Below are 57091 nucleotides of genomic sequence, written 5' to 3' on the forward strand. Positions count from 1 at the left end.
GGCGACGTCGTCCGCGCCCGGCCAGGGGGAGAACGAGCTGGCGCCGTGGCCGTCGGCGCGCGGGCCGTCGGCCTGCGTCTCGGCCGCCGACACCAGCGCCGGGGTGTAGTAGTTCAGGCCCAGCGCGTCCAGCGGCTGGTTGATCGCGACGAGGTCGCCGTCGAGGACGTACGACCAGTCCGTGACCGATGCCGTCGCCGCGAGGAGTGTCTCCGGGTACGCGCCGTGCAGCATCGGGCCGTGGAAGACGCCGTTGGCCAGGTCGTCGATCTTCTGGACCGCCGCCAGGTCCGCCGGGTCCTGCGAAAGCGGGCGCACGACCGCGGAGTTGAGGCTCACCGCGATCGAGTTGCGGGCCGGCATGGCGGCCCGCAGGGCCGACGTGCCCAGCCCGTGCGCCAAGTTGAGGTGGTGCGCGGCCTTCAGTGAAGCCGCCGCGTCCGTACGGCCGGGAGCGTGCACCCCGGAGCCGTAGCCCAGGAAGGCGCTGCACCACGGCTCGTTGAGCGTTATCCACTGCTCCACCCGGTCGCCGAGCGCCTCACCGACGATCTGCGCGTACTCCGCGAAGCGGTACGCCGTGTCGCGCTCCGGCCAGCCGCCCGCGTCCTCCAGCTCCTGGGGCAGGTCCCAGTGGTAGAGCGTGACGGCCGGTTTGATCCCGGCGGACAGCAGCTCGTCCACCAGGCGCCGGTAGAAGTCCAGGCCGACCTGGACCGCCGGGCCCCGGCCCGTCGGCTGCACGCGCGACCAGGAGATCGAGAAGCGGTACGCGGTCAGGCCCAGCTCCGCCATCAGCGCCACGTCGTCGCGGTAGCGGTGGTAGTGGTCGACAGCGATGTCACCGGTCTCGCCGCCGGCCGTCTTGCCCGGCGTATGGCTGAAGGTGTCCCAGATCGAGGGTGTGCGGCCGTCCTCCCGCACCGCCCCCTCGATCTGGTACGCGGAGGTCGCGGCGCCCCAGAGGAAGGCGGGAGGAAAGGTCGCCGGGGTCGCCGGCGTTTCGGACTCAGGCATGGAAGCGCTCCCATAGGAGGTCGTGGAGACCGTCGGGTGGATGGGGGGAAGGGAGGGAGAGAAGGGGCCGAGGCGGCGGTGACCCGGCCCCCGAAGAGCGACAGAACGAGCGGACAGAACGAGCGGCAGAGCGAGCCGCAGGGCGTCAGCCCTTCACCGCGCCCTGCATGATGCCGCCCACGATCTGCTTGCCGAAGATCGCGAAGACCAGCAGCAGCGGCAGTGTGCCCAGCAGCGCGCCCGCCATGATCAGCGACTGGTCCGGCGTGAAGCCCCGGCCGAGGCCCGCGACCGCGACCTGGACGGTCGGGCTGCCGGTCTGGGTCAGGACCAGGAACGGCCACAGGAAGTCGTTCCACGTCTGGACGAACATCAGCATGCCCAGGACGGCCATCGCGGGCCGCGCGGCCGGGAAGACCACGTGCCACACCACCCGCCAGCTGCTCGCGCCGTCCACCCGGGCCGCCTCGATGATCTCGTCCGGCAGAGCCTGGATCAGGTACTGCCGCATGAAGAACACCCCGAACGCGCTCACCAGCGACGGGAAGATGACGGCCTTCAGCTGGTCGGTCCAGCCGAGCTCGGCGACCATCATGTACAGCGGGATCACGCTGAGCTGGGGCGGCACCATCATGGTGCCGATCACGATCAGCATCATCGCGCCGCGGCCCTTGAAGCGGAGCTTGGCGAAGGCGAACCCGGCGATCGTCGACAGGAACACGATGGTCAGCGCCGACACCCCCGCCACGAACGTGGTGTTGATGAACGCCTCGCCGAGATTGGCGTCCTTCCAGGCGATCTCGAGGTTGTCGAAGAGGTTCGAGCCGAACCAGAACGGCGGCGGCGACTGCGCCAGACGCTGGGTGTCGCGGGATGCGGCGATCGCCGTCCACACCAGCGGGAACAGCGAGCCGATGGTGAACAGGGCGAGGATGACGTACGCGAGGGGGCCGGCATGCATCTGCCCACCCGCGCGGGCCGACTTGGGGCGCCGTACGCGCTTCGGCTTGTGTTCGGGCGTGTCCACCGGGGTCAGTGTCGTCGTCACGGCCGGGTCTCCTAACTACTGGCGCGCAGCCGGCGCGAGATGACGTAGTTGACGATCCCGATCACGATGAGGATCAGGAACATCGTCCAGGCGATCGCCGAGGCGCGGCCCAGGTGCTGGTTGACCCAGCCCTGCTCGTACAGGTACAGGCCGAGCGTCTGGAACTGGTGCTGGGAGCCTCCGGAGGTGCCCTTGTTCGCGTCGAACAGCAGCGGCTCGCCGAAGAGCTGGGAGGCGCCGATGGTCGACACGACACAGGTGAACAGGATCGTCGGGCGCAGCGACGGCAGGGTGACGTGGAGGAACTGCTGCCAGCGGTTGGCCCCGTCCAGGGCCGCCGACTCGTACAGGTCCTGCGGGATCGCCTGCATCGCGGCCAGGTAGATCAGCGCGTTGTAGCCGGTCCAGCGCCAGATCACGATCGACGACACGGCGATCTGGGAGGCCCACTTGTCGTTCTGCCAGTCGATGTTGTCGATGCCGACGGCACCCAGGGCCCAGTTGATCATGCCGTAGTCGCGGCCGAAGAGCAGCACGAACACCAGGGACGCGGCGGCGATCGACGTCGCGTACGGCGCGAGCATCATGACCCGGTAGAAGGTCGAGGCGCGCAGCTTGTAGTTGAGGATGTGGGCGATGCCCATCGCCATCAGCAGCTGCGGGACCGTCGAGATGATGCCGATGGTCAGGGTGTTCTTCGCCGCGTTCCAGAAGAAGTCGTCGTCGAAGATCCGGGTGTAGTTGCGCAGGCCCGCCCACTCCATGTCGGTGGGCGCGGTCATCTCCACCGTGTGCAGCGAGGCCCAGCCGGTGTAGATCAGCGGGAACAGGCCGAACGCGAGGAACAACAGGAAGAACGGCGAGACGAAGGCGTACGGGCTCCAGCGCATGTCCCGCTGCCAGCGGCGGGAGAGCCGGGCCCGGCGGCGCTTGTCCACCTCGGGCACGGCGTCGGCGGGCGGGCGGCCCGGGGCCGCGCCCCCCTCCTTGTCGGGGGGCGCGGCGGTGTCGTGCCGGGTGGTCATACCGGTCACTTCTCCAGGTTGTTGTCGATGGTCTTGGTGGCCGTCTCCCAGGCCTCCTTGGCCGACTTGCCCTGGGTCACCAGGATGACGCCGTTGTCGGTCAGACCCTGCTGGATGATCTGGTCCTTCGGGCCGATCACCTGGGCGGGGATCTGCTTGGCGGCCTCGGCGAAGATCGTGCCGATCGGGGCGTCACCGGTCATGTCGTTCTTCGCGCCGGTGACCTGCGGCAGAGAATACGCGGCCGGGGCGCTCGGGAAGCTGCCCTGCTTGGCGAACAGCTTGGCCTGCTGCTCGGGCGCGGTCAGCCACGCGGCGAGCTTCGCCGCCTCCTCGGTGTTCTTGCCGGACTTCGGCACGGCGAGGAAGGTGCCGCCCCAGTTGCCGGGCTTGGGGGAGGTGGCCACGTCCCACTTGCCGGCCGCTTCGGGCTTCGACTTGCCCTTGATGTAGCCGAGCATCCACGGCGGGCAGGACATCGCGGCGAACTTGCTGTTGGCGATCGTCGTGTCCCAGGCGGGCTGGAACTGCGTCTGGTTGCCGATCAGCCCGTCCTCGGCGGCCTGCGCGGTCAGGTCGAAGGCCTTCTTGATGGCCGGGTTGGTCTTGTAGATGACCTCGCCGGAGGCGTCGTAGAACTTCTCGCTCTCACCGCTGACGATCGCGTTCAGCAGACCGCCGGGGGAGTCCAGGAAGGTGGTGCCCTTGGGAGCCTTCGCCTGGTAGTCCTTGCCCACCTCGACGAACTGCTCCCAGCTGCCCGCCCACAGCTTGCCGACCTCCTCGCGGGCCGAGGGCAGACCGGCCTGCTCGAACAGGTCCTTGCGGTAGCAGATGGCCATCGGGCCGACGTCGGTGCCGAGACCGACGGTCTGGCCGTCCTTGGTGGTGGCCTGCTTCCATTTCCAGTCCAGCCAGTTGCTCGACTGGACGCCCGACACCTTGGACAGGTCCATCAGCTTCGCGGCCTGGGTGTTCACCACCTCGGCGATGTTGCCGACCTCGACGGCCTGGATGTCCTGCAGACCGCTGTTGGTGGTGAGGTGGTTGACGAGAGCCGGGTAGTAGTTCTCGTTCCGCTCCACGACGTTTTCGGCGATCTTGATGTCCGGGTTGAGCTTCTCGTACTCGGTGTAGAGTCCGGCTTCCTTGAAGCCCTGCGTACCGAAGAGTCCCAGCGTGATCGTGGTCTTGCCGCCGCCACCCGACGGCGAGTCGGAGTCGTCGTCTCCGCCGTCGTCGGCACAGCCGGCCAGCAGCCCGGCGCCCAGCGACGCGACGGCCGCGAGGACCATCGCCTTGCGGGCGGTTCGGTTGCGTGCTCGCATTGCGTCCTCCTGTTGCCCTGACGTGCCGACCCCCCGGCCAACTGCGTTGTTGGACCCGTTAGTTCTTGCTGCGGCTCGGGCGGGGAACGTGCGGGTTGTGTATGTGTCAGGTACCGTGGGAGCGCTCCCACTTGTGATGTGTTGAAGGTTCGTCGGTCCGAGCGGGGGTGTCAAGGGACTAGGAGCCGAGAGATGCGTTCAGTTATCGGGCTGTTAACTGGAACCCCGGGGTAACGATCCAGCCAGCCGCAGGGGCCTCCTGCGGCCCTCCTGCGGAAACAGTCCCCGGCAGGCCGGAGCCCACCAGGGACGGTGTCGCCCGCGACAGGACTGTTAGATTCCAGGCCAACGTAAGGGTCGACGAGAGGGCGGAGCCCATGGCAAGCCACGGAGCGCGGGGCCGGAGCGGTGGCCGGCCCACCCTCGAAGAGGTGGCGGCACGGGCGGGCGTCGGGCGCGGCACCGTCTCCCGGGTGATCAACGGCTCGCCCCGGGTCAGCGACGCGACCCGCGCGGCGGTGGAAGCGGCGGTCGCCGAGCTCGGCTACGTCCCCAACACGGCCGCGCGCGCCCTGGCCGCCAACCGCACCGACGCGATCGCCCTGGTCGTCCCTGAGCCGGAGACCCGCTTCTTCGCCGAGCCGTACTTCTCGGACATGCTCAAGGGCGTCGGCGCGGAGATCTCCGACACCGAGATGCAGCTGCTGCTGATCTTCGCGGGCAGCGACCGCGAGAGGCAGAGGCTGGCCCAGTACCTGGCCGCGCACCGGGTGGACGGCGTCCTGCTGGTGTCCGTCCATGCCGACGACCCCCTTCCCGACCTGCTCGCCCAGCTGGAGATACCGGCCGTGATCAGCGGCCCGAGGTCGGCCGCGGAGACGCTCCCATCGGTCGACTCCGACAACTACGGCGGCGGCCGCTCGGCGGTCGAGCACCTGCTGGCCCGTGGCTGCCGCGCGGTCGCCCACATCACCGGCCGCCTCGACGTCTACGGCGCCCAGCGGCGCGTCGACGGCTACCGCGACGCCCTGCTCGACGCGGGGCACGAGGTGGACGAGCAGCTGATCGAGCCCGGCGACTTCACGGAGGAGGGCGGCCGCCGCGCGATGACGACCCTGCTGGCCCGCCGGCCCGACCTGGACGCGGTCTTCGCGGGGTCGGACGTGATGGCGGCCGGCGCCCGCCAGGTCCTGCGCGAGGCGGGCCGCCGTATCCCCGACGACGTGGCGCTGGTCGGTTACGACGACTCCGCCATCGCCCGCCACATGGATCCGCCGCTCACCAGCGTCCGCCAGCCCATCGAGGAGATGGGCCGCAGAATGATCGACCTGTTGCTGTCGGAGATCGCGGACCGCCGTCCGACGATGTCCCGGGAGCTGGAGCGGCGGCAGGTGGTGCTGGCGACGAAGCTGGTGCCGCGGACGTCGTCCTGATCCCGGCCGGCGTCAGTGCCGGTGCCACCCTCTGCGGTGCCGCGGCTCCGGCCGCTCGGTGCGGTGGGTGACCAGCCAGGCGACGCCCAGCAGCACGACGCCCGCCAGCCAGAAGAAGATCACCAGCCAGGCGCCGACGGTGGAACCCAGATCGTTGGCGTCCCGGCACAGCTCCCCGACACACCTCTCGCCCGCCTCGTCGAGGGCGATCACGAGCCACAGCAGCATCGCCAGATTGAACGCGAGGATCACCCACGTCAGCAGCCGCCACCGAGGAATCCGCCGCGACCGCATGACGAGCCTCCCAACCTCACGAATGGCTCATAAGCAGACGATACGCCCAAGCTTGTGGGGTGAGGGAGACACCGCTCAGGACTGGTACGGCTGCTGCTGCGGCTGCCCGTACTGCTGACCGCCCTGGCCGCTCGCGGCCTGTGCCTGCAACTGCTCCGCCTGTTCCTTGGTCACTTTCTGCTCCGCGCCGCAGAAGGTGCACTGCGTCGCGTACTTCGTCGAGATCGGGAACAGCGGCACGAAGAACAGCGTGAACTTCGTGACGCGCTTCCTGAGCGTGTGTGCGGCGGGGTTGCCGCACTGACCGCACACCAGCGTCAGTATCGCGAGCTGGTACAGGTATCCCTTGGTGCCGAAGATGATCATTGTGTCGGTCCTTCCGGAACGGCTTGGCTGGGGCCAGCCCCAGGAGGGATCGGCCAGGTGGCCCGATGGTACTGAGGCTTCCGAGTTTCTAGCGTCGCCTGTGACCATGCCAGCCCGTCAAGGAGCACCACGCCCTTATCCCTCTACCTGCCGGGCCGCCGCCTTCGCCCACCAGCGGCTCACCTGGGGCCCGTGCCCGGCCGCCGAGAAGGAGCTGAACCAGGCGGGCGCACGGTGCGCGGAGGTGACGGTTCCGCTCGACTACTCCGACCCCGGCGGCCGTACGATCCGCATCGCGATCTCCCGTGTCGAGGCCCGGGACGGCAGGCACCGACGCGGAATCCTCCTCTCCAATCCGGGCGGCCCCGGCGGCACCGGACTCGCGCACACCCTCGCCCCTGATCGGCTTCGACCCGAGGTTCCTCGTCGCGAGCACGCCCCTGCACTGCGCCCCGGCCGGACCGGCACCCGCGCCCGCGGAGTCGACGTCCCCGCGGCAGGACTTCGACGCGTCCGTCCGTTCCGCCCGGGACCTCGCCGCGCGCTGCCGCCCGGCGGCCGGCCTCCTGCCCCACGCCTCCACCCTCCCCCAGCTCTCAACTTCGTTCGTGCCTGCTGCTGCGCCAGCTGATCCAGCATCAGGAGTACGACGCCCCGCTCGCGTCGGTCGTCCGGGACCTGTCGGCCGCGGCGGCCGGCGAACTGACCGAGCCGGGCCCGGACCTGGCCGGCCTGCTCGACCTCCTGTCGTCCTCCGAGCCGGCGGACAGCCTGACCGGCGGGGCGCTGTTCATGTGCGGCGACGGCGGCTGGCCGGCCGGTGGCTGGCCGAAGGACCCGGAGACGTACTGGCGCAACAGCGTCCGCAGCCGCGCCGGACGAGCCGGGCACGGCTGTACGGAACTCCGTGCCCGTCCTGATGCTCCAGGCCCGCCGCGACAACAACGTCCCGTTACGGCCGTGGGGCGAAGGGACTGACGCCGGTGCCGTGCGCCGACCGGGCCGTCAACGACTACCCGCGGGGCGGGGAGCTGCCCGCCCGGGACGTCCTGTGTGCGAGCGGGCCTTGATTCGCCATGTATTCGCCTCTGACACGACTTCGGCCGGTGACCTTGTCGCCAAGGTCACCGGCCGAATACTCAGGGTGAGTGACGGGACTTGAACCCGCGGCATCCTGGACCACAACCAGGTGCTCTACCAGCTGAGCTACACCCACCATGACCGGTGCTGGGTTTTCCCCGACCGGCCGAGAAAAAGTGTACAGGGTCCGAAGGGGTGCTCGCGCCAGGTTTTCGCGGCGCCCCTTCGAGGGCCTCTGACGTGGGCCTTCTGCGCAGGCAGGACGTGCTTACTACGAGGGCAGGACGTACTTCGCGGCGATCGTCTTCGCCGTGTCGGAATCGGGGCCCGGCTGCGGTACGAAGATCGCCTCGCGGTAGTAGCGGAGCTCCGCGATGGATTCGCGGATGTCGGCGAGGGCGCGGTGGTTGCCGTTCTTCTCGGGGCTGTTGAAGTACGTCCGCGGGTACCAGCGTCGGGCGAGCTCCTTGATGCTCGACACGTCGACGATCCGGTAGTGCAGATAGTCCTCCAGCGTCGGCATGTCCCGCAGGAGGAAACCGCGGTCCGTGCCGACGGAGTTGCCGCACAGCGGGGCCTTGCCGGGTTCCTTCACGTGCTCGCGTACGTACGCCAGGACCTGCTCCTCGGCGTCGGCGAGCGTCGTGCCGCCGGGCAGCTCCGTGAGCAGTCCGGACGCGGTGTGCATCTGACGCACCACCTCCGGCATCGTCTCCAGCGCCCGGTCCGGCGGGCGGATGACGATGTCGACTCCGTCGCCGAGGATGTTCAGCTCGGAGTCGGTGACGAGGGCGGCCACCTCGATGAGCGCGTCGTCGGACAGCGAGAGGCCGGTCATCTCGCAGTCGATCCACACCATGCGATCGTTCATGCGACCACCCTACGGCTGACGTCCGCTTTTGGGTCCCCGGCGTTGGTTGGTCACGAGGTGACGGGACGGGAAGGGGCGGTGGGGGCGAGAACCTCCCCGCGCTCGCCCCCACCCGGCCCAGCCGTCACATCCCGCTGCGCTGCCCCGGCAGACTCGCCCTGCTCCCCGCATACGCCTCGCGGCCGTTCTCCGAAGACGACGACAGTGACGCCGACGTCCCCACCGGGCTCGGCGGTGCCGTGCGGCGGGTCTGGAGCGGGACCGGGCCGCCCTCGGGGTGCAGGGGCGCCGGTGCGCTCGCCTGGCCCTGATGTGCTGTCGGCCCGACCGGACTCGCCGTGCCGTCACCGTCCGTCGGCGGCCGCTCGCCCTGCGGCCTGCGGGCGCGGTACGCGGCCCGGTACGCGGCCGGGGACGACCCCAGCTGCCGGCGGAAATGCCCGCGCAGCGCCACCGGCGAACGGAAGCCGCAACGGCCCGCGACCTCGTCCACCGAGAAGTCCGACGTCTCCAGCAGGCGCTGGGCCTGGAGCACCCGCTGCGTGATCAGCCACTGCAGCGGGGCACTGCCCGTCAGCGAGCGGAACCGGCGGTCGAACGTACGGCGGCTCATGTATGCCCGCGCCGCCAGCGTCTCCACGTCGAACTGCTCGTGGAGGTGTTCCAGCGCCCAGGCGACGACCTCGGCGAGCGGGTCGGCGCCGATCTCCTCCGGTAAAGACCGATCGAGGTAGCGCTCCTGGCCGCCCGACCGGCGCGGGGGGACCACCAGGCGCCGGGCCAGCGCGCCCGCCGCCTCGTTGCCGTGGTCCGTCCGCACGATGTGCAGACAGAGGTCGATCCCGGCCGCCGTACCCGCCGACGTCAGCACATCGCCGTCGTCGACGAACAGCTCCCTCGGATCGACGTGCACCGACGGATAGCGCTTGGCCAGCGTCGGCGCGTACATCCAGTGCGTTGTCGCGGGGCGGCTGTCCAGCAGGCCCGCCGCCGCGAGGACGAAGGCGCCGGTGCACAGCCCGACGATGCGGGCGCCTTCCTCGTGCGCCCGGCGCAGTGCGTCGAGCGCCTCCTCCGGTGGCGGAGAAGTGATCGAACGCCAGGCCGGTACGACGACCGTGCCCGCTCGTGAGATCGCTTCCAGGCCATTCGGGGCGGTGAGTTCCAGGCCCCCTGTGGTCCGCAGCGGACCTTCCTCGCCGGCACACACCAGCAAGCGGTAGCGCGGCACGCCGGCGTCCTGGCGGTCGATGCCGAACACCGAAAGCGGTATGGAACTCTCGAAGATGGGACCGCCGCTGAACAGCAGCACCGCGACGATCTCCTTGCGGCGTCGCCCGGAAAGTTTCCGGGCCGCGGCTTCCGGCGCGGCAGTGGAGTCGTGGCTCATACTGCTAAGCCCCCCTCGGTGGTCGCGGCTCCTCGGTTGTGTCGCTCCTGCACGTTTCCCCTCGGTCCTGCACGAGTCCCCCGCCGTAAGAAAGTCAAGATCGAATCTACTGCGTCCCGTGGTGCCGGGAAGACCAGTTCGTCATCCGGCACATTGTCGACTTGGCAACTTGGCGTGAAGCATTCGATCACGAAGCGTTGCACTCGTGGGCCGTGCAGGGAAGTGCGCCTTGTCGCAGTGGCCAATCCACGTAGGGTGCGCAGACCCCCGGCGGCCCTTTCCGTGCAGGTGGAACGGGGGTTGGGGGGTGGTTGGGACCGGGGACACGCGGGGGCCAGAAGTTGGCTGAAAAGAGTCGGGCGCGTGCGTGAAAACCGGTCAGCCGACCGGTGTATTTCCCCCAGTGTGACGTCCGCCTCTGTGTGCCCCCGTTCCGGTCCTGTGATGGCGGCCGCGATGCGGGGCGCGTTCCTCGGCGAGCAGGCGGGCCGCGCCGCGCTCGGACTGGCGCAGGAGGATACGGCAGACGGCGGTGACGGCGGCGAGACCGAGGGCGGTGCCGGCGGCGCCGGCGAGGGAGGTGCCGTACCAGAGGAGTACCACGGGGACGAGCGCGCAGCTGAAGGTCGCCCAGCGGACCACGTCCGTGGCGGAGTTCTGGCCGGGTGAGGTCGCGAGGGGGGTCTCGGAACGGCGTCTGGGACCGGACATGCGTGCTCCCTGGGGCGTGGCTCCTGGGTTCAACGCGTGTTCGATCCATCGGTCACTGTGTGTCCGGTGTGACCCGGCCGTAAGTGAATGCTGTGCAAACCGCCTGTACAGCGCAGCAACCATTGCGTTACAGGCGCCCACTCGTGCATGCTCCCTGGAATCCCCACGCACCGTGGGCGGGATCTGGGCTAAGGAGGCGTGCCGCCGTACCCTTGGGGGTATGGGGTTGGGAAGATGATTCCCGGACACAGCTCAGCCGCACACTGTCGTCCCATCCGATCAAGGATCACAACGCCGAGACAGCCATGGCCGGTCACGAATTCTTCGAACCCGCGGACCGCAAGCGGCCGGTCGCCGACCCGACGGCGGCCGATCCCCTCGCGGCGGAAGAGCCACGCCAGTCCTGCGACCCCGCCTTCAAGCACGGTGTCGTCGTGGGCTTCGACGGCTCCACATCCAGTGAGCGCGCCCTCGCGTACGCCATCGGTATGGCCCATCGCTCCGGGTCGGGCCTGATCATCGTCCATGTCGCCAACCGGCTGCCCACCACCGTGTGGGCGGGCTGCGAGCCGCCGGTCTTCGTCGACGTGCCCGATCACCGCACCGAGGTGCTCGGCCTCGAGCTCGCCTGTGCGGACTACCTCACCGAGGTGCCCTGGGTCCTCGTCGAGCGCGGCGGCGACATCTGCCACGAGCTCGAAGAGGTGGGCCGGGAGTACGAGGCGGACGCGATCGTCGTCGGCTCCACGCACGGCCTCGTGGGCCGGATCTTCGGCTCCGTCGCGGGGCGGCTCGCCAAGCGGGCGAAGCGGCCCGTCGTTGTCATTCCGTAACTCGCCGTTCTCCCTGGTGAGATGCGGCCTGGGTACGGCCAACTCCCTTTGTGCGCCGCATAAATCTACTCGCGCGTAGAGGTGTTTGTGCCTTTGTGAAGGGCATATACCGGTCACCGCACAACTGCACATGCATGAAGGGAGCCCGCCGTGGACAACGACGTCTCCGCGGGAAGCACCACCACGATCGTCGGCCGACTCGCTCTCGGCATCACCCTGTTGGCCTTCGGCCTCGGGTACACCGAAGTGATCGACGGCGTGACGGCAGCGGATGCCGTTTCGATCGCGCAGTACGTGGGCGGAGTCGCCCTCTTCGTCGCCGGCCTCATGGCGTTCCGCGACCGTGACGCCGTCGGTGGTACGGCTTTCTCGGCGCTCGGTGCGCTCTGGTTCACCTGGGCTGTCTCTGCCGACGGCCAGGTCTCCGCCAACGCGGCCGGACTGTTCCTGTTGCTCTTCGCCCTCGTGGCGCTGTCCCTCGCCGTGGCCGGCGGCGACCAGCTCGGCAAGGGCATGTACGGGCTGTTCTTCGTGTCCCTGCTGCTCCTCGCGATCGCCAATTTCGCGGAGAACGACGGCCTTGCCAAGGTCGGCGGGTGGTTCGCCGTGGCGGCGGGGGCGGTGGCGTGGTACGCGGCCACAGCCGCGCTGGCCCATTGGCCGACCGCACTTCCGCGACGCGCTGCCGGCCGGAGGGTGACGGCTACCGGTTAGCTGCGCAGGCCGGGGGTTGGGCGGCCCCCGGTGATGAGAACGGACCCCCCGTGGTTGGTGGCCACACGTGGGGGGTCCGTCCTCTTTGGTCGGCCTCTGCGGGTGCGTGGGGGCTTGTCGCGCAGTTCCCCGCGCCCCTAAAAGGGCGGTTTTACTCGACCGTCACCGACTTGGCGAGGTTCCTCGGCTTGTCGATGTCCCTGCCCAGGGACAAGGCCGTGTGGTACGCGAGGAGTTGGAGGGGGATGCCCATGAGGATCGGGTCCAGTTCGTCCTCGTTCTTCGGGACGACGATCGTCTGGTCGGCCTTCTCCTGGTCCTGGTGGGCCACCGCGAGGATCTTGCCGCTGCGGGCCTTGATCTCCTCCAGGGCGGCGCGGTTCTTCTCCAGCAGGTCGTCGTCGGGGACGATCGCGACCGTCGGCAGAGCGGGCTCGATCAGTGCCAGCGGGCCGTGCTTGAGCTCGGAGGCCGGGTAGGCCTCGGCGTGGATGTACGAGACCTCCTTGAGCTTCAGGGAGGCCTCACGGGCCACCGGGTAGCCCCGGACGCGGCCGATGAAGAGCATCGAGCGGGCCTCGGCGTACTCCTGGGCCAGCTTCTTGATCTCCTCCTCCCGCTCCAGCATCTCGGAGATCTGGCCGGGCAGCTTCCGCAGGCCCTCGATGATCCGCTTGCCGTCGCGGACGGAGAGGTCGCGGGTGCGCCCGAGGTGGAGAGCCAGTAGCGCGAAGGCGACCGTCGTGTTCGTGAAGCACTTCGTCGAGACGACGCAGACCTCCGGGCCCGCGTGGACGTAGATACCGCCGTCGGCCTCGCGGGCGATCGCCGAGCCGACGACGTTCACCACGCCCAGCACCCGCGCACCCTTGCGCTTCAGCTCCTGGACGGCCGCCAGGACGTCGTACGTCTCACCGGACTGCGACACGGCGACGTAGAGGGTGTCGGGGTCCACGACCGCGTTGCGGTAGCGGAACTCCGAGGCCGGCTCGGCGTCCGCGGGGATGCGGGCCAGTTCCTCGATCATCTGCGCGCCGATCATGCCCGCGTGGTACGAGGTGCCGCAGCCGAGGATCTTCACGCGGCGGATCTGGCGCGCCTCGCGGGCGTCCAGGTTGAGGCCGCCGAGGTGCACGGTGGAGAAGCGGTCGTCGATGCGGCCGCGCAGCACACGGTCCACGGCGTCGGCCTGCTCGTGGATCTCCTTGTGCATGTAGGTGTCGTGGCCGCCCATGTCGTAGGAGGCCGCCTCCCACTCCACGGTGGTCGGCTCGGCGGTCGTCCGCGTGCCCTCGGTGGTGTAGGTGCGGAAGTCGTCGGCCTTGAGGGTGGCCATCTCGCCGTCGTCCAGCGTGACTATCTGGCGGGTGTGGGCGACCAGGGCGGCGATGTCCGAGGCGACGAACATCTCCTTCTCGCCGATGCCGAGGACGACCGGGGAGCCGTTGCGGGCGACGACGATCCGGTCGGGGAAGTCGGCGTGCAGGACGGCGATGCCGTACGTGCCCTCGATGACCCGCAGGGTCTCGCGGACCTTGTCCTCCAGCTTGACGGCCTGGGAGCGGGCGATGAGGTGGGTGAGGACCTCGGTGTCGGTCTCGGAGAGGAACTCGACACCGTCCGCCTCCAGCTTGCGGCGCAGGTCGGAGGCGTTGTCGATGATGCCGTTGTGGACGACGGCGACCTTGCCCTCGGCGTCGAGGTGCGGGTGGGCGTTCACGTCGGAGGGGGCGCCATGGGTGGCCCAGCGGGTGTGGGCGATGCCGGTCGTGCCCTTGAAGCGCGCCGGGACCTTCGCCTCCAGATCGCGGACGCGGCCCTGGGCCTTGACCATCTTCAGGCCGGACGTCTTCGGCGACGTGACGGCGATGCCCGCCGAGTCGTAGCCCCGGTACTCCAGCCTCTGGAGACCCTCCAGCAGCAGGGGCGCCACGTCGCGCTTCCCGATGTAACCGACGATTCCGCACATATATAGGTATTCCTCAGCGTTTCGCAGTATTTCGATGGATCAGCCGTAGACCATGCGGCGCAGCTGCCGGAGCGTGAGCTCCGGCGGTGCCACCGCCCGGTATTTCAGGTCCGCCCCGATCCGTTCGAAGATCGTCGCGTTCACCAGGCCCTGGGCCTGCAGCTCGCGGTGGCGGCGACGGACGTAGTCCTCGGTCGTCTCGTCGAAGTAGGCGAGCACGTCCTGGATCACACGCAGCGCCTCGCCCCGGCTGAGGGGCGTGGACCGCGTCAGATGATCGACAAGTTCCTCGTGCACCCGGTAGATCCTGGAGCACCAGCGGCACTTTCGCAAGAATTCTGCCCGACTTCGGGCAGGGGCGTGTTGGAATGCTATCGCCTACTGCCCTCCACCTCGCACGCCTCCCTACATCCTCTTGAGGATCGCCTGCTTGGCCATCGCGAACTCCTCGTCCGTCAGCACGCCGGTGCGGTGCAGCTCGCCGAGCTCCCGTAACCGGCGCAGCAGCGCGTCGTGGTCGTCCTCGCCGGTGGACGGGGCAGTCGGCTCGGGCCGCGGCGGTCGTACGTCCTTCGGGGCCGCCGCTGCCGGATGCGGGAGGCGGGCCTGGACGGCCGCCGCGACCAGGGCCATCAGCGGGTCCTTCTTGAAGCCCCACAGCTCCACGGAATTGGGGTCGTACTTGGGCGGGGCCTTGGTCGGGGCGTTCCGCACGGTGAAGCGGAGGTAGCCGTTCTCCAGGCCGACCGCCGGCTGCCACTCCACGGCGGAGATGTCGGCCAGTACGAAAACGCGACTGCCGGCGGCGGCCTTGGCGTCCTCGGTCTTCCAGTTCCAGTCCAGGCGGACGCGCTCGCCGTCGAAGCGCGCGGTGCCGTCCCCGGCGGAGACCGACAGCGGTACCGCCGGGCCCGGCAGCAGATACGTGTCCACCGGGTCGGCCGGGACCTGGTCCAGAAGCAGGGCGTCGCGGACCTCGTCCACGAAGTACTCGGCGACGCCGTAGCGGTCGGACTCTACGGTCAGCTGGTACGGGTCGTGCGGCTCGGTGAGCCGGCCGCCGGTCGCGTGCAGCAGCGGATCGGAACCGTCGCGCAGCCGCAGCCTCAACCGCCCGGTCTTCTTGCCCTGCTCGAACGAGATCCCCGCCAACGCTCCCAGCGGGACAGTGAGTTCACCGAGCGTTTTGCGGAACAGGCTGACGTTCTTGTCCCGCCCGGGGGTCAGTCGCAGGGCATCGCCGTCGAAGGTCCAAGTGCCGTCCTTCTGGAGGATTTCCGCCATGGAAGGATTGTTTCACCCTGGGGCGACGGGCACCTCGGAGGACCGTACTCCGGGGTGCCCGTCTGTCTGTGGGGGCGGTGTCTACAGCCCTGCGATGGGGTTCTCCAGGTTGCCGACCAGCTGAAGCGCACTCGACGGGTCCGCCAGGTCCACCATCTGCTTGTTGTCGCGCAGCTGGAGGCGGTTGAGGCAGGACAGCGCGAACTCGGGGGCGAACATGTCGTACTGCTTGAACTTGTCGGCGAGTTCGGGCACCGAGTGCTGGTAGTCGCGCGTCGCCTCCGCGACCGTCCGCCAGAAGTCCTCCTCCTCCAGGATCCCCTCGGTGGCGAGGTTCGCCGCGAGGAAGCGGAAGAAGCAGTCGAAGACGTCCGTGAAGATCGACAGGAGCTTCTTGTCCTCGGGGACCTCGACCCGGATGCGCCGCACCTCGGGCGGGAGCACCGCGTCGGGGTCCATGACGGCGATCTCCTCGGCGATGTCCTTGTAGATCGCGCGCTGGACCACGCCGTCCTTCAGGACCAGGATCACGTTCTCGCCGTGCGGCATGAACACCAGGTCGTAGGCGTAGAAGCTGTGCAGCAGCGGGGTGAAGTACGCCCGCAGGTAGCGGCGCAGCCACTCCTTCGGGGTCAGCCCGGACTGCTCGATCAGCGCGCCCGCGAAGGACGCGCCCTCATGGTCCACGTGGACCAGGGAGGCCATGGTGGCGAGGGACTCGCCGTCCTGGAGGGAGGCGACCGGGCTCTCCCGCCAGAGGGCGGCGAGCATCTTCCGGTACGGCGAGTAGCGGTCCGTGGCCGCCTCGTACTCCAGGTGCCGGTATCCGACGGCCGCCCGCTCGCGGATGATCGACAGGCCCGTCGACTTCAGCACCGGGTCGCCCTCGATCAGCTGGTCGAGCCAGTCGTTGATCGCCGGGGTCGCCTCCATGTAGGCGGCCGACAGGCCGCGCATGAAGCCCATGTTGAGGACGGACAGGGCCGTCTTCACGTAGTGCTTCTCGGGGTGCGAGCGGTTGAAGAAGGTGCGGATGGACTGCTGGGCCAGGTACTCGTCGTCGCCCTCGCCCAGGCAGACGAGATGGCCACGAGCGACCTCGGCGGCGAAGGTGACCGTGAGCTTGTTCCACCACTGCCAGGGATGGACGGGGATGAGGAGGTAGTCGGCGGGGTCGAGGCCCTGGTGCGAGAGTGTGTCGCGGAAACGGTTCAGCGTCACATCGCCCAGTTCGTCCCGCAGGAAGGACTCGTACTCGATCCCGACGCCCGCCGTGAACGCCGCCCGTGAGCGGTGCGCGGCCAGCCACACCAGCCGGACCGGACTCGCGGTCTCGGGGGCGTACGACAGGTACTCGTGGATCCCGAAGCCGAGCCGCCCGTTGTTGGCGACGAAACAGGGGTGGCCCTCGGTCATGCCGGTCTCGATGTCCTGGAAGCCGCTCTTCGTGAGCTCGGCGACCGGGACCTGCGGTTTGGTGAGCTTGTAGCAGGTGCCGGAGAGGGTGGAGGAGATCTCCTCCAGGTAGACCGGCAGGATCTCGTCGCTCAGGCCCAGTGTCCGCTTCAGCTCGATGAAGAAGTCCAGGGCGGCGAGCGGGAGTTCGGCGCTGTTCCGGGTGCGGGTGATCGAGTCGGCGTCCACCTGCCAGTGGTCGAGGGCGCGGCGGGTGGCGGTGAAGCGGTAGCGGGTGAGGCCGTCGTCGCTGCGGACGACGTAGTCACCGCCTTCCTTCTCCGGCGCGATCAGCCGCTCGTGCGCGAACTCGGCGAGCGCCTTGCGGATCAGCAGGCGGTTGGCCTGCTCCCAGCGCTCGGGGGAGAGGTGGGTCACGGCGTCGGCGAGGCTCATGCGCTCACCCCCGTCGCGGCGAGGCTGTGCCTGTTGAAGAAGTGGTCCCGTGTGCAGAAACTCAGCAACGCCTTCTTCTCCGGCTTCTGGATCTCGCGCTCGGGCACGAATCCGACGGCTTCGTTCAGGGCGTGGACGGCCTTGTTGGACACGTCCGGCTCGACGACGACGCGTTCCACCGCCGGGTCCTCGAAGAGGTACGCCATGACGGCGGTGATGACGGCCCGGGTGAAGCCGTGCACGGGCCGGTCGGTGGGCGGCACGAGGAAGTGCATGCCGACGTCTCCCGGCTGCGGGTCGTACAGGCCGACCAGCTCGCGGTGGGCGGGGTCGTACTTCTCCATCAGGAAGGCGGGCTCGCCGTCGCGCAGGCCGAGGTACGCCTGCTGGTGCTCGTCGGCCGCGATCTCCATGTAGGCGCGCTCGACGTCCTCGAGTTTGGCCTCCTGCATCATCCAGAAGGCGGCCTTGGGGTGGGTGAGCCAGGAGTGCAGCAGCTCGGCGTCCTTCAGGGGATCGAGCGGGCGGAATGTGAAGGTCATACGGCGAACTCCTGGAACGCGATGGACTTCTCGACCGGGTAGTACTCGGTGCCGAGCAGCTCGCGGATGATGTAGCTGTTGCGGTACGGGCCCATGCCCAGGTCGGGGCTGGTGACGCTGTGCGTGTGCACGCCGGCGTTCTGCAGGAAGACGCCTCTGCCCGTCACGTCGATCGCGTAGTTGCGGGCCACGTCGTAGTTGCCCTGGGAGTCGTAGCGCAGGCGGTCCCGGACGGGCTCGAGGAACTCCGGCTCGGCGTACTTGTAGCCGGTGGCCAGGACCAGGCCCTGGGACTCGATCTCGTAGTCCTTCTCCTGCTCCTCCTGGCGGAAGGACAGGGTGTACGTGCCGTTCTCGTACCGCGCGCCGGTGAGGGAGGAGTTGGTGAGCAGCCGCGTGGGCACGGGACCGCCGAGGTTCTTCTGGTACAGCAGGTCGAAGATCTCGTTGATCAGGTCGCCGTCGATGCCCTTGAACAGGCCCTTCTGCTGGGCGGTGAGGCGGTAGCGGGTGGCCTCGGGCAGCTCACGGAAGTAGTCGATGTACTCCGGGGACGTCATCTCCAGCGTGAGCTTGGTGTACTCCAGCGGGAAGAAACGCGGGGAGCGGGTGACCCAGTTCAGCCGGTAACCGTGGACGTCGATCTCGCTGAGCAGGTCGTAGTAGATCTCGGCGGCGGACTGGCCGGAGCCGACCAGCGTGATCGACTCCTTGCGCTGCAGCTCCTGCTTGTGCCGCAGGTAGCGGGAGTTGTGGATGAAGTCGCCGCCCAGGTTCTGGCAGGCCTCGGGGATGTACGGGGGTGTGCCCGTGCCGAGGACGAGGTGACGGGCGCGGTACACGTCTTGGGCCTCGGTGCGTACGAGGTAGTGCTCGTCCTCGTACGTGACCTCGGCGACCGTCGTGTTGAAGCGGACGCTGCTCAGCCTGTTCGCGGCCCAGCGGCAGTAGTCGTCGTACTCGACCCGCAGCGGGTAGAAGTTCTCGCGTATGTAGAACGAGTACAGACGGCCCTGCTCTTTGAGGTAGTTGAGGAACGAGTACGGCGACGTCGGGTCGGCCAGGGTGACCAGGTCCGACATGAACGGCGTCTGGAGGTGGGCGCCGTCCAGGAACATGCCCGCGTGCCACTCGAAGTCCGGCTTGGACTCCAGGAAGACGCCGTCGAGTTCGTCGATGGGCTCGGTGAGGCAGGCCAGGCCGAGGTTGAACGGGCCGAGCCCGATCCCCACGAAGTCGTAGGTCTTGTTCGTGGTGTCAGGAAGCGCGGTCAAGGGACTCTCCCAGGTACTGCTCGGCATGGCCGGCGATCAGGTCGAGGACGGCGGCGATGTCGGACGCCTGCGTCTCGGGATTGAGCAGGGTGAACTTCAGGTAGTGGCGGCCGCCGACCTTGGTGCCCGCGACGATCGCGTCGCCGGAGGCGAACAGGGCCTTGCGGGCGTAGAGGTTGGCGCGGTCGATCTCGGCCGGGTCGGTGACGGCCGCCGGGATGTAGCGGAAGACGAGGGTGGAGAGCGTCGGCTCGACGACGACGTCGAAGCGCGGGTCGGCGGCGAGCAGCTTCCAGCCCTCCACCGCCAGCTCGCAGACCTCGTCGAAGAGCTGCCCGATGCCGTCGGCGCCCATGACGCGCAGGGTCATCCACAGCTTGAGCGCGTCGAAGCGGCGGGTGGTCTGGAGGGACTTGTCGACCTGGTTGGGGATGCGCTCGTGCACCATGCGGCGGGGGTTGAGGTACTCCGCGTGGTAGGTGGCGTGGCGCAGGGTGGCCGCGTCCCGGACCAGGACGGCGGAGGAACTCACCGGCTGGAAGAAGGACTTGTGGTAGTCGACGGTGACCGAGTCGGCGCGCTCGATGCCGTCGATGCGGTCCCGGTACTTGACGGAGGCGAGCAGTCCGCAGCCGTAGGCGGCGTCCACGTGCATCCACACGCCGTACTGCTCGCACAGCTCGGCGACCTCGGGCAGCGGGTCGATGGAGCCGAAGTCGGTGGTGCCCGCGGTGGCGACGACGGCCATGGGGACGAGGCCGTCCTGCTTGCAGCGCTCCAGCTCGTGGGCGAGCGCGACGGTCTGCATGCGCTTGTCGGCGCCGACGGGGACGGAGACCACGGCGTCCTGGCCGAGCCCGAGGAGCTGCGCGGACTTCTTCACGCTGAAGTGGCTGACCTCGGAGGCGAAGATGCGCAGTTCGGCCAGGCTGTCGGTCTTGGCCTCCTCGCGGGCCAGCAGCAGAGCCTGGAGGTTGGACTGGGTGCCGCCGGAGGTGAACACGCCGTCGGCGTTCTCGCCGAGGCCGATGCGGGCGGTGGTCCAGTCGATGAGCTTGCGCTCGATGAGGGTGCCGCCGGCCGACTGGTCCCAGGTGTCGAGGGAGGAGTTGACGGCGGAGAGGATCGCCTCGCCGAGTACGGCCGGGATGACGACCGGGCAGTTGAGGTGGGCGAGGTAGCGGGGGTGGTGGAAGTAGATCGCGTCCCGGAGGTAGACGTCCTCCAGTTCGTCGAGCACCGCCTCCGTGTCGTGGAGCGGCTTGTCGAGGTCGATCTCGTCGATGCGGGGAGCGAGGGCGTCGACGGTGACGCCGGTGAACGGACTTACGGTGGTGGCGAGTTTGGCCGCCACCCGCTCTATTCCTTCGGTCACGGAGCGGCGGTAGTGCTCCGTGGTCGTGTCGTTGAGCAGGTGCGAGCGCATGTGCGGGTCCTCCGGTGGGGACAGTCCGTGGGGCGGGGAGCGGGGCGGAGCCTCGGCTCAACTTAGGTTAGCCTAACCTAATTAACTTTTCCGAAACCCTGCCCCTGCCGTGACTGCCGTCACTCTGAACGCAGACCTGATGCCGACTGGTCGAGGGGGTGCGTCACCCCGCCTCGCGCAGCTGCTCCTCGGTCAGACCCTGCCGCCAGTAGCCGACGAAGGTGACTCTGCGGCGGTCGATCCCTCGCTCGCGCACGAAGTGCCGGCGCAGCTCCTTCACGCACCCGGACTCGCCCGCGATCCAGACGTACGGGTGCGAGGCGTCCGGGAGTTCGGCGGAGCGGATCGCGTGGAGAGCCATGGGGGAGCTCTCCACGCCCCCCTCGTCCTGGACGAGCCAGGTGATCTCGGCCTCCGCCTCGGTCCGAACGTCCTGGATGTCGCCGGCGTGCGGCACCTCCAGCCAGACCCGGGCACGGGTGCCGGCGGGCAGCGACTCGACGATGGCGCAGGCGGCGGGTACGGCGGTCTCGTCGCCCCAGACGACCACGAGATCGGCGTCCTCCGGCGGCCGGAAACGGATCGCCCGGTTGTCCGCGATCGCCGGACCGAGCAGCACGACCTTGTCACCGGCGGCGGCCCGCGAGGCCCACCGGGAGGCGGGGCCCGCGGCGATGGCCGCCCCCGGCTCCACGCCGTGCAGGACGAAGTCGATGTCGATCTCGTCCGGGGCGCGCCTGAGGGCCCGGAGCGTGTACGAGCGCATCACCGCCCTTACGCCGTCCGGGAGTTCACGCCAGCCCTGCCACCAGCCGTCCCCGAGCTCGATCGGGATGACCGGCTCGGGCTGGCCCGGCTGTGGCAGGAACAACGACAGGGACTGGTCCCGTCCGTCGGAGTGAAAGTCCTTCAGCTCGGGCCCACCGAAGGTGACCCGGACCAGAGACGGACCGAGCCGCCTCGTCCGCACGACCTGGAGGGAGAAGAAACGGAACGGGGCGGCTACAGCCGTAGTCATGGGGGTAACTCCTGAATCGCCGTCAGGTATGCCTACCAGGGGCGCGGGGACTGCGCGACCAGCCACAGACGGCCGGCAGCCACCCGCAAAGCTCAGCCACCCCTAATCAGCTAACTTTCGTCGCCTTCTCGATGGCTTCGGCCAGGTTCTCGACCAGAGGCACGCACTTGTCGTACGACAGGATCGGCTCGGGAGAGCGAGCGATGACCTGCCCGGCCTTGACCGCGGGCAGCTTCTTCCAGGTCGCCTCGGCGATGTCGGCCGGCTGGATGGTCGAGGAGCGGTCGTCCATCATGATGATGTCGGCCGCGTACTTGTCGACGTTCTCCCAGCTCAGGCTCTCGAACCAGCCACCGCCCTGCTTCTTGGCGCTCTCCGGCGGCTCGACGAAGTTCACGCCGAGGGCCTTGAAGTACTCCAGGTCGATGGAGAGGTTGGTGCCGGAGACGTAGAACAGCTCCTGGCTCGCGGAACCGGCCATCACCTTGATCTCGGGCTTCGCCTTGGCGGCCGCGCGCAGCCGGGTGGCGGCCTCCTCGAACCGCTTCTTGGCGTCGGTCACCTTGGCGGACGTCATGTCGCCGCCGAGCGACTCGGCCAGCTCCCACATGCGCTCCAGCGGCTTGGTGAGCTGCCGGTCGTAGACGGAGATGCCGACGCTCGGAGCGAGCTGGGCGATCTTGTCCTTGGACGCCTCGGGCACGTACCAGAGGGTGCCGGCGTCGTCGAACATCGTGCTGATCAGCACGTCGGGCGCGAGAGTCGCGTACTTCTCGACGTTGAACTGGTCCCAGGCGTTGCCCAGGATCGTCAGCTTGCTGATGTCCATGTCACCGGCCTGGACATCGGGCTTGCCGTCCGCGGTCCTGGTCGGGCCGAAGACGCCCTTGACCGAGACGCCGTAGTCGTAGAGGGCGGCGGCGACGCCGGTGAACGCGACGATGTTCGCGGGGACCTTGTCCAGCTTCACGGTGGTGCCGCGGTCGTCCTTGAAGGACCAGGGACCGGAGGCTTTGGCCCCCGCCGTCGAGTCCGAGCCACTGTCCTTCGAGTCGCTGTCGCCGCACGCGGCCAGGAAGGCGCCGAGACCGAGGGCGCCGCCGGTGGCGAGCAGGCCGCGGCGGGAGAAGTTGGCGGTTCTGGCGTTCGGCATGGGATGGATCCGCTTTCGTACGTACGTGGGGCCACTGGGGGGTCCGCGCCTGGGAGTGGCTGGAATCAAGCTTAGGTTAGCCTAACCTCATATTTTGTCCAGGGACTCGGTACCTGTGCCCCTCGCGGCACGGGGCGATGCCCGTCGTAACGGTGATCCGAATCACAGGGCACCGCCGGCTGGTCGCCGGCGGTGCCCTGTGAGCGGCTGCGGTTCAGACGTGTCTCATCCGTCTCGGTTCAGCCCGCCAGCCCCAACTCCCGTGCGATCAGCATCCGTTGCACCTCGCTCGTGCCCTCGCCGATCTCCAGGATCTTGGAGTCGCGCCACATGCGGGCCACCGGGTACTCGTTCATGAAGCCGTAGCCACCGTGGATCTGGGTGGCGTCGCGGGCGTTGTCCACGGCGATGGTGGAGGAGTAGAGCTTGGCGAGGGCCGCCTCCTTCTTGAAGGGCTCGCCGGCCACCAGGCGCGAGGCCGCGTCGCGCCAGGCCAGGCGGGCCGTGTGGGCCTTCATCTCCATGTCGGCGATCTTGAACTGGATGGCCTGGTTCGCGCCGATCGGACGGCCGAACGCGTGGCGTTCCTTCGCGTACTTCACCGACTCGTCCACACAGCCCTGCGCCAGGCCGGTCGCCAGCGCCGCGATCGCGATGCGGCCCTCGTCCAGGATGCGCAGGAACTGGGCGTAGCCCCGGCCCTCCTCGCCCAGCAGGTTCGCCGCCGGGACCCGGACGTCGGAGAAGGACAGCTCGCGGGTGTCCGAGGCGTTCCAGCCGACCTTCGAGTACGGGGGCGCGACCGAGAAGCCCGGGGTTCCGGACGGGACGATGATCGCCGAGATCCGCGGACCGCCGTCCGGCTTGCGGCCCGTCACCGCCGTGACCGTGACCAGGCCCGTGATGTCCGTACCGGAGTTGGTGATGAAGCACTTGGTGCCGTTGATCACCCACTCGTTCGTCTCCGGGTCGATCCGGGCCGTCGTACGCGTCGCACCCGCGTCCGAGCCGCCGTCGGGCTCGGTCAGGCCGAAGGCGCCGAGGACCTCGCCCGTGCACAGCCGGGGGAGCCACTCCCGCTTCTGGGCCTCGGTGCCGAAGAGGTGGATCGGCATGGCGCCGAGCGAGACGCCCGCCTCGAGGGTGATGGCCACGGAGGAGTCGACCCGGGCCAGTTCCTCCAGGGCCACGCCCAGCGCCAGATAGTCGCCGCCCATACCGCCGTACTCCTCCGGGAACGGCAGCCCGAACAGGCCCATGCGGCCCATCTCGCGGACGATCTCGTACGGGAATTCGTGGTGCTCGTAGAACTCGCCGATCTTGGGCGCCACGACGTCGTGGGCGAACTCCTCGACCGTACGGCGCAGTTCTTCGAGTTCGGGGGAGAGTCGGTGGTCCATTGTTCTTCACTGCTCCTGGTGGGAGAGGGCCCGGACGGTGCGGGACGGGCTGGGTCGGCCCAGTCGGTCGGCCATCCACACGCTTGTGGCGACGAGACGGCCGAGGTCGACCCCGGTGTCGATGCCGAGGCCCCGCAGCATCCACACAAGGTCTTCGGTGGCGAGGTTTCCGGTGGCGGACTTCGCGTACGGGCAGCCGCCGAGGCCGCCGGCGGAGGCGTCGACCGTGGTGACGCCGTGCTGGAGGGCGGCGAGGGTGTTGGCCAGTGCCTGGCCGTAGGTGTCGTGGAAGTGCACGCCAAGGGCGCCGACGGGGATGTCCTGTTCGGTGAGCGCGGTGAGCAGCGCTCGGACGTGGCCCGGTGTGGCCACCCCGATCGTGTCGCCGAGGCTCAGCTCGTCGCAGCCCATGTCGAGGAGCGCCTCGCAGACGCGGACGACCTGCGGGACCGGGACCGCGCCCTCCCAGGGGTCGCCGAAGCACATGGAGAGATAGCCGCGGACATGGACGCCTTCCGCCTTCGCCCGCGCCACCACCGGCTCGAACATCGCCAGCGCCTCGTCGAGCGTGCGGTTGAGGTTGGCCTTGGCGAAGGACTCGGTGGCGCTGGCGAATACCGCGACACGGTTCGCCCCCAGCGCCAGGGCGCGGTCCAGGCCGCGTTCGTTCGGCACGAGGACCGGGAGCGCGACGGGCAGACCGGCGACGAGCGGGAACAGCTGCTCGGCGTCGGCCAGTTGGGGCACCCACTTGGGACGCACGAAGCTGGTCGCCTCGACGGTGGTCAGGCCGGCGTCGGCGAGGCGGCGGACGAACTCCGCCTTGACCTCGGTCGGCACGGTCGCCTTCTCGTTCTGCAGGCCGTCCCGGGCGCCGACCTCGTGGATGCGGACGTGGGCGGGGAGGTCCGCCGCCGGTACCGTCATGGGGAGTCCCTGCACGGTCATTCCGCCGCCACCCCTTCTTCCTCCTGCGGTGCGATGACGGCGTCGTGCGGTGCGATGACGGCCAGGACCTGATCCATCGCGACCGTCGTGCCCGGCGCCACGTCCAGCTCGGCGACCGTGCCCGCGTGCGGGGCGGAGATGACGTGCTCCATCTTCATCGCCTCCACGACCAGCAGACTCTGACCGGCGGTGACCTCGTCGCCGACGGCGACCTTCACGACGGTCACCGTTCCGGGCATCGGCGCGGTGAGCGAGTCGGCGCCGGAGTGCGCGGCCCGGGTCAGCGACGCGGCGACCGGGTCGTGGTCGCGCACCTGCCAGGCGTCGCCGTCGCGGCCCAGCCAGGTGCCTCCCGGCAGGGCGGCGAAGGTGTGGGCCACGCCGTCGAGCCGGAACGTGAACCGGAGATCCGGTCCCGTGCCCGGGGGCAGGCCCTTGGCCCTCCGGAGGGACCGCTCCTCGCCGTCGAGCAGCAGCTCGACGCCGTCGTCCGCCGTGCCGCGCACGCGGACGGTCACGGGGTCGTGCCCCGGCACCCGCATGTGGTGGGCCGTCCAGGCGTGTTCGCCGCCGAGGCGCCAGCCGCCCGGCACGGAGAACGGATCGACCCAGCCGGACGTCCGCGGGACAAGACGGGCCTGACGCAGCAGGGCGGCGGCCGCGTACACCGCTTCCGGTACGTCCGCCGAGACCAGCCCCTCCGCCTCCCGCTCGACCAGCCCGGTGTCCAACTCCCCCGCGACCACCGCCGGGTGCGCGAGCAGCCGCCGCAGGAACCCGGCGTTCGTCTGCACGCCCAGCGTGACCGTCCTGGCGAGGGCCGCGCGGAGTTTCCTGATCGCCGTGGCGCGGTCCGGCCCGTACGCGATCACCTTGGACAGCATCGGGTCGTACAAGCTGCCGACCTCGGTGCCCTCGCCGAGCCCGGAGTCGGTGCGGACGCCGTCGCCTTGGGGCTCGTGGAGCTTGAGGATCGTGCCGCCGGAGGGCAGGAATCCGCGCGCGGGGTCCTCGGCGCAGATACGGGCCTCGACCGCGTGGCCCGTCAGCCGGATCTCCTCCTGCGCGAACGGCAGCCGCTCGCCCGCCGCGACCCGCAGCTGCCACTCCACCAGGTCGAGGCCCGTGACGAGCTCGGTGACCGGGTGCTCCACCTGGAGGCGGGTGTTCATCTCCATGAAGTAGTACGACTTCGGGTCCCCGCCGGGGACGATGAACTCCACGGTGCCCGCACCCTCGTACCCGCAGGAACGGGCCGCCTGGACCGCCGCCTCGCCCATGGCCGCGCGGGTCTCCTCGTCCAGGAGGACGGAGGGCGCCTCCTCGATGATCTTCTGGTGGCGACGCTGCAGGGAGCACTCGCGCTCGCCCAGGTGCACCACGTTCCCGTGGCCGTCCGCCAGGACCTGGATCTCGATGTGCCGGGGCCGGTCGATCCACCGCTCGACGAGCAGCGTGTCGTCGCCGAAGGAGGCGCGTGCCTCGCGGCGGGCGGCGGCGATCTCGTCCGCCAGTTTCTCCGCGTCCCGTACCAGCCGCATGCCCTTGCCGCCGCCACCGGCGGAGGGCTTCAGCAGCACGGGCATGCCGATCTCGCGGGCCGCGTCGGCCAGTTGCGCGTCCGTCAGGCCGCTGCCGCTGGACCCGGGAACCACCGGCACCCCGGCCGCCTGCACCGTCTCCTTGGCGCGGATCTTGTCGCCCATGAGGGAGATCGCCTCGGCCGGCGGCCCGATGAAGACGAGGCCCGCGTCGGCGCACGCCCGTGCGAAGCCGGCGTTCTCCGCGAGGAAGCCGTATCCCGGGTGCACGGCCTGGGCGCCCGTGCGGGCGGCGGCCTCCAGGATCCGCTCGACGGACAGATAGCTCTCGGCCGCGGGCGCCGGTCCGATGCGTACGGCCGTGTCGGCCTCGCGGACGTGCCGGGCGTCGGCGTCCGCGTCGGAGAAGACGGCCACCGCGCGCACGCCCATCGACCGCAGCGTGCGGATGACGCGGACGGCGATCTCGCCCCGGTTGGCCACAAGGACTGTGTCGAACATCGTCGTAAGGTCCCTCACATCCGGAAGACGCCGAACTGGGGTTCGCCCAGAGGCGCGTTGGCGCAGGCGGTCAGGGCCAGGCCGAGCACCTGCCGGGTCTCCAGCGGGTCGATGACCCCGTCGTCCCACAGGCGGGCGGTGGCGTAATAGGCGTTCCCCTGGCGCTCGTACTGCGCGCGGATCGGCGCCTTGAACGCCTCTTCGTCCTCCGCGGGCCACGCCTCCCCGCGGGCCTCCAGCTGGTCCCGCTTGACGGTCGCGAGGACGGACGCGGCCTGCTCGCCGCCCATGACGGAGATCTTGGCGTTGGGCCACATCCACAGGAAGCGGGGGGAGTAGGCGCGCCCGCACATGGAGTAGTTCCCGGCGCCGTACGACCCGCCGACCACGACGGTCAGCTTGGGCACGCGCGTGCACGCCACCGCCGTGACCATCTTGGCGCCGTGCTTGGCGATGCCGCCGGCCTCGTAGTCCTTGCCGACCATGAAGCCGGAGATGTTCTGCAGGAACACCAGCGGGATCCCGCGCTGGTCGCACAGCTCGATGAAGTGGGCGCCCTTCTGGGCGGACTCGGAGAACAGGATGCCGTTGTTGGCGACGATCCCGACCGGGTGGCCGTGGATCCGGGCGAAGCCGGTGACGAGGGTCTGCCCGAACTCGGCCTTGAACTCGGCGAAACGGGAGCCGTCGACCACGCGCGCGATGATCTCGCGCACGTCGTAGGGGGTGCGGGAGTCGACGGGGACGGCGCCGTAGAGCCCGTACGGGTCCACCTTGGGCTCTGTGGAAGGCGTGACCTCCCAGGGGAGCGGCCCGCGCGCGGGGAGCGTGGCGGCGATGGTCCGCACGATGCGCAGGGCGTGCGCGTCGTCCTCCGCGAGGTGATCGGTGACGCCGGACACGCGCGCGTGCACGTCTCCACCGCCCAGCTCCTCGGCGGTGACGACCTCGCCGGTGGCGGCCTTCACGAGGGGAGGCCCGCCGAGGAAGATGGTCCCCTGGTCGCGGACGATGACGGCCTCGTCGCTCATGGCGGGCACGTACGCCCCGCCGGCCGTGCAGGACCCGAGCACGGCGGCGATCTGCGGGATCCCGGCGCCGGACATCCGGGCCTGGTTGTAGAAGATCCGCCCGAAGTGCTCGCGGTCGGGGAAGACCTCGTCCTGCATGGGCAGGAAGGCGCCGCCGGAGTCGACGAGGTAGACGCAGGGCAGCCGGTTCTCGAGGGCCACTTCCTGGGCGCGCAGGTGCTTCTTCACCGTCATCGGGTAGTACGTCCCACCCTTGACGGTCGCGTCATTGGCGACGACGACGCACTCCCGCCCGCTCACACGCCCGATCCCGGCGATGACCCCGGCGGCCGGGGCCTGCCCGTCGTACATCCCGTCGGCGGCGAGAGGAGCCAGCTCCAGGAACGGCGAGCCGGGGTCGAGGAGGCTGTCGACCCTGTCCCGCGGCAGCAGCTTTCCGCGCGCGGTGTGCCGGGCCCGCGCCTTCTCGCCACCGCCGAGCCGGGCGGCGGTGAGCTTGCCACGCAGCTCCTCGACGAGTGCGAGGTGGGCTTGTTCGTTGGCCCGCCAGGCCTCCGACGCGGGGTCGGCCGCGCTCGTCAGCTCCGGTGCCTGCTCCATCCTGCGGCCCCTCACCTTGTTAATGAGCGTTAACGCGTTCCCTTCAGGTTAACGACCGCTAACCTCCCTGTCTAGAATTGCTCCCATGGCCACCAGAACCGACGCCCCCACCCGCCGCGAGCAGATCCTCAAGGAGGCCGCGCGGCTCTTCGCCGAACGCGGGTTCCACGGCGTCGGAGTGGACGAGATAGGCGCCGCGGTCGGCATCAGCGGCCCCGGCCTCTACCGGCACTTCCCCGGCAAGGACGCGATGCTCGCGGAACTGCTGGTCGGCATCAGCGGCCAGCTGCTGACGGGCGCGAAACGCCGCCTCCAGGAGGCGGACGGGGTGGGCCCGGAGGAGGTCCTCGACTCGCTCATCGAGGGTCACATCGACTTCGCGATCGACGACCGCCCTCTCATCACCCTGCACGACCGCGAGCTGGACCGCCTGCGGGACAGCGACCGCAAGCTGGTGCGGCAGTTGCAGCGGCAGTACGTCGAGCTGTGGGTGGGGGTGGTCCGTGAGGTGTATCCCGGGCTGGCCGAGCCCGCGGCACGGTCGGCGGTGCACTCGGTGTTCGGGCTGCTCAACTCGACGCCGCATCTGGGGCGGGCGGGGGTGCTGCCGGGGCGGGGGGCTACGGCGGAGCTGCTGCATCGGATGGCTCGGGGGGCGTTCGGGGCGGTGGGGGAGCGGGCGTGACGAGCGTTACCCCCGAATCACTCTGGACGCACTTCTCTACTCGCCGGTACCTTGAGTGAGCAAGCGCTTAGACAGGGCGAGGTACGTGGAGGTGGCGGCGGTGCGCCGTACGGTGTTCAACGAGGATCACGAGGCGTTCCGGGAGACCCTCCGGGCCTTCATCGAGGCCGAGGTGGTCCCGGTCTACGACGAGTGGTTCGCCGCCGGCCAGGCGCCGCGCGACTTCTACTACAAGCTCGCCGAGCTCGGCGTCTTCGGCATCCGCGTCGACGAGGAGTACGGCGGCGCCGGCATCGACTCCTACAAGTTCGAGGCCGTGATGTACGAGGAGACCGCCCGCGCGGGCGTCTCCTTCGGTGGCTCCGGCGTGCACGTGCTGCTCGGCCTGCCGTACATCAAGATGCTCGCCACCGACGAGCAGAAGAAGCGGTTCCTGCCGAAGTTCGTCTCCGGCGAGGAGATGTGGGCCCTCGCGATGACCGAGCCGGGCACCGGCTCCGACCTCGCGGGCATGAAGACCACCGCCAAGCTGAGCGACGACGGCACGCACTACGTCCTCAACGGCGCCAAGACCTTCATCACCGGTGGCGTCCACGCCGACCGCGTGATCGTCTGCGCCCGCACCGCCGCGCCCACCGCCGAGGACCGCCGCCACGGCATCTCCCTGTTCGCCGTGGACACCAAGTCCGAGGGCTACTCCATCGGCCGCAAGCTGGACAAGCTCGGCCTGAAGACCTCCGACACCGCCGAGCTCGCCTTCGTCGACGTCGAGGTCCCCGTCGAGGACCTCCTCGGCGAGGAGAACAAGGGCTTCTACTACCTCGGCCACAACCTCGCCTCCGAGCGCTGGGGCATCGCCTTCGGCGCCTACGCGCAGGCCAAGGCCGCCGTCCGGTTCGCCAAGGAGTACGTGCGGGAGCGCACCGTCTTCGGCAAGCCCGTCGCCTCGTTCCAGAACACCAAGTTCGAGCTGGCCGCCTGCCAGGCCGAGGTGGACGCCGCCGAGGCGGTCGCCGACCGCGCGCTCGAAGCCCTCGACGCCGGTGAGCTGACCCCCGCCGAGGCCGCCAGCGCCAAGCTGTTCTGCACCGAGGTCGCCCACCGCGTGATCGACCGCTGCCTCCAGCTGCACGGCGGCTACGGCTTCATGAACGAGTACCCGATCGCCCGCCTGTACGCGGACAACCGCGTCAACCGCATCTACGGCGGCACCAGCGAGATCATGAAGACGATCATCGCGAAGGACATGGGCCTGTAAGGCCGGCGAAATTACCGGCCGGTACAACCGACCCATGAGTCAAGCACTACAGAGTCTCCTCGATCTGCTCGACCTGGAGCAGATCGAGGAGAACATCTTCCGCGGCCGGTCCCGGGCCGCCGTCGTCCCGCGCGTCTTCGGCGGCCAGGTCGCGGCACAGGCGCTCGTCGCCGCGGGACGGACGGTCCCGGCGGACCGGCCCGCCCACTCCCTCCACGCGTACTTCCTGCGCCCCGGCGACCCCGGCGTGCCCATCGTCTACACCGTGGACCGCATCCGCGACGGCCGCTCCTTCACCACCCGCCGGGTGGTCGCGGTCCAGCACGGGCAGCCGATCTTCCATCTCTCCGCGTCCTTCCAGACGTACGAGGACGGCCTGGACCACCAGACCCCGATGCCGCCCGCACCCGACCCGGCCACGCTGCCCACCACCGAGGAGCAGGTGCGCGGCTACGACCACCTCGACCCCGAGGTCGTCGGAAAGTTCATCGAGACGCGCGAGGCGATCGACCTGCGCTACGTCGACGAGCCGCCGTACGGCAGATTCGGCGAGCCGCGCGAGCCGCACTCCCAGGTGTGGTTCCGCACCAACGGCAAACTCGACGGTGCTGTGGACGAACCCCTCCTGCATGTCGTCCTCGCCACGTACGTCTCCGACATGACGCTCCTCGACTCCGTCCTGCTCGCGCACGGCCGCGGCGGCTGGGCCGTCGGCGACGTGGTCGGCGCCTCCCTCGACCACGCGATGTGGTTCCACCGCCCGTTCCGCGCCGACGAATGGCTCCTGTACGACCAGGAGTCCCCGTCGGCGTACGGCGGCCGCGGCCTCGGCCAGGCCCGCATCTACACGCAGGACGGACGGCTCGCGATCTCGGTGATCCAGGAGGGCGTGGTGCGCGTCCCGCGCTGACGGTCCCCCGCGGGGCTCACGGCATACCGTCACATGTTCGTTAGTCTTTGGCCGGATTTCATTGATCAATCTGGCTCTATCATGGAAAGCGCTTCACCCCAGAAGGGTCGCTTTCGGTCTCCCCACGCCATCTGACCCGCGCTGTCGCCGGCTCACCACGTGAGGAGACACCGCTCCATGTCGATCTTCGGAAGGCGCAGCAAGCGTGCTGCCGGGCGGGCCGCTTCCGACGCCGCGCCACAGCCGCCCCCGGCGTTCGCGATCACCATGGACGAGCTGCCGTCGATCGAGCGCGTCACGTTTCACGCCCGGGCGCAGCTGCGCAAGCTGAGCGGCAGCTCCGCATCGACGGTCATCGATGCCAGTGGATCCGCGCTCGTGCCCGTGCTGTACGAGCGCGCCGGCGCCGCACACGCCCTCGGCCACTCCGGCATACCGATGCTCGTCAGCGAGATCGCGCACGTGGAGGCCGCCGTCGTCAACCTGGAGTCGTACGACGGCCACGAGGTGGTGCTGGTCGAGGGATACACCCTGCTGAACCGGCTCGCGTTCCTCAAGGGGCAAGCCCGTGTCACCCAGGAGATCGGCGGAGTCGTCACGCTGCCGGGCGAGGCGGCCGACACTCCGAAAACGACCCGGAGTTGACCTACTCGCCCCCGGCCGCCTCGCCGGACTACGCCAGCCCCGCCTCTGCCAGCAGATACGCCGTCATCGGGTCGTAGTAGCGCGGGCTGAGCACATGGTCGTCGAGGGGGACCGCCACCTGGAGGGTGCCTTCCGACTCGGCGAGGAAGAGGGCCGGGTCGTTGCAGTCGGCGTAGCCGACTGAGTCGATGCCGTGCCGGCCGGCGTAGCCCGCCCAGCCGTGGTCGGCGACGACCAGGTCGGGCAGCGGGCGGCCCTCGCTCTCCAGGGCGGTGAGGATGGCCTTCATCGGCTCGCCGGAGTGGGTGTGCCACAGCGTGGCGCCGTGCTCCAGGACGGCCACGTCCGCGAACTGCATGACGTATCCCTCGTCCGTCTGCAGCCCGTCCGGGATGACCACGATCTCGCAGCCCGCCGTCCGCAGCGCGTCGGCCGTGGCCCGGTGCACGTCCAGCAGGCCGCCCGGGTGGCCGGTCGCGAAGAGGACCCGCTGCTGCCCGTCGGCCGCCTTGCGCAGGCGCCCCGCCATGCGCTCCAGGGCGGTGACGGTCAGTTCGGGATCGATGGTGTCCTGGCCGTACCGGTACTCCGGGTCGTCGTTCACGCCCACCCGCTCCGCCATCACCGCGAGCACGTCCTGCTCGTCGGTCCAGCGGTCGCCGAGCTCCAGGCCGAGCCAGAAGTTGCGGACGCCGTTGGCCAACTGGCGGTAATGGGAGAGGTTGTTCTCACGCGGGGTGGCGACATCACCCGCGATACGGGTCTTCACAAGGTGCTCGACGAGCTCGGCGCGGCTGGGTGTCCCGGGTATCGGCATGCTCACCATTGTGAGGCAGACAACTGTGGGAACACCCCGCGTCCCGCACGCTGGGACGCGCGTCACGTGGCGCGGATCACCTGCTTCGGATGACGTCGTGTCTAGAGCCGCCGCAGCGCGAACCACAGCTCCATCCGTACGTCGGGATCGTCCAGGTCCGCCGCCAGCAGCTCCGTGCACCGGGCGATCCGCTGCCGCACGGTGTTGCGGTGCACGGACAGCGCCACCGCCGTACGGTCCCAACTGCCGTGCAGGGACAGCCAGGTGCGCAGCGTCTCGATGAGCACGGGGGCCAGGGGCGCCAGCAGCGCACGGGCGTGGGCCTCGGCCTGGTCCTCGGGCACCAGGTCGGCGAGGGCCGGGCGGGCGCCCTGCCGGGCCAGCGGCGTACGGATGGCGCGGGCACGGGCCAGCGCGCGGGCCGCCTGCCGGTCGGCGGACGCCCATTCGGGCGGGGCGACGGCGGCGCTGACGCCCAGGGTCCAGCCGGGCTGCGGACCCGGTTCGCGCTCGGCCGGGACGAGGACGCGTACGACGTCCTGCGCCAGGTCGACCAGCGGCGAGCCCAGCGCGGCCCCGAGCGCGGAGGCGGCGACGGCGTCGAGTACCTGGGCGTCCGGCCGGGCGTGCACGACGACCCAGCGGTCTCCTCCACTCCCGGCTTCGCTCGAGCGGGGGGACCCCCATCCGAGAAGGGTGGCCACCTCTTCGGGCGCGGCACCCAGCAGCAGCCGTACCAGCGCCGAGGACCGGGCCGCGCCGGTACCGCTCTGGTGCTCGCCGGTGAGGAGGGAGAGCAGCACGGCGGCCACGGAGGCGATGGTGTGATCGCCGGGATCGCGGCGGGGGGCGGCCACACCGAGCACGAAGCCCTGACCGGCGCCGAGGGCGTAGGCGGCGAGATGGATGCCGTCGACGGTGTCCGTGGCGGTGGCGGAGGAGCGGTCGGTGACCACCCGCGCCAGCCCCGCCAGCGCCCCCCGCACCTCGTCCCCCTGCTCCCTCCCCGCTCTCTCCGTCCTCCCCGCCGACGCGATCTCCGCCCCCTCCGGCCCGTACAGCACCGCCCGGCCGCCCACCCGCTGGGCGAGCTGTCGCAGGACCGCGGGGACCGGGTCGGGGCGGGAGGCCGCGCCGGCCAGGCTCTGCTGGGCCTCCGTGACGCGGCGCAGTTCGGTGTGCCGGGCCTGCGCCATCAGCTGCCAGACCGCGCGGGCCACACCCGAGAACGTGGTCTGCGGCGGCACCTCCAGCAGCGGCAGCCCGTACGCCTCGCAGGCCGCGACCAGCGCCCTCGGCACCGTGTCGTGCACGGGGGCGAGCCCGAAGCCGAGGGCGGCGCCGCCCGCCGCGACGATCCGGGACACGTAGTCGTCGAAGTACGTCCCCGAGCCCGCCGCCTCCGGAATGTGCACACCAGCCGTCAGCAGCAGCTCACCGCCCAGCAGGTACGGGTACGGGTCCGCCATCTCCGAGGTGTGCGCCCAGTGGATGACGAGGCCGGGGTCGGACGGCCCGGCGATCTGGCGCAGCGCCAGGTCCTCGCGGGCCAGGAGCGCCGACAGGGGCACGGGCGGCGTGGGGGGAACGGCGGGGTCCGGCATGGTGGACGTTCCTTCCATCGGGCTCGGTTCGAATGGATGAAACGTACACTTCGCAGTCGCTTTCCGGCCACCTAGTGTCGGACCTCGTCACGCCACCGAGAGTGCGCGAAGGAGGCCCCCATGGCCGTCGACTACACCGTGATCGTCGTCTACCTGGCCGGCATGCTGGCGATGGGCTGGTGGGGCATGCGCCGCGCCAAGTCCAAGAGCGAGTTCCTGGTGGCCGGGCGGCGCCTCGGGCCCACCCTGTACTCCGGGTCCATGGCCGCCATCGTCCTCGGCGGCGCCTCCACCATCGGCGGCGTCGGCCTCGGCTACCAGTACGGCCTCTCCGGCGCCTGGATGGTCTTCACCATCGGCCTCGGCCTGCTCGCCCTGTCCGTCTTCTTCTCCGCCCGCATCGCCCGCCTCAAGGTCTACACCGTCTCCGAGATGCTCGACCTGCGGTACGGCGGCCGGGCCGGCGTGATCTCGGGCGTGGTCATGTGGGCGTACACGCTGATGCTCGCGGTGACGTCGACCATCGCGTACGCCACGATCTTCGACGTCCTGTTCGACATGAACCGCACCGTCGCGATCGTTCTCGGCGGCTCGATCGTCGTCGCCTACTCGACGCTCGGCGGCATGTGGTCGATCACGCTGACGGACATGGTGCAGTTCGTGGTGAAGACGATCGGGGTGCTGCTGCTCCTGCTGCCGATCGCCGTCGTCAAGGCGGGCGGCTTCGGCGAGATGAGGGACGAACTGCCGACGTCGTACTTCGACCCGCTGGGCATCGGCGGCGAGACGATCCTCACGTACGTGCTGATCTACACGTTCGGCATGCTCATCGGCCAGGACATCTGGCAGCGCGTGTTCACCGCGCGCAGCGACACGACCGCCAGGTGGGGCGGCACGGTTGCCGGGACGTACTGTCTCGTGTACGCCCTCGCCGGCGCCGTCATCGGTACGGCGGCCAAGGTCCTCTACCCCAAGCTGCCCAACGCGGACGACGCCTTCGCGACCATCGTCAAGGACGAACTCCCCGCCGGTGTACGAGGGCTGGTGCTGGCCGCCGCCCTGGCCGCCGTGATGTCGACGTCGTCCGGCGCGCTGATCGCCTGCGCCACCGTCGCCAACAACGACATCTGGTCGCGGCTGCGGGGAGCCGTACGGCCCTCCACCGAGCAGCATGACGAGGTCAAGGGCAACCGCGCCTTCATCCTGCTCATGGGCGTGGCGGTGATCTGCACGGCCATCGCGCTGAACAACGTCGTCGAGGCGCTGACCGTCGCCTACAACCTGCTCGTCGGTGGGCTCCTCGTCCCGATCCTCGGCGGGCTGCTGTGGAAGCGCGGCACGGTGCAGGGCGCCCTCGCCTCCGTCGTGGTCGGCGGCCTCGCGGTCATCGGCCTGATGGCGGGCTACGGCATCCTCGCCAACGAGCCCGTCTACTACGGCCTGTTGTCCTCCCTGGCCGCGTACGTCGCAGTCTCCCTGGCGACCAGGCCCACCGACGCGGCCGTCCTCGCCGCCTGGCGCGAGCGTCTCGCCGGGCGGGTATCCGAACCTGTGTCCACTCCGGTTCCGGCTGCCCAGTAGAGTCGTACAACAAGTAGTACATAGCAGTTCATACGCGATGAAGCGTATGAATCTCATGAAAGAAGGCATTACCCCATGAGCGGCAACGAGACTCCCCGCGGCCCCGTCGACTCCTCCCGCATACCGCGGTACGCCGGTCCCGCGACCTTCGCCCGGCTGCCGCGCCTCGACGAGGTCGGCCGCGCCGATGTCGCCGTGGTCGGCGTGCCGTTCGACTCGGGCGTCTCGTACCGGCCGGGCGCCCGCTTCGGCGGCAACGCGATCCGTGAGGCGTCGCGGCTGCTGCGGCCGTACAACCCGGCGCAGGACGCGGCCCCGTTCGCCCTGGCCCAGGTCGCGGACGGTGGCGACATAGCCGTCAACCCGTTCAACATCCACGAGGCCGTGGAGACGATCGAAGCGGCGGCGGACGAGCTGCTGGGGACGGGGGCCCGCCTGATGACGCTGGGCGGCGACCACACGATCGCGCTGCCTCTTCTCAGGTCGGTCGCCAGGCAGCACGGCCCGGTGGCGCTGCTGCACTTCGACGCGCACCTCGACACCTGGGACACGTACTTCGGGGCGGAGTACACGCACGGGACGCCGTTCCGGCGGGCGGTGGAGGAGGGGATCCTCGACACGTCGGCGCTCTCCCACGTCGGCATCCGCGGCCCCCTGTACGGCAAGCAGGACCTGACCGACGACGAGAAGCTGGGCTTCGGCATCGTGACGTCGGCGGATGTGATGCGGCGCGGTGTCGACGAGGTGGCGGACCAGCTGCGGCAGCGCATCGGCGACCGCCCGCTCTACATCTCCATAGACATCGACTGCCTGGACCCGGCGCACGCACCCGGCACGGGCACGCCGGAGGCGGGCGGCATGACGTCGCGGGAGCTGCTGGAGATCCTGCGCGGCCTGGCGTCCTGCGACCTGGTCTCGGCGGACGTCGTCGAGGTGGCGCCCGCGTACGATCACGCGGAGATCACGTCGGTGGCGGCATCGCACACGGCGTACGAACTGACGACGATCATGTCCCGCCGGATCGCCGAAGTGAAGCAGGAGAAGACAGCGCAGTGACCCACGACCACGACCTGGAGCTCCGCCCGACGCCGGCCCAGACCGAGGCCGCGCTGAACCCTCCCCCCGGCCGCAACGGCGGAGACCTGGTAGTGGAGACACTGGCCGGGCTCGGCGCGACGACGGTCTTCGGTCTGCCCGGCCAGCACGCGCTGGGGATGTTCGACGCGTTGCGCCGCTCGGACCTGCGGTACATCGGCCTGCGCGTGGAGAACAACGCGGGCTTCGCGGCGGACGCGTACGGCAGGATCACGGGCGAGGCGGCGCCGCTGCTGCTGTCGACGGGCCCGGGCGCGCTGACGTCGCTGGCGGCGCTCCAGGAGGCGGCATCGGCATCGGCTCCCGTCCTGGCGATCAGCAGCCAGATCCCGACGGCGGGTCTGGGCGGCGGCCGCCACGGCTACCTGCACGAACTCCCCGACCAGTCGGCCTCGTTCCGGGGCGTGGTGAAGTCGGTCCACACGGTCCGAAGCCAGTCCCAGATCCCGTCGGCGATCGCTCAGGCGTGGAAGTCGGCGCTGTCCGCTCCGCACGGCCCGGTGTGGGTGGAGATTCCGCAGGACGTACTGCTGGCCGAGACGGCGATCCCGGTGGTGACGGGGGGCGACGCGTTTCCGGAGGAACTGCCCCCGCGCCCCGAACTCACGGCGGTGGCAGCCGACTTGCTGTCCCGCGCCGCCCGCCCGGCGATCATCGCGGGCGGCGGAGTCGTACGGGCGGATGCCTCGGGCAAGCTCCGGAAACTCGCCGAACGCCTGAGCGCCCCCGTCGTCACGACGTACGGCGGGAAGGGCGCGTTCCCCTGGACCCATCCCCTCTCCCTCCAGTCCTGGCTGGAGGACCGCCACACGACGGACTTCCTGGAGGACGCGGACGTACTCCTGGTCGTCGGCTCGGGCCTCGGCGAACTGTCCTCCAACTACCACACGTTCAAACCGCGCGGCCGAGTCATCCAGATCGAGGCGGACCTCGGCAAGCTGGAATCCAACCACCCGGCGCTGGGCATCCACGCGGACGCCCGCCTGGCGTTGCAGGCGCTGCTGGAGACGGTGACGGAGCGGACGGACGCGACGGCTCCGGAGCGCGTACGGGAGCTGCTGTCCCGCGTTCGCGAGCGCATCGCGTCCCAGGAACTCACCCTGGAGCAGGAGGTGCTGGCGTCGGTCCGCCGCGCGCTTCCGGCGGATGCCCCCTCCCTCTGGGACATGACGATCCTGTCGTACTGGGCGTGGGCGGCCTTCGACGCGGGGGGCCCCAACCACATGCACTCCGCGCAGGGCGCTGGCGGCCTCGGCTACGCCTTCCCGGCGGCCCTGGGCGCGGCCGCCGCCGACCCCACCCGCCCGGTCCTGGCGGTCTCCGGCGACGGCGGCGCCCTGTACTCCATCGCCGAACTGGCCACGGCCCGCCAGCACGCCCTGAACGTCACCTGGCTGATCGTCGACGACGGCGGCTACGGCATCCTGCGCGAGTACATGACGGACGCGTTCGGGGAGACGATGGCGACGGCCACGGAACTGACCCGGCCGGACTATGTGGCGCTGGCGGAGTCGTTCGGGGTGCCGGGAGTTCGTACGACGCCGGAGACCCTGTCGGACGACTTGGCGAAGGCATTGGCGTCGCCCGGCCCCGCGGTGGTCGTCCTCCCTGCGCTGTTGCGGATGTTCGCGTCGACGCACTTGGGGTGAGGGACCGGGGCGGCAGCCCTTGCACCGGCCCGTCACGCGTTCGATGCGGGACCGGTCCCGAAGCGTTTGTCAGTTGTCGCGAAAAGCTGATCTGGGCCTCACCGGACCGCGATAGGTTGCCCGCCATGACCGAGCTCGGACCCGTCGCCTGGCCCCTGCCCCGATCAGGACAGAGCGGCTCGTGCTCCGTGAGTCCGAGGCCCGGGACCGTGCGGCGTTCATCGAGCTGTTCGCCTCGCCAGAGGTGGGCACCTACATCGGTGGCCCTCGACCGAGTGATGAGCTCGAGCGCGCGGTGCCTGAGGTGCCCGGGCAGCGCCCAGGCCTTTTCGTGGTCGATCTCGACGGAGCGATGATCGGCATGATCACACTCGATCGGCGCGAGGCAGAGCGTCCGGGTCACGTCCGTCCGGATGCCGGGGAGGCCGAGCTCGGCTACATGTTCCTGCCGGAGGCGTGGGGATGCGGGTACGCCGCCGAGGCGTGCGCAGCGGCACTCGCCTGGTTCACCGGCGCGCTTCCCGGCGAGCCGGTGGTGCTCTGCACCCAGACCGCCAACGACCGCGCGATGCGCCTCGCGGCGAAGCTGGGGTTCACCGAGGTGGAGCGGTTCGAGGAATACGGCGCCGAGCAGTGGTTCGGCGTGTGGGGCGCTGACCCCCGCCTGTGATTGGCAGATCTGTTCCACCGGCACGTCCACGTGACCTGGGGTTCTTCTTCGCGGGGGTGGAACAGACCTGCCAATTCAGAGAACGTCCTGCGGAGTGCGTCAGTCGCCGGACTGCTGCTCATGCCGGTGGGTCCCACGGGCAAGCTCTTGCAGGATGTCGTGCTCGGTCTTCCCGGTCATCCGGGCCATCGTCCGCAGCAGCTGGGCGCACAGGGCCGCGGTGCCATCCATGAGGGCCTCGGTCGCCTTGGGGTCCTCGCGTCGCCGTTCGGCGACGTACGCCGACAGCAGGTCGTCTCCGGACACGTAGGCGGTCATGAACTCGATGCCGGCGCGGATCCGGTCGTAGTCGCTACTCATGGGCCGAACGATCGCATAGAGGACCGCCAGGGTTGAAGCGTGCTCGGGCGCGAGCCCGTCCGCTTCCGTGAGGAGATCCGCTGGCATGGATGCTCGCACCGACGCATCTCGGCTGAGGCGGAGGTGGAATCCTTGGTCCGGCCACGCAGGGGTGAGCCGCCGACACCGCAGCCAGAGAGGCACCTACATGCAGAGCGCAGCAGACTTCATCGCAGACACCTACGCGCTCGGTACCGGACCGTGGACGATGACACCGGTCACCCGTGGCGCGCTGGGGCAGATCTGGAAGTTATCGGCGAACGGCTCCTCATGGGCGGTGAAGGAGTTGCTCTTCGGCTGTGACGAGCGGCAGGTCGACCGGGAAGCGGCACTGCGGAACGCCACGGAGAAGCTGGGCATTTCCTCGCCGCGGCTCATCCCGAATCGCACCGGCGCGTACGTTTCGCAGCTCGCCCCCTCGCTCGGCGGGTCCTGTGTGAAGCTCTACGACTGGGTCGACGGAACCGGGGCGGACGCTTCCGATCCGGAGATACTGAGCTGGTGCGGCCGGACGCTGGCCATGCTCCACCAGGCCGGAGAGGGCGCCGACGAGACACCGAATGCCTGGTACGAACAGTGTCCTCAGCATGCCGACTGGGAAAAGCTGTACAAGGAGATCCGCCGGGCCGACATGCCGTGGTCGGACGCGCTGGGCCGGTTCATCGACACCTCAGCGGCGGAACTGGCGCTCCATGTCACTCCGTCCGGTACCGGTGATCTGGTGAGGTCACACCTCGACATGCAGCCCCAGAACGTTCTGGTCGGGCCGGCCGGGCCGGTTCTCCTCGACTGGGACAACGCCGGATCCATCTCGGCGGAACGCGAACTCGCACGGGCCGTGTACGTATGGGCGGGCGGGAACCGCTTCCATGCCGATTCCGCACGGCGGTTGATGCGAGCGTATCGGGATGCCGGAGGCCCGGCAGTCATCAAGGGCCTGGACTCGTTCTCGATGCTTTTCGCGACGGCCCTGAACTTTGTCCACGTACAGGCCGAGTGCGCGGTCGATCCGACCGTGACCGCCGCCCAGCGCGAGTTCGCGAGCAAACAGGTTGTCGCCTCTCTGCGGACCCTGCCGGATCTGACCGCGGTCTCCCGATTGGCGGAAGTCGCAGGGATCCGGCCGGGACCCTTCCGTCCTGCTCCTACCAGATCGCCTCGACCCACTCCGGGTGGTCGATGAACGGGTTGCGGTTCTTCTGGTAGGTGTCGTAAATGAGCTGGTTGCGGCGCTCCTCGAAGGCGTCCGGCGGGTCCTCGTCGTTCCACTGCTTCAGGACCGAGAGGCGGCCGTGGAGGGGGACGCTGCCGTTGGTGACGGCGTCGTTGGGCTCGAGGTCGGGCCAGCTGTCGCCGCCCTCGTAGCGGACCGCCATGTAGAGGATCATGCGGGCCACGTCCCCCTTGACGGCGTCGCGGGGCTCGAAGGAGTTGGAGTCGGTGAGGCTGCCGCCGGAGTTGGTGAAGCTGCTGCCGCCGTTGTCGAAGTCCTTGTTGCCGCGGATGCTGTTGACCTGCACGTCCTCGGGGCGCAGGTGGTGCAGGTCCGTGCCGGGGCCGGCCGAGGTGCCGAAGTCGCCGTGGGACTGGGCCCACACGTGCTCGCGGTTCCAGTTGCCGGTGTTGCCGCCGTTCAGGGACTTGCTGCGGGAGATGCCGGAGTAGAGCAGCTTGACGTTGTTGCCGTTGTTCGGGTCCTGGTCGGTCGCCTTCAGCGCTTCCCAGACGGCCGAGTACGAGAGCTTCGTCTGGGGGGTGATGATCGTGTGCAGGGCCGACTTCAGGCTGGTGCCCGTCTTGCCGATCGCGTTCTTGTAGTACGTCGAGTCGTACGCGGTCGTCGTGGCCGCGGCCGAGGACGCGGTCAGGGCCGGAGCGGCCAGGCCGACCAGTACGGCGGCGGTGGTCAGCGCCACGGGCTTCCAGCGGCGTATGCGTGTCGCCAGCATGTGGGGTGTCCCATCTACGCGGGTTGAATGGAGGCGGCACACGGGAGAGTGACATGGACATGTGGCCCTGTCCATGGACGTCACATGTCGATTGGATGACTGGAACGGGCAAATCGCCCCTTGTCTACGCGAGTTGACATGCCGAAACGGCCCCCGGCGGGAAGGCCGGGGGCCGTTGTGCGTGGAATCGGTTCGGCGTCAGCCGACGTCCGACGCGTCCAGGCGGTAGATCGTCGACTGGTTGCTCTGCGAGGAGGAGGACGAGTCGGAGCTGGCGTCGGCGCCGTACTCGCTCTCCTTCACCGCCGTCCCGTTCCTCCGCACCCACTCCGTGACCTCTGAGCTGACGTCGGACCCGCCGCCGGGTCCGCCGCCCATGCCGCTCCCGCCGATCTGGATGTAGTGCAAGTCGCCCTTCTTCACCAGCTCCTTGAGCTTGGACAGGGTCATCGCCTTGTCGCTGCCGGACCAGCCCCACATGGAGATGACGGGCTCGCCGCTGCTGACGATGAGCTGCGCGGCGCTCTGCGAACTCGACACTGCCAGCAGCCACTTGGCGCCGTCCTGGTGCTTCTTGAGGTACGAGACGAGCTCGCTGCTCGCGGCGCCGCTCATGCCGCCGCCGAAGCCGCCACCGTTGCCGCCGCCCACGCCGCTGGGCCGCCCACCGGTGCCACTTGGGCCGCCGGGCAACTCGCCGTTGCCGCCGCCGGGCACCATCTGACCGCCGCCCGGCGTCTCGCCGTTCTGCCCCTGCTGCTGCCCCCGAGGGAAGCCGCCCGCCTGACCGGCCTGCGCACCCCCCGGCATCTCACCGCCGCCGAAGCCGCCCCGGCCGCCACCCCCACCGCCTGGGCCCCCGAAGCCGCTCCCCGTAGAAGGCCCGGCCGTCGGATTCGTACCACCCATGCCGCCCATACCGCCCCCGCCACCCGAACCGGACGGCACCGACCAGGCGTACGCCGCCGGCCCCGCGACCGCCGCGACGATCGCCGCCGCCACCGAAGCCGCCAGCAGCCGCGCCCGATTGCCGGAACGGAAGACGAACAGCCCCACGATCGCCAGCGCCATGACCACCGCGATCGTCGGCCACAGCCAGGTGTTCCAGCCGGAGGCGCGGCGCAGGAGTACGACGGCCCAGAGACCGGTCACGGCCAGCCCCGCAGGCAGTACCCAAGCCCACCGCCCGTCCGTCCGGAACGCGCGCAGCAGCATCACGCCACCCCCACCGCACAGCGCCGCGATACCGGGCGCGAGCGCGGTCGTGTAGTACGGGTGCATCGTGCCCTCGGCCAGGGCGAAGGTCAGGTAGTGCAGGACCGTCCAGCCGCCCCACAGCACCAGAGCGGCGCGTGTCACATCCGTACGCGGCGCTCGGCCGCGCAGCACCAGCCCGCCGACGCACGCGATCGCCGCGAAGGGGATCAGCCAGGAGATCTGGCCGCCGAGGATGTCGTTGAAGAGCCGGCCCAGGCCCGCCGTGCCGGAGAAGCCGCCGCCCCCGCCCCCGCCCCCGCCGTTGCCCTCGCCGCCGAAGATCCGGCCCAGGCCGTTGTAGCCCATGATCAGGTTCCAGGCGGTGCCGTCCGTCGAGCCGCCGATGTACGGCCGCTCGGAGGCGGGCACGAGGGAGACCGCCGCCGCCCACCAGAAGCTGGAGACCGCGAGCGCGACGGCCGCGATCAGCAGGTTCACGATCCGCCTCGCGAGCTTGGGCTTGGCCGCGTACAGGTAGACCGCGAAGACGGCCGGCAGCGCGATGTACCCCTGCAGCATCTTCGTGTTGAACGCCAGCCCGAAGCACACCGCGGAGCCGACCAGCGGCAGCAACCTGCCGTTGTGGACCGCCCGCAGGGCCAGCGCCGCACCGCCGGCCATCAGCAGGACCAGCAGCGTGTCGGGGTTGTTGTCGCGGTTGATGGCGACCGTGATCGGGGTCAGCGTGAGGACCAGCGCGGCGACGGCCGCCGCCGCGTGCCCGAACACCCGCTTCACGGACGCGTGCAGGATCCAGATCGTGCCGAGCGCGGCCACGATCATCGGCGCCATCATCTGCCAGGTGCCGTACCCGAGGATCCGGCACGACAGGCCCATGACCATCAGCGCGAGCGGCGGCTTGTCGACGGTGAGGAAGTTGCCCGCGTCGAGCGAGCCGAAGAACCAAGCCTTCCAGCTCTGCGTGCCGCTCAGCACCGCCGCGCTGTAGAAGCTGTTGAGGCTGGAGGAGGACAGGTTCCAGGAGTAGAGCACCGCCGCCAGGATCAGGATCGCGATCAGCGCGGGGAGGGACCAGCGGGGTGCCTTGTCCGGGGGCACCCCAGGTGGGGCCGCCGACGGCAGGTCCGGGGTCGGGGGCACGGTCGTCTGCGGGTGGGGATCGGTGGCTGATGTCACCCGGGCATTGTGTGCGGTGGGGGTGGGTGCGGGCTGTGCCGGGCCTGGCGCTTTCCTGTGGATTCTCAAAGGAGTCCGCAAAGGAGGTGCTCAGGCGGGGAAGTCGCCGTCCTTGATGGCTGTGACGAAGGCCGACCAGTCGGCGGCGGGGAAGAGCAGTGCGGGGCCCTGCGGGGCCTTGGAGTCGCGGACGGGGACGCCGGAGGGGTGGTTGTCGAGGACTTCGAGGCAACTGCCGCCGTCGGTGTTGCTGTGAGACGACTTCCGCCAGCCGGTCAGCACGGCAGCGTTCGGGATGGTTCGGTCAGTCATGGTGCCCGTACTCCTTCGCAGCGGCCCTGAGCAGGGCCAGTGACTCCTTCAGCGGCAGTGCGTCGCTCAGCGCGAGTTCGTAGCGAGTCTGCAACTCGCGGACCACGGACGGAGAGTCGTGCAGCCTCCCCATCCGCTCGCCCTCACCGTATGCCAGAGGCGGCTGGTCCTCGAACCACATCAGCGTGAGCATGCTCGACATGAGCGGGTGAAGACCCACGTCAAACGGCATCAGATGCACGCGGATCCGTCCGGTCTCGGCGATGCGAACAATGTGCATGATCTGCTCCGCCATGACGTCCGCGCCGCCCACGGGTCGCCGCAGCACCGCTTCGTCCAGCAGCACCCACACCACGGGCGTCACCGGATCTTCGAGGATCTTCGCGCGCTCAAGGCGTGTGACAACGCGCCTGTCACGCTCCTCTTCGCTCACCGGAGGGAACGCCGCGCCCAGGACCGCACGTGCGTACCTTTTCGTCTGGAGGATGCCCGGGAAGTAGGCCGAGGCGTACTCGCGGATCATCACCGCCTGTTGTTCGAGTACGCGCACCGCCTCGAAGTAGTCGGCCGTCGCCACGTCGTCCTGCGGCAGAAAGCTACTCAGCACATTCCCCGTACCCAGCACCCTGTCCAGCCGCCGCGCGTCCTCCTTCGAAGGCACCCGCCGCCCCGCCTCGATATGCGCGATGTGCGAACGCGTCATGATCGCCCGATCGGCCAGCTGTTGCTGTGTCAGTCCCGCCGTCTCACGCTTCTGCCTGAGCCAGTCACCGTACGTGTTGGTCATGGCCAACTCCCTGTGACAAATGCCTGGTCACACCCGACCCTCTGGCGAGCCTAGCCCGACCCGTCTCACTCTGTGAGTGGATCGCTACAGAACGCGAGACCCCCGCGACCGTCCGACCGGTCCGGGGGCGTGGCCATCAACGAACGCGATGGAGCTGACGACATGAGTCACCGTATCGCCCGCCTTCTCGAGCCGCTGCGGCGATTCCTGCGCCGCCCCACTCGCCCCCCGCAGGCGACACGTCCGGTCGCCGTACCCGGGATCGGTATCGGGTCGTGCGGCCTGCCCGCAGCGGTTGTGAAGGTCACCGGGTGATGGGCGGCGTGAACGGTGCCAATGACGTGGGCGGCGCACGACTGCTGCCCTGGGCAGGGTCAGGAGGTAAGCCCTGCTATCTCGTGACCGACGGGACCGGCTACCTCTCCCGCGTCGCCGACAACATCGAGAGCGTGCAGCTCGGGATGGCCGGCGAACTCCTCGACCATGCGGCCGACATGCTCGCCGACCACAAGGCCACCTCCGCACAACTCCGCTTCCTGGCGGCCCGTATGAGCGAGGCGCTGCGCGACGTTCACCGCATCGCGGAGAGCCGGGGCGCGCGACTTGCCGCACTCGCCCACGACAGCTCTGAAGGGGCATAGCGCGCTGCCGAGCCGGGGGGTATCCGCACAGCGCCGTACGCACCCATCGGCGCGTGGGGTCGGCGGGACATTGGCCGATGGCGTTCATCTACCCATGGCAACCCTTGAGGCCCGTAGGGACGCTGTGCCGACGCCACATCACTCTTTCTCGTTACGCTTTCCGCTTCGGAATTGATCCCTGACGGCACGGAAACCATCTCGGACATTGATGTACTCCAGGAATCCGGCTACTGCCCTCCCTGTAACTTTCAGGGCCCGAGAGAGAAGTCCTGTGCCGTCGTCCATGGTGCCTCGTCGCCAATCTGGTGAACCGCCCTGGATCGAACGGAGGATCGATTCTAGCGGTGCATCGCCGACTTCGAGGGCCGCTGTCCGGTCTCAGATGATCTGGACTGTGGGCAGAGCCGCGACCCGCGGCGACCAGATCGCTTGAGACGCCTGGTCGCCGAAAATCTCAGTGGGTCCGGTCCCGGGCGCTTGGATGCCGGTTGCTGTCTCACTGGATATGGTCCGACCCCGCGTGGCGAACTGACACGTCTCGGTAGGATCTCTTGATCATGGACGTGATCACGGGAAACGAGATGGTCGCCATCCCGCCGGGGCAGGTAACTCTGTCGGACCGGCGGACGCAGCGCAGTTGGTCGGTCGAGCTTGCGCCCTACCAGCTCGCGGCATTCCCGGTCACCCAGGGGTTGTATGCACAAATCACCGGCCAGCGGCCGAGCACCGCCCACGGGGACCAGTTGCCCGTCGAGTGCGTTTCCTGGTGGGACGCGGCACGGTTCTGCAATGCCCTGTCCCTGCGCGACGGGTTCACGCCCGCCTACCACCTCCCTGCCGACAGCGAAGGCATCCAGTGGGACGCATCCGCCGAGGGGTACCGGCTGCCGACCGAAGCCGAGTGGGAGCACGCCTGCCGCGCCGGTACCACCGGGCCGCAGTACGCGCCGCTCGACGAGATCGCCTGGTACCGCGGCAACTCGCATGAGCGCATCCACGCCGTGGGCGGCAAACGCCCCAACCCGTGGGGTCTTTACGACATGCTTGGCAACGTCTGGGACTGGTGCTGGGACGTCTACGACGCCGAGGTCTACGGCACCTACCGGGTGCTCCGCGGCGGTGGCTGGTTCGATGAGCACTGGAGTTGCCGGGCCTCTGCGCGGCGCCGCAGCCACCCGACATTCCAGGTCGACGACGTAGGGTTCCGCATCGCGCGCTCCAACGTGTGAGGACCGGTTTCTGCGCGTCGTCGAACGTGACGTCCGCCGCCTTCGCCTGGACTGCCGGACTCCGGGCAACTGCACGAGACCACCACCCCGGGGCACGACGCGATCCGCGCGGGGGCCCGGACGCTCACTCGGTGATTGGCAGATCTGTTCCACCGGCACGGCCACCTCACGTGGGGGTTTCCTTCGGGGGGTGGAACAGATCTGCCAATCACCCCGATCCCTGGGACTATTGGGGCGGGATGTCAGGCAGCGCAACGGGACGGAGCAGCCCACCGGCGAGGTCTGCCGCGGCACGCGAAGTCCTCGCGCGGTGGAGATACGGGGCCGCCTCGACATCGCCTCCGGCCAAACATTGACCAATCGGTTTCCGCACCAGCGTGCGACCAGGGAAGGCGCGTATGACGTCGATGACGACTGCGACACGGGGAACGCCGGTCAACTCTGGGTGGATCATCCGAAGGCCCCATTGATGTGGGTGTCTGTTCCCCCACAGGGACACCCCTTCTGTGAAAAGGCCAAGGAGAAGTAACGGCACGTACAACCTTTCCCCTGGGCGTGTGAGTCAACTGGAGCATGACTCCAGCGATATCCCGCACGAGAGCGATATCCCGCCGTACGAGACTCCTGGCGGCCGGCACGGCTGTCGGCGCGCTCATACCCGTCCTGGCCGCCGCCGCGCCCGCCGCCGCGGCCACGCCGGCCGTCAGCTGCACGTCCGCCAAGGCGGGCCTCGCCGCCAAGCTGAAGAAGGACATCACGGCCGCCCTCGTGAACCGCAGGGGCACGATCGCCGTCGGCGTCTACGACCGCTCCACCAAGACCACTTGCACCCTCCGCCCCTCAACGGCCTTCGACTCGGCCAGCGTTGTGAAGGTCACCGTCCTCGCCACGCTGCTGTGGGACGCCAAGAAGCACAACCGGTACCTCACCGACCGCGAGGCCTCCCTCGCCAAGGCCATGATCACCAAGTCGGACAACGCCGCGACCAGCACGCTCTGGAAGCAGCTGGGCATGACGAAGATCAAGGGCTTCCTCGCCGCCGCCGGCATGACGCAGACCAAGCCGGGCGCGAACGGCTACTGGGGCCTGACCCAGATCACCGTCACCGACGAGCAGAAGCTGCTCAAGCTCGTCACCGCGAAGAACACCGTCCTGAGCGACAACTCCCGCGCCTACATCCGCAAGCTGATGGGTCAGGTCGTCTCCTCGCAGCGCTGGGGAACGCCGTACGGAGTGCCGTCCGGCGTCTCCGTGGCCGTCAAGAACGGCTGGCTGCAGCGGGCCACGAACGGCTGGCGGGTGCACAGCGTCGGCGCGTTCAAGGGGGGCGGCCACGACTACATGATCAGCGTCCTCACGCACGGCAACAGCACCATGAACTACGGCATCACGACCATCCAGGGCGTGGCCAAGGTCGTGCACAGGGATCTGGCCGCGAGCTGACCCCCTCGAACCCCGGACCCCTCGCCCCCTCGACCCTTCATGAGCCGGTCTCCCGTCCGTCACCGACCCGCCCTACGGTGACGCCATGCGCCTGAGAACCGTACTCGCGACCACCACCGCGGCCCTGGCGGCGGCCACCTGTCTGTCCGCCGCCACCCCCGCCACCGCACAGGAAGACCACGCCTGCTCGCCCGCAGTCTCCATCGACCGCTTCTCCGACGCGCTCGACAAGACGACGTACGACGGCACCTTCGTCGGCAACTTCTCCGCGCTCGCGATGGACAAGGACGGCTCCCTGGCGGCCCTGTCCGACCGCTCCTCGCTCTTCGCGCTGGACCCGAAGACCCTCCGGCCCCGGGACGTGGCCCCGCTCGCCGACGAGACGGGCGCCGCGCTCGACTCCGAGGGATTGGTGATCGACCGTGACGGCACGCGGCTGATCACCTCCGAGACCGAGCCGTCGGTACGCCGCTACAGCCCCCAGGGCAAGATCCTCGACCGTCTCCCGGTCCCGCCCTCCCTCCAGGTCGCCCCGGCCGGCCGTGCCGTCTCCAACGGCACCTTCGAGGGGCTGACCATGCTCCCCGGCGGCCGCACCCTGCTCGCGTCGATGGAGTACGCCCTCTCCGGCGACAGCCCGGGCATCGTCCGCTTCCAGACCTGGGAGCGGCACCGCAAGGGCTTCGAGCTCGGTGCCCAGTACGCCTACCGCACGGACACCGGCCTCGGCGTCCCCGAGGTCCAGGCCACCCCCGACGGCCGCCTCCTGGTCCTGGAGCGCGGCTTCACCTCCGGCGTCGGCAACACCGTCCGCCTCTACCTGGCCGACCCGCGCCGCGCGACGGACACCAGCGGCATCGAGAACCTGACGGGCCAGGACGGCGTACGGCTGATCAAGAAGACGCTCCTCGCGGACGTCGCCGCCTGCCCGACCCTGGGCGCCACGGCGAAGCAGCCCCAGCCGAACCCGCTGCTGGACAACATCGAGGGCATGGTGATCACGGGCTGGAGCAAGGGCCGCCTGAAGGTACTCCTGGTCAGCGACGACAACCAGAACGCGGTACAAACCACCCGGTTCTACTACCTCCGGGTCCGTCTCTGAGCCCTGCCGCCCTCCGACCTTGGTCGTAGGACTGCTACGGGACTGCTGCGGAGGGATGAAATCCGCTCATTTTCGCGTTGGTGCCTTCCGGAAGATCAGGTCGAACGGAAGGCACCCGCGTGGCAGCGCAACAGGGGGAGACACAAGGCTGGGCGCGCAGGCTGGCCGGTTACGCGTGGCGCCACCCCAAGGACGTCGCCCTGGCCCTCGGCTCCTCCCTCGGCGGCATGGCCGTCATGGCGCTGGTCCCGCTGATCACCAAGGTGATCATCGACGACGTGATCGGTGATCACAGCCGGGACATGGCTCCCTGGGCGGGCGCCCTGATCGGCGCGGCCCTCGTCGTCTACGTCCTCACCTACATCCGCCGCTACTACGGCGGCCGTCTCGCCCTCGACGTCCAGCACGACCTGCGCACCGAGATGTTCGGGACGATCACCCGCCTCGACGGCCGCCGCCAGGACGAGCTGTCCACCGGGCAGGTCGTCGGGCGTGCCACCAGCGACCTCCAGCTGATCCAGGGCCTGCTCTTCATGCTCCCGATGACCATCGGGAACTTCATGCTCTTCCTGATCTCCCTGGTGATCATGGCGTGGCTGTCCGTGCCGCTCACGCTGGTCGCCCTGGCCGTCGCCCCCGCCATCTGGTGGATCGCCAAGCGCTCCCGCACCAAGCTCCACCCCGCCACCTGGTACGCCCAGGCCCAGGCCGCCGCTGTCGCGGGCGTGGTCGACGGCGCCGTCAGCGGCGTACGCGTGGTGAAGGGCTTCGGGCAGGAGGAGCAGGAGACCGGCAAGCTCCGGGAGGTCGGCCGCCGGCTCTTCGCGGGCCGCCTGCGCACCATCCGCTTCAACTCCAGGTACACCCCCGCCCTCCAGTCCGTCCCCGCCCTCGGCCAGGTCGCGATGCTGGCGCTCGGCGGCTGGCTCGCGGTGCGCGGGCACATCACGCTGGGCACGTTCGTCGCCTTCTCCACCTACCTCGCCCAGCTCGTCGGCCCGGTCCGCATGCTCGCCATGGTCCTGACCGTCGGCCAGCAGGCCCGGGCGGGCACCGAGCGCGTCCTGGAGCTGATCGACACCGAGCCGGGGATGCGGGACGGCACCAAGAAGCTCCCGGCCGACGCCCCGGCGACCGTCGAGTTCGACGACGTCACCTTCGGCTACGACAACGAGCGCCCGGTACTCGACGGCCTCACCTTCGAGATCCGCCCCGGCGAGACCCTCGCCGTCGTCGGCTCCTCCGGCTCCGGCAAGTCCACGGTCTCCCTCCTCCTGCCGCGCTTCTACGACGTGACGCGCGGCGCCGTCCTCATCGGCGGCCACGACGTCCGCGAGCTCACCCTGGAGTCGCTCAGGGCCGCGATCGGCCTGGTCCCCGAGGACTCCTTCCTCTTCTCGGACACCGTCCGCAACAACATCGCGTACGGCCGCCCGGACGCGACCCGGGAGGAGATCGAAAAGGCCGCCCGTGCCGCCCAGGCGGACCGGTTCATCAGGGAGCTCCCCGACGGCTACGACACCACGGTCGGCGAGCACGGCCTCACCCTCTCCGGCGGCCAGCGCCAGCGCGTCGCACTCGCCCGCGCGATCCTCACCGACCCCCGCCTGCTGGTCCTCGACGACGCCACCTCCGCCGTGGACGCCCGGGTCGAGCACGAGATCCACGAGGCGCTGAAGCACGTCATGGAGGGCCGGACCACCCTCCTCATCGCCCACCGCCGCTCCACCCTCAACCTCGCCGACCGCATCGCCGTCCTCGACGGCGGCCGGCTCGCCGACCTCGGCACCCACGAGGAACTCCAGCAGCGGTCCGCCCTCTACCGCCGCCTCCTCACCGACCCCGACGAACTGGGCGGCGTCTCACCCGGCCACGCCCAGCCCACCTGTCCCCAGGAGGACACCTCGGTACGGGACGAGCTGGACGCCGAGTTCGACGCCGAGCGCGGCATCACGCCCAGGCTCTGGGCGGGGGAGCGCGAGCGACGGGACCTCGCGATGGACGAGAGCCCGGCCACCCCGGAACTCCTCGCCCAGGTCGACGCGCTGCCCCCGGCGACCGACACCCCGGACATCGACGAGGCCCGCGCGGTCACACCGGAGGAGTCCTACGGGCTACGACGGCTCCTGCGCGGCTTCGGCCTCCCGCTCCTCGTCAGCCTGGGCCTGGTCGCCGTGGACGCCGGAATGGGCCTCCTCCTCCCGGTGATGATCCGGCACGGCATCGACGAGGGCGTCACGCAGGTGGCGTTGGGCGCCGTCTGGGCGGCCTCCCTCCTCGCCCTGCTCTTCGTCCTCGTCCAGTGGGCGGCGCAGACCGGTGAGATCCGGATGACCGGGCGCACCGGCGAACGGGTCCTGTACTCCCTCCGCCTGAAGATCTTCGCCCAGCTCCAGCGGCTCGGGCTCGACTACTACGAGCGGGAGTTGACCGGCCGGATCATGACGAGGATGACGACGGACGTCGACGCGCTGTCGACGTTCCTCCAGACGGGCCTGGTCACGGCCTTCGTCTCGGTCGTCACCTTCTTCGGCATCATGGTCGCCCTGCTGGTGATCGACGTACAGCTCGCGCTCGTCGTCTTCGCGACCCTGCCTCCGCTGATCATCGCCACGTTCTTCTTCCGCCGGGCGAGCGTGAAGGCGTACGAACTGGCCCGTGAGCGGGTGTCGGTGGTCAACGCCGACCTCCAGGAGTCGGTGTCCGGGCTGCGGATCGTGCAGGCCTTCCGGCGCGAGCGGGACGGCGGGGCGCGGTTCGCGGAGCGCAGCGACAGCTACCGCAAGGCCCGTATCCGCGGTCAGTGGCTGATCTCGATCTACTTCCCCTTCGTGCAGTTCCTGTCGTCGGTCGCCGCGGCGGCGGTGCTGATCGTGGGCGGTGCCCGGGTCGACGACGCCACGCTGACGACCGGCGCCCTGGTGGCGTACCTGCTCTACATCGACCTGTTCTTCGCCCCCGTCCAGCAGCTGTCCCAGGTCTTCGACGGCTACCAGCAGGCGACCGTCTCGCTGGGCCGCATCCAGGAGCTCCTCCGGGAGCCGACGTCGACCAAGGACGCGGACGAGCCGCTCGAGGTCCGGTCCCTGCGGGGCGAGATCGCCTTCGAGGACGTGCGCTTCAGGTACGGCGAGGAGGAAGAGGCCCTGACCGGCATCGACCTGCGCGTTCCCGCCGGGCAGACGGTCGCCTTCGTCGGCGAGACGGGCGCGGGCAAGTCGACCCTGGTCAAACTGGTGGCCCGCTTCTACGACCCGACGGGCGGCCGGGTCACGGTCGACGGCACGGATCTGCGGGCCCTCGACATCACGTCGTACCGCCACCGCCTGGGCGTCGTCCCGCAGGAGGCGTACCTCTTCCAGGGCACCGTCCGCGACGCCATCGCCTACGGCCGCCCGGACGCCACGGACGCCGAGGTGGAGGCGGCGGCCCGCGCGGTCGGCGCGCACGAGATGATCGCCACGCTGGAGGGCGGCTACCTCCACGAGGTCGCCGAACGCGGCCGCAACCTCTCCGCCGGCCAGCGCCAGCTGATCGCGCTGGCCCGCGCCGAACTGGTCGACCCGGACGTCCTCCTCCTCGACGAGGCGACGGCGGCCCTGGACCTGGCCACGGAAGCCCAGGTCAACCAGGCGACGGACCGCCTGGCAGGCCGCCGTACGACACTCGTGGTCGCCCACCGCCTGACCACGGCCGCCCGCGCGGACCGGGTGGTGGTCATGGACCACGGGCGGGTCGTCGAGGACGGGACGCACGACGAGTTGCTGGCGCGGGGTGGGCGGTATGCGGAGTTGTGGCGGACGTTCGTAGGAGAGGCCGAGGCCGCTGCGGCGTGACTCTGGGTGACTCGCGTGCCGGACGGAGTCCGGCCAGTCGCTCGAAGCTGGGAGGCTCGTCAGGGTCGAGCAGTGCGAGGGCGACCGAGGGAGGTTCTGCCGACGGGCGGGTCGTCGAGGACGGGACGCACGTTGAGTTGCTGGCGCGGGGGCGGGCGGTAGGCCGAGCTGTGGCGGACGTTCGTCGGGGCGCCCGAGCCGGAGGAGCCGGTCGGCGCGTCTCAGTGACGGTCGCGCAACCATCCGACATACGTCATGCGTCCGTACACCCGTACGCACATCGTCGCGGTACGGGAGGACGGCAGTGGGCAGTGGTGCGATACGGCGGCGCCTCGCGCTCGGCATGGCCGTGCTGACCACGTCGGGACTGCTCGCCGTCGCCGCGCCGACCGACGCGCAGGCCGCCACGGCGTCCTGCGCCGGACGCAAGGTCAAGACGCTCTCGTTCTCCACCGGCTCCGTGCAGATCTACAAGCGCCGCGGCTACGTCTGCGCGATCACCCTCCCCAAGAGGCCCGGCACCAAGCGGCACATGAGGGTCAGCGTCAAGGTGTGGGCCTTCCGCCCGGTCGTCGACCAAGGGCGGTACGCGTACCGCGCCGGACCGGTGACCGTGCACGCCGGCCACCGGCGCGTGTGGGTGGAGGGCGCGGTGGGCCGGGCATCGGTCGACTCCGGGCGCTGGATCCGCTACTGAACCACAGGCCCTGAAACACAGGCCCTGAGTCACAGGACATCTACAGGGTTTTCCCCATTATGCGTCATGTCCCCTGGTGCTGAAGGGACTTGCTCCGCTAGCTTCCGGCGCACATCTGTACTGACAGGGGAGGGTGCATGCGCAAGGCGCTCAGATGGCTGCTGGCGCTCACAGTGCTCATAGGCACGTTGAGCACGGCGGGCGCGGCCACCGCCGCCGAGCCGGAGGCCACAGGCACCACTGGCACAACCGCGACCACGGACATCAAGGATCGGCTGCTCTCCATACCGGGGATGAGCCTGATCGAGGAGAAGCCCTACACCGGGTACCGCTTCTTCGTCCTCAACTACACACAGCCGGTCGACCACCGGCACCCGTCCAAGGGCACGTTCCAGCAGCGGATCACCCTGCTGCACAAGGATGTCAGCCGCCCGACGGTCTTCTTCACCAGCGGCTACAACGTCTCCACCACGCCCCGCCGCAGCGAGCCGACCCAGATCGTGGACGGCAACCAGGTCTCCATGGAGTACCGCTTCTTCACCCCGTCCCGGCCCGACCCGGCAAACTGGACCAAGCTGGACATCTGGCAGGCGGCCAGCGACCAGCACCGCATCTTCAAGGCCCTGAAGCCCATTTACGCCAAGAAGTGGCTCTCCACGGGCGGCTCCAAGGGCGGCATGACGGCCACCTACTACGAGCGCTTCTACCCGCGTGACATGGACGGCGTCGTCGCCTACGTCGCCCCCAACGACGTGGTGAACAAGGAGGACTCCGCCTACGACCGCTTCTTCGCCACCGTCGGCACCAAGGAGTGCCGCGACCGGCTGAACGGCGTGCAGCGGGAGGCGCTGGTGCGCCGGGAGCCGCTGGAGAAGATGTACGCGGCGTACGCGGCGGAGAACGAGTACACCTTCGACACGGTCGGCAGCCTGGACAAGGCGTACGAGGCCACGGTGCTGGACTACGTCTGGGGCTTCTGGCAGTACAGCCTGCTCTCCGACTGCGCCTCGATCCCGGCCGACGCGAAGAACGCGACCGACCAGGAGATCTGGGACTCCATCGACACCATCGCCGGGTTCTCCTTCTACACCGACCAGGGCCTGTCGCCGTACACGCCGTACTACTACCAGGCGGGCACGCAGCTCGGCGCGCCGACGATCCAGTTCCCGCACATCGAGAAGAAGTACATCCGCTACGGCTACCTGCCGCCGCGTTACTTCGTCCCGCGCTCGATCCCGATGAAGTTCCAGCCGTTCGCGATGCGTGACGTGGACACCTGGGTGCGGCACAACGCCCGGCAGATGCTCTTCGTCTACGGCGAGAACGACCCGTGGGGCGCGGAGCCCTTCCGCCTCGGCAAGGGCGCGAAGGACTCGTACGTCTTCACCGCCCCCGGCCTGAACCACGGCGCGAACGTGGCCGGTCTGGTGCCGGATCAGAAGGCGCTCGCCACGGCCAGGATCCTGGACTGGGCGGGCGTGGCCTCGTCCGCCGTCCAGGCCGACCCGTCGGCGGCCAAGCCGCTGGCGAAGTTCGACACGAAGCTGGACAAGCGGAACGTGGAGCGCGAGATGACTCTGCGGCCGTAACTCTCCCGCTGTGCCCGGCCGTTGGTCACACCGGCCGGGCACAGCCCACCGGCTGCTCGCCGCCGAGCTGGACGTACAGGGCGGTCGACAGCGGGCACTGGGCGCGCTTGCCGACCGCCTTCGTCACCTTGTACTCCGGCTTCTTCCCGCCCTTGCCGTCGCACGCCGTCTCCCGGACCTTGCCCTCGCCCAGGTCGTAGACGCAGTCGCCGACGATGGTGCGCGGCCCGCCCCCGCCGCCCGGATCGCCCGGATGCGGCGGCTGCAGATTGCGCATGCAGGCATAGCCCTGCGCCACCGCCCCGTCGCCGTCCTCGTCCGAGGCCGGGCTCTGCGCGCTGATGTGCAGCACGAAGTCCGTGGTCGCCGGACACGGCGGCCCGTCGCCCGTCGTGCCGTCGCGCCGCGCCACGACCCGCGCCGCCGCCCGCTCACTCGTGCACGCGACCTCGGTGAAGCTGGTCGTACCGAAGGAGCTGCACTCGTCGACCGCGAGGAACACCGCGCCGTACCCGGAGGTCCGCGTCGGCGACGGCGTCACCGCACCACCCAGCCGACCGTCCTCCCCGCCACCGCCCGTCCCGGACGTCGCCCCCGAACATCCCGTGAGCAGGGCGGCGAGCAGCGCCAGCAGTGCGCACACCACCCCCACGGAGCCTCTCTCGCGCATCGCCATCCCCCCGGTACCGGCGTCCAGCGTGACCCGCCGTGGCGGGCGCACGCCAGACATCCGGGGGGCTTTGCGCCTTTTGGGGGTGGTGCGACGGTTGTGTGGCGTACGTCTAGTACGACAGCCCGTAGCCGACCGGATACAGCACCCGCGTGGGCTCGTCCGCCCGCGGCACCGGAACCGGCAGCTTCCCGCGCGGCTCGACCCGCCCCGCGATCACCCGTGCGGCGGCGCGCAGTTCGACGTCGGTCCAGGAGTACGCCGCCAAGCAGGCCGGTACGGAGGGCAGTTGGGCCACGTCGTACGGATTGCGGATCGCGACCGCCACGACCGGCTTCCCGGTGGCCACCACCTGCTCGACGAGGCTCTTCTGGGCGCTGGTCGCCGTCACGTTGTAGGTCCCGACCACCACCGCGTCCACACCCCGCGCCGCCGCGACGGCCTTGGCGACGGTGGTGGCGGAGGGCGCGGTGCCGGTGGA

Annotated in this window: 49 protein-coding genes, 1 tRNA gene and 1 pseudogene (2 of these 51 only partly in view); 19 read left to right on the forward strand and 32 right to left on the reverse strand. The window is 69.7% G+C overall.

The features are described 5' to 3' along the window. From ABT063_RS07555 to ABT063_RS07570, 4 genes are all read right to left on the reverse strand, one after another. Positions 1 to 1017, reverse strand: partial view of a GH1 family beta-glucosidase gene (locus ABT063_RS07555; protein WP_351056252.1) — the 5' portion only. It extends 444 nt beyond the left edge of the window; the window shows 1017 of its 1461 coding nt (coding positions 1-1017); it begins with the start codon at positions 1015 to 1017; its stop codon lies beyond the left edge, outside the window. 145 nt (positions 1018 to 1162) lie between these two features. Further along, positions 1163 to 2065, reverse strand: a complete 903-nt coding sequence (locus tag ABT063_RS07560; protein WP_351056253.1) for a carbohydrate ABC transporter permease — start codon at positions 2063 to 2065, stop codon at positions 1163 to 1165. A gap of 11 nt (positions 2066 to 2076) precedes the next feature. Further along, positions 2077 to 3090 (reverse strand): carbohydrate ABC transporter permease, encoded by a 1014-nt coding sequence (locus tag ABT063_RS07565; protein WP_351056254.1) that lies wholly within the window; start codon positions 3088 to 3090, stop codon positions 2077 to 2079. A gap of 5 nt (positions 3091 to 3095) precedes the next feature. Continuing rightward, positions 3096 to 4418 carry an ABC transporter substrate-binding protein gene (locus ABT063_RS07570; RefSeq protein ID WP_351056255.1) on the reverse strand — a complete coding sequence of 441 codons (1323 nt, stop codon included), beginning with the start codon at positions 4416 to 4418 and terminating at the stop codon, positions 3096 to 3098. Positions 4419 to 4795: 377 nt separating this feature from the next. On the opposite strand from ABT063_RS07570, the gene ABT063_RS07575 reads away from it, so the two are divergent. After that, on the forward strand, positions 4796 to 5851 hold the full coding sequence (locus tag ABT063_RS07575; RefSeq protein ID WP_351056256.1) for a LacI family DNA-binding transcriptional regulator: 1056 nt from the start codon (positions 4796 to 4798) through the stop codon (positions 5849 to 5851). Between the two features lie 12 nt (positions 5852 to 5863). On the opposite strand, the gene ABT063_RS07580 is transcribed toward ABT063_RS07575, so the two are convergent. The 6 genes from ABT063_RS07580 to ABT063_RS07605 form a co-directional block, all read right to left on the reverse strand. Beyond that, a complete protein-coding gene (locus ABT063_RS07580; RefSeq protein ID WP_351056257.1) occupies positions 5864 to 6145 on the reverse strand; it encodes a hypothetical protein in 282 nt (93 codons plus the stop codon). A gap of 75 nt (positions 6146 to 6220) precedes the next feature. After that, positions 6221 to 6511 (reverse strand): zinc-ribbon domain-containing protein, encoded by a 291-nt coding sequence (locus ABT063_RS07585; protein WP_351056258.1) that lies wholly within the window; start codon positions 6509 to 6511, stop codon positions 6221 to 6223. A 1143-nt stretch (positions 6512 to 7654) separates the two neighbouring features. Further along, positions 7655 to 7727: transfer RNA gene (locus tag ABT063_RS07590), tRNA-His, on the reverse strand. Positions 7728 to 7862: 135 nt separating this feature from the next. Beyond that, positions 7863 to 8462: an oligoribonuclease gene (orn, locus tag ABT063_RS07595; RefSeq protein ID WP_351056259.1), complete on the reverse strand. Its 600-nt coding sequence runs from the start codon at positions 8460 to 8462 to the stop codon at positions 7863 to 7865. A 124-nt stretch (positions 8463 to 8586) separates the two neighbouring features. Continuing rightward, positions 8587 to 9852 (reverse strand): helix-turn-helix domain-containing protein, encoded by a 1266-nt coding sequence (locus ABT063_RS07600; RefSeq protein WP_351056260.1) that lies wholly within the window; start codon positions 9850 to 9852, stop codon positions 8587 to 8589. Positions 9853 to 10230: 378 nt separating this feature from the next. Continuing rightward, entirely contained in the window at positions 10231 to 10563 is a 333-nt protein-coding gene (locus tag ABT063_RS07605; RefSeq protein ID WP_351056261.1) for a hypothetical protein, read from the reverse strand. Positions 10564 to 10868: 305 nt separating this feature from the next. Between ABT063_RS07605 and ABT063_RS07610 the strand changes: the two genes are divergently transcribed. Together ABT063_RS07610 and ABT063_RS07615 are read left to right on the forward strand one after the other, a co-directional pair. Further along, a complete protein-coding gene (locus tag ABT063_RS07610; RefSeq protein ID WP_351056262.1) occupies positions 10869 to 11396 on the forward strand; it encodes a universal stress protein in 528 nt (175 codons plus the stop codon). 150 nt (positions 11397 to 11546) lie between these two features. Next, positions 11547 to 12110, forward strand: a complete 564-nt coding sequence (locus tag ABT063_RS07615) for a GPR1/FUN34/YaaH family transporter (protein ID WP_351056263.1) — start codon at positions 11547 to 11549, stop codon at positions 12108 to 12110. A 151-nt stretch (positions 12111 to 12261) separates the two neighbouring features. Here ABT063_RS07615 and glmS read toward each other — a convergent pair whose 3' ends face one another. From glmS to ABT063_RS07680, 13 genes are all read right to left on the reverse strand, one after another. Further along, complete coding sequence (glmS, locus tag ABT063_RS07620) at positions 12262 to 14079, reverse strand: glutamine--fructose-6-phosphate transaminase (isomerizing) (RefSeq protein WP_351056264.1); 1818 nt, start codon at positions 14077 to 14079, stop codon at positions 12262 to 12264. Between the two features lie 39 nt (positions 14080 to 14118). Then, positions 14119 to 14376 carry a hypothetical protein gene (locus ABT063_RS07625; protein WP_351056265.1) on the reverse strand — a complete coding sequence of 86 codons (258 nt, stop codon included), beginning with the start codon at positions 14374 to 14376 and terminating at the stop codon, positions 14119 to 14121. A 108-nt stretch (positions 14377 to 14484) separates the two neighbouring features. Continuing rightward, positions 14485 to 15363, reverse strand: a complete 879-nt coding sequence (locus ABT063_RS07630; RefSeq protein ID WP_351056266.1) for a DUF4429 domain-containing protein — start codon at positions 15361 to 15363, stop codon at positions 14485 to 14487. Positions 15364 to 15444: 81 nt separating this feature from the next. Then, positions 15445 to 17214, reverse strand: coding sequence for an IucA/IucC family protein (locus ABT063_RS07635; protein WP_351056267.1), 1770 nt, complete (start codon positions 17212 to 17214; stop codon positions 15445 to 15447). After that, positions 17211 to 17756, reverse strand: coding sequence for a GNAT family N-acetyltransferase (locus ABT063_RS07640; RefSeq protein WP_351056268.1), 546 nt, complete (start codon positions 17754 to 17756; stop codon positions 17211 to 17213). Before ABT063_RS07640 ends, ABT063_RS07635 begins: the two co-directional genes overlap by 4 nt. Further along, complete coding sequence (locus ABT063_RS07645) at positions 17753 to 19057, reverse strand: lysine N(6)-hydroxylase/L-ornithine N(5)-oxygenase family protein (protein WP_502990771.1); 1305 nt, start codon at positions 19055 to 19057, stop codon at positions 17753 to 17755. The genes ABT063_RS07640 and ABT063_RS07645 overlap by 4 nt, the downstream gene beginning before the upstream one ends. Next, a complete protein-coding gene (gene desA / locus ABT063_RS07650; RefSeq protein ID WP_351056270.1) occupies positions 19014 to 20456 on the reverse strand; it encodes a lysine decarboxylase DesA in 1443 nt (480 codons plus the stop codon). Before desA ends, ABT063_RS07645 begins: the two co-directional genes overlap by 44 nt. A 163-nt stretch (positions 20457 to 20619) precedes the next feature. Further along, on the reverse strand, positions 20620 to 21474 hold the full coding sequence (locus ABT063_RS07655) for a siderophore-interacting protein (RefSeq protein WP_351056271.1): 855 nt from the start codon (positions 21472 to 21474) through the stop codon (positions 20620 to 20622). A gap of 106 nt (positions 21475 to 21580) precedes the next feature. Further along, positions 21581 to 22627 (reverse strand): ABC transporter substrate-binding protein, encoded by a 1047-nt coding sequence (locus ABT063_RS07660; RefSeq protein WP_351056272.1) that lies wholly within the window; start codon positions 22625 to 22627, stop codon positions 21581 to 21583. A 239-nt stretch (positions 22628 to 22866) separates the two neighbouring features. Beyond that, positions 22867 to 24027, reverse strand: coding sequence for an acyl-CoA dehydrogenase family protein (locus ABT063_RS07665; protein ID WP_351056273.1), 1161 nt, complete (start codon positions 24025 to 24027; stop codon positions 22867 to 22869). Positions 24028 to 24033: 6 nt separating this feature from the next. Further along, the gene (locus ABT063_RS07670; RefSeq protein WP_351056274.1) at positions 24034 to 24975 is read right to left on the reverse strand and encodes a hydroxymethylglutaryl-CoA lyase; all 942 of its coding nucleotides are present in this window, start codon (positions 24973 to 24975) and stop codon (positions 24034 to 24036) included. Beyond that, positions 24972 to 27017, reverse strand: a complete 2046-nt coding sequence (locus tag ABT063_RS07675) for an acetyl/propionyl/methylcrotonyl-CoA carboxylase subunit alpha (RefSeq protein WP_351056275.1) — start codon at positions 27015 to 27017, stop codon at positions 24972 to 24974. Before ABT063_RS07675 ends, ABT063_RS07670 begins: the two co-directional genes overlap by 4 nt. A 14-nt stretch (positions 27018 to 27031) precedes the next feature. Continuing rightward, on the reverse strand, positions 27032 to 28648 hold the full coding sequence (locus ABT063_RS07680) for a carboxyl transferase domain-containing protein (protein WP_351056276.1): 1617 nt from the start codon (positions 28646 to 28648) through the stop codon (positions 27032 to 27034). 85 nt (positions 28649 to 28733) lie between these two features. Here ABT063_RS07680 and ABT063_RS07685 point away from each other — a divergent pair, with 85 nt between their 5' ends. The 4 genes from ABT063_RS07685 (at position 28734) to ABT063_RS07700 (ending at position 32146) form a co-directional block, all read left to right on the forward strand. Then, positions 28734 to 29333: an SACE_7040 family transcriptional regulator gene (locus tag ABT063_RS07685; protein WP_351056277.1), complete on the forward strand. Its 600-nt coding sequence runs from the start codon at positions 28734 to 28736 to the stop codon at positions 29331 to 29333. 100 nt (positions 29334 to 29433) lie between these two features. After that, the gene (locus ABT063_RS07690; protein WP_351056461.1) at positions 29434 to 30591 is read left to right on the forward strand and encodes an acyl-CoA dehydrogenase family protein; all 1158 of its coding nucleotides are present in this window, start codon (positions 29434 to 29436) and stop codon (positions 30589 to 30591) included. 34 nt (positions 30592 to 30625) lie between these two features. Beyond that, positions 30626 to 31501: an acyl-CoA thioesterase gene (locus ABT063_RS07695; RefSeq protein WP_351056278.1), complete on the forward strand. Its 876-nt coding sequence runs from the start codon at positions 30626 to 30628 to the stop codon at positions 31499 to 31501. Between the two features lie 177 nt (positions 31502 to 31678). Next, positions 31679 to 32146, forward strand: coding sequence for a hypothetical protein (locus tag ABT063_RS07700; RefSeq protein ID WP_351056279.1), 468 nt, complete (start codon positions 31679 to 31681; stop codon positions 32144 to 32146). A gap of 28 nt (positions 32147 to 32174) precedes the next feature. Here ABT063_RS07700 and ABT063_RS07705 read toward each other — a convergent pair whose 3' ends face one another. Together ABT063_RS07705 and ABT063_RS07710 are read right to left on the reverse strand one after the other, a co-directional pair. Further along, the gene (locus tag ABT063_RS07705) at positions 32175 to 32963 is read right to left on the reverse strand and encodes a phosphatase (RefSeq protein ID WP_351056281.1); all 789 of its coding nucleotides are present in this window, start codon (positions 32961 to 32963) and stop codon (positions 32175 to 32177) included. Positions 32964 to 33064: 101 nt separating this feature from the next. Beyond that, positions 33065 to 34567, reverse strand: a complete 1503-nt coding sequence (locus ABT063_RS07710; RefSeq protein ID WP_351056282.1) for a PucR family transcriptional regulator — start codon at positions 34565 to 34567, stop codon at positions 33065 to 33067. 120 nt (positions 34568 to 34687) lie between these two features. Here ABT063_RS07710 and ABT063_RS07715 point away from each other — a divergent pair, with 120 nt between their 5' ends. The 4 genes and pseudogenes from ABT063_RS07715 to ABT063_RS07730 all read left to right on the forward strand — a co-directional run bounded on the left by ABT063_RS07715 (position 34688) and on the right by ABT063_RS07730 (position 39562). Next, positions 34688 to 36148 (forward strand): sodium:solute symporter family protein, encoded by a 1461-nt coding sequence (locus ABT063_RS07715; RefSeq protein WP_351056283.1) that lies wholly within the window; start codon positions 34688 to 34690, stop codon positions 36146 to 36148. A gap of 75 nt (positions 36149 to 36223) precedes the next feature. Beyond that, positions 36224 to 37204, forward strand: coding sequence for an agmatinase (speB, locus tag ABT063_RS07720; protein ID WP_351056284.1), 981 nt, complete (start codon positions 36224 to 36226; stop codon positions 37202 to 37204). Continuing rightward, positions 37201 to 38892, forward strand: coding sequence for a thiamine pyrophosphate-binding protein (locus ABT063_RS07725; protein WP_351056286.1), 1692 nt, complete (start codon positions 37201 to 37203; stop codon positions 38890 to 38892). The genes speB and ABT063_RS07725 overlap by 4 nt, the downstream gene beginning before the upstream one ends. Positions 38893 to 39017: 125 nt before the next feature. Continuing rightward, positions 39018 to 39562: pseudogene (locus ABT063_RS07730) on the forward strand (GNAT family N-acetyltransferase). Positions 39563 to 39661: 99 nt separating this feature from the next. On the opposite strand, the gene ABT063_RS07735 reads toward ABT063_RS07730, so the two are convergent. Continuing rightward, on the reverse strand, positions 39662 to 39922 hold the full coding sequence (locus ABT063_RS07735) for a hypothetical protein (RefSeq protein ID WP_351056287.1): 261 nt from the start codon (positions 39920 to 39922) through the stop codon (positions 39662 to 39664). A gap of 187 nt (positions 39923 to 40109) precedes the next feature. On the opposite strand from ABT063_RS07735, the gene ABT063_RS07740 reads away from it, so the two are divergent. Continuing rightward, the gene (locus tag ABT063_RS07740; protein WP_351056288.1) at positions 40110 to 41144 is read left to right on the forward strand and encodes a phosphotransferase enzyme family protein; all 1035 of its coding nucleotides are present in this window, start codon (positions 40110 to 40112) and stop codon (positions 41142 to 41144) included. On the opposite strand, the gene ABT063_RS07745 is transcribed toward ABT063_RS07740, so the two are convergent. From ABT063_RS07745 to ABT063_RS07760, 4 genes are all read right to left on the reverse strand, one after another. Beyond that, a complete protein-coding gene (locus tag ABT063_RS07745) occupies positions 41107 to 41910 on the reverse strand; it encodes an endonuclease I family protein (protein WP_351056289.1) in 804 nt (267 codons plus the stop codon). The two genes, ABT063_RS07740 and ABT063_RS07745, sit on opposite strands and share 38 nt — an antisense overlap. 198 nt (positions 41911 to 42108) lie before the next feature. Continuing rightward, a complete protein-coding gene (locus tag ABT063_RS07750; protein ID WP_351056290.1) occupies positions 42109 to 44304 on the reverse strand; it encodes a mannosyltransferase YkcB-related protein in 2196 nt (731 codons plus the stop codon). Positions 44305 to 44394: 90 nt separating this feature from the next. Continuing rightward, a complete protein-coding gene (locus ABT063_RS07755; protein WP_351056291.1) occupies positions 44395 to 44616 on the reverse strand; it encodes a DUF397 domain-containing protein in 222 nt (73 codons plus the stop codon). Further along, positions 44609 to 45403 carry a helix-turn-helix domain-containing protein gene (locus tag ABT063_RS07760; RefSeq protein WP_351056292.1) on the reverse strand — a complete coding sequence of 265 codons (795 nt, stop codon included), beginning with the start codon at positions 45401 to 45403 and terminating at the stop codon, positions 44609 to 44611. Before ABT063_RS07760 ends, ABT063_RS07755 begins: the two co-directional genes overlap by 8 nt. Before the next feature lie 314 nt (positions 45404 to 45717). Here ABT063_RS07760 and ABT063_RS07765 point away from each other — a divergent pair, with 314 nt between their 5' ends. The 7 genes from ABT063_RS07765 (at position 45718) to ABT063_RS07795 (ending at position 55940) form a co-directional block, all read left to right on the forward strand. Beyond that, complete coding sequence (locus ABT063_RS07765) at positions 45718 to 46044, forward strand: hypothetical protein (RefSeq protein WP_351056293.1); 327 nt, start codon at positions 45718 to 45720, stop codon at positions 46042 to 46044. A 557-nt stretch (positions 46045 to 46601) separates the two neighbouring features. Further along, positions 46602 to 47273, forward strand: a complete 672-nt coding sequence (locus tag ABT063_RS07770) for a formylglycine-generating enzyme family protein (RefSeq protein WP_351056294.1) — start codon at positions 46602 to 46604, stop codon at positions 47271 to 47273. A 573-nt stretch (positions 47274 to 47846) separates the two neighbouring features. After that, positions 47847 to 48716 (forward strand): serine hydrolase, encoded by an 870-nt coding sequence (locus tag ABT063_RS07775; protein ID WP_351056295.1) that lies wholly within the window; start codon positions 47847 to 47849, stop codon positions 48714 to 48716. 85 nt (positions 48717 to 48801) lie between these two features. Continuing rightward, positions 48802 to 49818 (forward strand): esterase-like activity of phytase family protein, encoded by a 1017-nt coding sequence (locus tag ABT063_RS07780; RefSeq protein ID WP_351056296.1) that lies wholly within the window; start codon positions 48802 to 48804, stop codon positions 49816 to 49818. Between the two features lie 119 nt (positions 49819 to 49937). Then, on the forward strand, positions 49938 to 53654 hold the full coding sequence (locus tag ABT063_RS07785) for an ABC transporter ATP-binding protein (protein ID WP_351056297.1): 3717 nt from the start codon (positions 49938 to 49940) through the stop codon (positions 53652 to 53654). A gap of 304 nt (positions 53655 to 53958) precedes the next feature. Beyond that, positions 53959 to 54351: a hypothetical protein gene (locus tag ABT063_RS07790; RefSeq protein ID WP_351056298.1), complete on the forward strand. Its 393-nt coding sequence runs from the start codon at positions 53959 to 53961 to the stop codon at positions 54349 to 54351. Positions 54352 to 54488: 137 nt separating this feature from the next. Next, a complete protein-coding gene (locus ABT063_RS07795) occupies positions 54489 to 55940 on the forward strand; it encodes a S28 family serine protease (RefSeq protein ID WP_351056299.1) in 1452 nt (483 codons plus the stop codon). A gap of 25 nt (positions 55941 to 55965) precedes the next feature. Here the strand turns inward: ABT063_RS07795 and ABT063_RS07800 are convergent, their stop codons facing one another. After that, a complete protein-coding gene (locus tag ABT063_RS07800) occupies positions 55966 to 56610 on the reverse strand; it encodes a hypothetical protein (protein WP_351056300.1) in 645 nt (214 codons plus the stop codon). Between the two features lie 112 nt (positions 56611 to 56722). Beyond that, positions 56723 to 57091, reverse strand: the 3' end of a protein-coding gene (locus tag ABT063_RS07805; protein ID WP_351056301.1) for a glycoside hydrolase family 3 protein. It continues 1443 nt past the right edge of the window; the window shows 369 of its 1812 coding nt (coding positions 1444-1812); its start codon lies off the right edge, out of view — the gene reads right to left on this strand; the stop codon is at positions 56723 to 56725.

The organism is Streptomyces sp. NPDC002838 (assembly GCF_040295365.1).
Lineage (GTDB): Bacteria > Actinomycetota > Actinomycetes > Streptomycetales > Streptomycetaceae > Streptomyces.

What these genes read in the sequence shown, in the direction of transcription:
- ABT063_RS07655 (WP_351056271.1), bottom strand. Translation starts at nt 21,474, where the DNA reads ATGACTACGGCTGTAGCCGCCCCGTTCCGTTTCTTCTCCCTCCAGGTC.
- ABT063_RS07700 (WP_351056279.1), top strand. Translation starts at nt 31,679, where the DNA reads ATGTCGATCTTCGGAAGGCGCAGCAAGCGTGCTGCCGGGCGGGCCGCT.
- ABT063_RS07745 (WP_351056289.1), bottom strand. Translation starts at nt 41,910, where the DNA reads ATGCTGGCGACACGCATACGCCGCTGGAAGCCCGTGGCGCTGACCACC.
- ABT063_RS07765 (WP_351056293.1), top strand. Translation starts at nt 45,718, where the DNA reads ATGGGCGGCGTGAACGGTGCCAATGACGTGGGCGGCGCACGACTGCTG.
- ABT063_RS07610 (WP_351056262.1), top strand. Translation starts at nt 10,869, where the DNA reads ATGGCCGGTCACGAATTCTTCGAACCCGCGGACCGCAAGCGGCCGGTC.
- ABT063_RS07585 (WP_351056258.1), bottom strand. Translation starts at nt 6,511, where the DNA reads ATGATCATCTTCGGCACCAAGGGATACCTGTACCAGCTCGCGATACTG.
- ABT063_RS07770 (WP_351056294.1), top strand. Translation starts at nt 46,602, where the DNA reads ATGGACGTGATCACGGGAAACGAGATGGTCGCCATCCCGCCGGGGCAG.
- ABT063_RS07760 (WP_351056292.1), bottom strand. Translation starts at nt 45,403, where the DNA reads ATGACCAACACGTACGGTGACTGGCTCAGGCAGAAGCGTGAGACGGCG.
- ABT063_RS07670 (WP_351056274.1), bottom strand. Translation starts at nt 24,975, where the DNA reads ATGACCGTGCAGGGACTCCCCATGACGGTACCGGCGGCGGACCTCCCC.
- ABT063_RS07605 (WP_351056261.1), bottom strand. Translation starts at nt 10,563, where the DNA reads ATGTCCGGTCCCAGACGCCGTTCCGAGACCCCCCTCGCGACCTCACCC.
- ABT063_RS07565 (WP_351056254.1), bottom strand. Translation starts at nt 3,090, where the DNA reads ATGACCACCCGGCACGACACCGCCGCGCCCCCCGACAAGGAGGGGGGC.
- ABT063_RS07665 (WP_351056273.1), bottom strand. Translation starts at nt 24,027, where the DNA reads ATGGACCACCGACTCTCCCCCGAACTCGAAGAACTGCGCCGTACGGTC.
- ABT063_RS07630 (WP_351056266.1), bottom strand. Translation starts at nt 15,363, where the DNA reads ATGGCGGAAATCCTCCAGAAGGACGGCACTTGGACCTTCGACGGCGAT.
- ABT063_RS07735 (WP_351056287.1), bottom strand. Translation starts at nt 39,922, where the DNA reads ATGAGTAGCGACTACGACCGGATCCGCGCCGGCATCGAGTTCATGACC.
- ABT063_RS07755 (WP_351056291.1), bottom strand. Translation starts at nt 44,616, where the DNA reads ATGACTGACCGAACCATCCCGAACGCTGCCGTGCTGACCGGCTGGCGG.
- ABT063_RS07740 (WP_351056288.1), top strand. Translation starts at nt 40,110, where the DNA reads ATGCAGAGCGCAGCAGACTTCATCGCAGACACCTACGCGCTCGGTACC.
- ABT063_RS07580 (WP_351056257.1), bottom strand. Translation starts at nt 6,145, where the DNA reads ATGCGGTCGCGGCGGATTCCTCGGTGGCGGCTGCTGACGTGGGTGATC.
- glmS (WP_351056264.1), bottom strand. Translation starts at nt 14,079, where the DNA reads ATGTGCGGAATCGTCGGTTACATCGGGAAGCGCGACGTGGCGCCCCTG.
- ABT063_RS07800 (WP_351056300.1), bottom strand. Translation starts at nt 56,610, where the DNA reads ATGCGCGAGAGAGGCTCCGTGGGGGTGGTGTGCGCACTGCTGGCGCTG.
- ABT063_RS07775 (WP_351056295.1), top strand. Translation starts at nt 47,847, where the DNA reads ATGACTCCAGCGATATCCCGCACGAGAGCGATATCCCGCCGTACGAGA.
- ABT063_RS07795 (WP_351056299.1), top strand. Translation starts at nt 54,489, where the DNA reads ATGCGCAAGGCGCTCAGATGGCTGCTGGCGCTCACAGTGCTCATAGGC.
- ABT063_RS07780 (WP_351056296.1), top strand. Translation starts at nt 48,802, where the DNA reads ATGCGCCTGAGAACCGTACTCGCGACCACCACCGCGGCCCTGGCGGCG.
- ABT063_RS07645 (WP_502990771.1), bottom strand. Translation starts at nt 19,057, where the DNA reads ATGCCGAGCAGTACCTGGGAGAGTCCCTTGACCGCGCTTCCTGACACC.
- speB (WP_351056284.1), top strand. Translation starts at nt 36,224, where the DNA reads ATGAGCGGCAACGAGACTCCCCGCGGCCCCGTCGACTCCTCCCGCATA.
- desA (WP_351056270.1), bottom strand. Translation starts at nt 20,456, where the DNA reads ATGCGCTCGCACCTGCTCAACGACACGACCACGGAGCACTACCGCCGC.
- ABT063_RS07675 (WP_351056275.1), bottom strand. Translation starts at nt 27,017, where the DNA reads ATGTTCGACACAGTCCTTGTGGCCAACCGGGGCGAGATCGCCGTCCGC.
- orn (WP_351056259.1), bottom strand. Translation starts at nt 8,462, where the DNA reads ATGAACGATCGCATGGTGTGGATCGACTGCGAGATGACCGGCCTCTCG.
- ABT063_RS07635 (WP_351056267.1), bottom strand. Translation starts at nt 17,214, where the DNA reads ATGAGCCTCGCCGACGCCGTGACCCACCTCTCCCCCGAGCGCTGGGAG.
- ABT063_RS07695 (WP_351056278.1), top strand. Translation starts at nt 30,626, where the DNA reads ATGAGTCAAGCACTACAGAGTCTCCTCGATCTGCTCGACCTGGAGCAG.
- ABT063_RS07640 (WP_351056268.1), bottom strand. Translation starts at nt 17,756, where the DNA reads ATGACCTTCACATTCCGCCCGCTCGATCCCCTGAAGGACGCCGAGCTG.
- ABT063_RS07660 (WP_351056272.1), bottom strand. Translation starts at nt 22,627, where the DNA reads ATGCCGAACGCCAGAACCGCCAACTTCTCCCGCCGCGGCCTGCTCGCC.
- ABT063_RS07680 (WP_351056276.1), bottom strand. Translation starts at nt 28,648, where the DNA reads ATGGAGCAGGCACCGGAGCTGACGAGCGCGGCCGACCCCGCGTCGGAG.
- ABT063_RS07600 (WP_351056260.1), bottom strand. Translation starts at nt 9,852, where the DNA reads ATGAGCCACGACTCCACTGCCGCGCCGGAAGCCGCGGCCCGGAAACTT.
- ABT063_RS07715 (WP_351056283.1), top strand. Translation starts at nt 34,688, where the DNA reads ATGGCCGTCGACTACACCGTGATCGTCGTCTACCTGGCCGGCATGCTG.
- ABT063_RS07570 (WP_351056255.1), bottom strand. Translation starts at nt 4,418, where the DNA reads ATGCGAGCACGCAACCGAACCGCCCGCAAGGCGATGGTCCTCGCGGCC.
- ABT063_RS07705 (WP_351056281.1), bottom strand. Translation starts at nt 32,963, where the DNA reads ATGCCGATACCCGGGACACCCAGCCGCGCCGAGCTCGTCGAGCACCTT.
- ABT063_RS07575 (WP_351056256.1), top strand. Translation starts at nt 4,796, where the DNA reads ATGGCAAGCCACGGAGCGCGGGGCCGGAGCGGTGGCCGGCCCACCCTC.
- ABT063_RS07685 (WP_351056277.1), top strand. Translation starts at nt 28,734, where the DNA reads ATGGCCACCAGAACCGACGCCCCCACCCGCCGCGAGCAGATCCTCAAG.
- ABT063_RS07710 (WP_351056282.1), bottom strand. Translation starts at nt 34,567, where the DNA reads ATGCCGGACCCCGCCGTTCCCCCCACGCCGCCCGTGCCCCTGTCGGCG.